This is a genomic window from Gemmatimonadota bacterium (assembly GCA_009841265.1).
Lineage (GTDB): Bacteria > JAAXHH01 > JAAXHH01 > JAAXHH01 > JAAXHH01 > JAAXHH01.
The window spans coordinates 807,401-865,071 of sequence record VXMB01000009.1 but is presented as its reverse complement, the minus strand read 5'-3'; the positions used below and the strand labels follow the sequence as shown (position 1 = coordinate 865,071).

Annotated in this window: 53 protein-coding genes (2 of these 53 running past the window's edge); 15 read left to right on the top strand and 38 right to left on the bottom strand. The window is 62.2% G+C overall.

The features are described from left to right. From F4X08_08640 to F4X08_08575, 14 genes are all read right to left on the bottom strand, one after another. Positions 1-2,499, bottom strand: the 5' end (the start) of a protein-coding gene (locus tag F4X08_08640) for an SDR family NAD(P)-dependent oxidoreductase (protein ID MYD25868.1). 3,849 nt of this gene lie to the left of the window's left edge; the window shows 2,499 of its 6,348 coding nt (coding positions 1-2,499); its start codon is at positions 2,497-2,499; the stop codon falls past the left edge of the window. Further along, the gene (locus tag F4X08_08635) at positions 2,489-3,331 is read right to left on the bottom strand and encodes a lipoate--protein ligase family protein (protein ID MYD25867.1); all 843 of its coding nucleotides are present in this window, start codon (positions 3,329-3,331) and stop codon (positions 2,489-2,491) included. The genes F4X08_08640 and F4X08_08635 overlap by 11 nt, the downstream gene beginning before the upstream one ends. Further along, on the bottom strand, positions 3,328-4,155 hold the full coding sequence (gene rnc / locus F4X08_08630) for a ribonuclease III (GenBank protein MYD25866.1): 828 nt from the start codon (positions 4,153-4,155) through the stop codon (positions 3,328-3,330). Before rnc ends, F4X08_08635 begins: the two co-directional genes overlap by 4 nt. A gap of 40 nt (positions 4,156-4,195) precedes the next feature. Then, positions 4,196-5,437, bottom strand: a complete 1,242-nt coding sequence (gene fabF, locus F4X08_08625; protein ID MYD25865.1) for a beta-ketoacyl-ACP synthase II — start codon at positions 5,435-5,437, stop codon at positions 4,196-4,198. 127 nt (positions 5,438-5,564) lie between these two features. Beyond that, positions 5,565-5,795 carry an acyl carrier protein gene (acpP, locus tag F4X08_08620; protein MYD25864.1) on the bottom strand — a complete coding sequence of 77 codons (231 nt, stop codon included), beginning with the start codon at positions 5,793-5,795 and terminating at the stop codon, positions 5,565-5,567. 46 nt (positions 5,796-5,841) lie between these two features. Continuing rightward, entirely contained in the window at positions 5,842-6,585 is a 744-nt protein-coding gene (fabG, locus tag F4X08_08615) for a 3-oxoacyl-[acyl-carrier-protein] reductase (protein MYD25863.1), read from the bottom strand. A 50-nt stretch (positions 6,586-6,635) separates the two neighbouring features. After that, positions 6,636-7,607, bottom strand: coding sequence for an ACP S-malonyltransferase (gene fabD / locus F4X08_08610; protein ID MYD25862.1), 972 nt, complete (start codon positions 7,605-7,607; stop codon positions 6,636-6,638). Positions 7,608-7,624: 17 nt separating this feature from the next. Further along, a complete protein-coding gene (locus F4X08_08605) occupies positions 7,625-7,807 on the bottom strand; it encodes a 50S ribosomal protein L32 (GenBank protein ID MYD25861.1) in 183 nt (60 codons plus the stop codon). 3 nt (positions 7,808-7,810) lie between these two features. Next, on the bottom strand, positions 7,811-8,332 hold the full coding sequence (locus F4X08_08600) for a DUF177 domain-containing protein (protein MYD25860.1): 522 nt from the start codon (positions 8,330-8,332) through the stop codon (positions 7,811-7,813). 147 nt (positions 8,333-8,479) lie between these two features. Next, on the bottom strand, positions 8,480-9,349 hold the full coding sequence (gene sucD, locus F4X08_08595; GenBank protein MYD25859.1) for a succinate--CoA ligase subunit alpha: 870 nt from the start codon (positions 9,347-9,349) through the stop codon (positions 8,480-8,482). Continuing rightward, positions 9,346-10,503, bottom strand: coding sequence for an ADP-forming succinate--CoA ligase subunit beta (gene sucC / locus F4X08_08590; protein ID MYD25858.1), 1,158 nt, complete (start codon positions 10,501-10,503; stop codon positions 9,346-9,348). The genes sucD and sucC overlap by 4 nt, the downstream gene beginning before the upstream one ends. Next, the gene (gene xylB, locus F4X08_08585; protein ID MYD25857.1) at positions 10,500-12,047 is read right to left on the bottom strand and encodes a xylulokinase; all 1,548 of its coding nucleotides are present in this window, start codon (positions 12,045-12,047) and stop codon (positions 10,500-10,502) included. Before xylB ends, sucC begins: the two co-directional genes overlap by 4 nt. Before the next feature lie 94 nt (positions 12,048-12,141). After that, complete coding sequence (locus F4X08_08580) at positions 12,142-13,026, bottom strand: sigma-70 family RNA polymerase sigma factor (GenBank protein MYD25856.1); 885 nt, start codon at positions 13,024-13,026, stop codon at positions 12,142-12,144. Between the two features lie 219 nt (positions 13,027-13,245). Next, a complete protein-coding gene (locus tag F4X08_08575; GenBank protein MYD25855.1) occupies positions 13,246-14,958 on the bottom strand; it encodes a peptide ABC transporter substrate-binding protein in 1,713 nt (570 codons plus the stop codon). A gap of 263 nt (positions 14,959-15,221) precedes the next feature. Here F4X08_08575 and F4X08_08570 point away from each other — a divergent pair, with 263 nt between their 5' ends. From F4X08_08570 to ilvD, 6 genes are all read left to right on the top strand, one after another. Further along, positions 15,222-16,562 carry an amino acid permease gene (locus tag F4X08_08570; protein MYD25854.1) on the top strand — a complete coding sequence of 447 codons (1,341 nt, stop codon included), beginning with the start codon at positions 15,222-15,224 and terminating at the stop codon, positions 16,560-16,562. 203 nt (positions 16,563-16,765) lie between these two features. Beyond that, a complete protein-coding gene (moaA, locus tag F4X08_08565; GenBank protein ID MYD25853.1) occupies positions 16,766-17,758 on the top strand; it encodes a GTP 3',8-cyclase MoaA in 993 nt (330 codons plus the stop codon). A 12-nt stretch (positions 17,759-17,770) separates the two neighbouring features. Then, positions 17,771-18,952 (top strand): molybdopterin-synthase adenylyltransferase MoeB, encoded by a 1,182-nt coding sequence (moeB, locus tag F4X08_08560; protein ID MYD25852.1) that lies wholly within the window; start codon positions 17,771-17,773, stop codon positions 18,950-18,952. A 215-nt stretch (positions 18,953-19,167) separates the two neighbouring features. Continuing rightward, positions 19,168-20,058: an NAD-binding protein gene (locus F4X08_08555; protein MYD25851.1), complete on the top strand. Its 891-nt coding sequence runs from the start codon at positions 19,168-19,170 to the stop codon at positions 20,056-20,058. Between the two features lie 22 nt (positions 20,059-20,080). Beyond that, positions 20,081-20,554: a cytochrome c gene (locus tag F4X08_08550; GenBank protein ID MYD25850.1), complete on the top strand. Its 474-nt coding sequence runs from the start codon at positions 20,081-20,083 to the stop codon at positions 20,552-20,554. A 103-nt stretch (positions 20,555-20,657) separates the two neighbouring features. Further along, positions 20,658-22,334, top strand: a complete 1,677-nt coding sequence (ilvD, locus tag F4X08_08545) for a dihydroxy-acid dehydratase (protein MYD25849.1) — start codon at positions 20,658-20,660, stop codon at positions 22,332-22,334. Positions 22,335-22,432: 98 nt separating this feature from the next. Here the strand turns inward: ilvD and rocF are convergent, their stop codons facing one another. The 3 genes from rocF to F4X08_08530 all read right to left on the bottom strand — a co-directional run bounded on the left by rocF (position 22,433) and on the right by F4X08_08530 (position 24,672). Continuing rightward, the gene (rocF, locus tag F4X08_08540; GenBank protein MYD25848.1) at positions 22,433-23,341 is read right to left on the bottom strand and encodes an arginase; all 909 of its coding nucleotides are present in this window, start codon (positions 23,339-23,341) and stop codon (positions 22,433-22,435) included. A gap of 10 nt (positions 23,342-23,351) precedes the next feature. Further along, on the bottom strand, positions 23,352-23,780 hold the full coding sequence (locus F4X08_08535; GenBank protein ID MYD25847.1) for a cupin domain-containing protein: 429 nt from the start codon (positions 23,778-23,780) through the stop codon (positions 23,352-23,354). Positions 23,781-23,844: 64 nt separating this feature from the next. After that, on the bottom strand, positions 23,845-24,672 hold the full coding sequence (locus F4X08_08530) for a phosphoenolpyruvate hydrolase family protein (protein ID MYD25846.1): 828 nt from the start codon (positions 24,670-24,672) through the stop codon (positions 23,845-23,847). Positions 24,673-25,005: 333 nt separating this feature from the next. Between F4X08_08530 and F4X08_08525 the strand changes: the two genes are divergently transcribed. Both F4X08_08525 and F4X08_08520 read left to right on the top strand, forming a co-directional pair. After that, positions 25,006-27,366, top strand: a complete 2,361-nt coding sequence (locus tag F4X08_08525; protein MYD25845.1) for a hypothetical protein — start codon at positions 25,006-25,008, stop codon at positions 27,364-27,366. Positions 27,367-27,373: 7 nt separating this feature from the next. Next, positions 27,374-28,237 (top strand): phytanoyl-CoA dioxygenase family protein, encoded by an 864-nt coding sequence (locus tag F4X08_08520; protein MYD25844.1) that lies wholly within the window; start codon positions 27,374-27,376, stop codon positions 28,235-28,237. Between the two features lie 63 nt (positions 28,238-28,300). Here F4X08_08520 and F4X08_08515 read toward each other — a convergent pair whose 3' ends face one another. The 12 genes from F4X08_08515 to F4X08_08460 all read right to left on the bottom strand — a co-directional run bounded on the left by F4X08_08515 (position 28,301) and on the right by F4X08_08460 (position 41,336). Then, positions 28,301-29,167, bottom strand: coding sequence for a porin family protein (locus tag F4X08_08515; GenBank protein ID MYD25843.1), 867 nt, complete (start codon positions 29,165-29,167; stop codon positions 28,301-28,303). 157 nt (positions 29,168-29,324) lie between these two features. Further along, positions 29,325-30,170, bottom strand: a complete 846-nt coding sequence (locus tag F4X08_08510) for a hypothetical protein (GenBank protein MYD25842.1) — start codon at positions 30,168-30,170, stop codon at positions 29,325-29,327. A 147-nt stretch (positions 30,171-30,317) separates the two neighbouring features. After that, on the bottom strand, positions 30,318-31,391 hold the full coding sequence (locus F4X08_08505) for a DUF4432 family protein (GenBank protein MYD25841.1): 1,074 nt from the start codon (positions 31,389-31,391) through the stop codon (positions 30,318-30,320). A 64-nt stretch (positions 31,392-31,455) separates the two neighbouring features. After that, positions 31,456-33,132, bottom strand: a complete 1,677-nt coding sequence (locus F4X08_08500; GenBank protein MYD25840.1) for a glutamine--tRNA ligase/YqeY domain fusion protein — start codon at positions 33,130-33,132, stop codon at positions 31,456-31,458. Between the two features lie 153 nt (positions 33,133-33,285). Next, positions 33,286-34,044 (bottom strand): class I SAM-dependent methyltransferase, encoded by a 759-nt coding sequence (locus F4X08_08495; protein MYD25839.1) that lies wholly within the window; start codon positions 34,042-34,044, stop codon positions 33,286-33,288. A 229-nt stretch (positions 34,045-34,273) separates the two neighbouring features. Further along, entirely contained in the window at positions 34,274-35,107 is an 834-nt protein-coding gene (locus tag F4X08_08490; protein ID MYD25838.1) for a class I SAM-dependent methyltransferase, read from the bottom strand. Between the two features lie 189 nt (positions 35,108-35,296). Next, a complete protein-coding gene (locus F4X08_08485) occupies positions 35,297-36,121 on the bottom strand; it encodes a carbohydrate ABC transporter permease (GenBank protein ID MYD25837.1) in 825 nt (274 codons plus the stop codon). Between the two features lie 4 nt (positions 36,122-36,125). Continuing rightward, positions 36,126-36,977, bottom strand: coding sequence for a sugar ABC transporter permease (locus tag F4X08_08480; GenBank protein ID MYD25836.1), 852 nt, complete (start codon positions 36,975-36,977; stop codon positions 36,126-36,128). After that, positions 36,974-38,284 carry a sugar ABC transporter substrate-binding protein gene (locus F4X08_08475; GenBank protein MYD25835.1) on the bottom strand — a complete coding sequence of 437 codons (1,311 nt, stop codon included), beginning with the start codon at positions 38,282-38,284 and terminating at the stop codon, positions 36,974-36,976. The genes F4X08_08480 and F4X08_08475 overlap by 4 nt, the downstream gene beginning before the upstream one ends. A 44-nt stretch (positions 38,285-38,328) precedes the next feature. Continuing rightward, on the bottom strand, positions 38,329-39,798 hold the full coding sequence (locus F4X08_08470) for a sodium:solute symporter family protein (GenBank protein MYD25834.1): 1,470 nt from the start codon (positions 39,796-39,798) through the stop codon (positions 38,329-38,331). Beyond that, a complete protein-coding gene (locus F4X08_08465) occupies positions 39,788-40,000 on the bottom strand; it encodes a hypothetical protein (GenBank protein MYD25833.1) in 213 nt (70 codons plus the stop codon). The genes F4X08_08470 and F4X08_08465 overlap by 11 nt, the downstream gene beginning before the upstream one ends. Then, positions 39,981-41,336: a sodium:alanine symporter family protein gene (locus F4X08_08460; GenBank protein MYD25832.1), complete on the bottom strand. Its 1,356-nt coding sequence runs from the start codon at positions 41,334-41,336 to the stop codon at positions 39,981-39,983. The genes F4X08_08465 and F4X08_08460 overlap by 20 nt, the downstream gene beginning before the upstream one ends. A gap of 212 nt (positions 41,337-41,548) precedes the next feature. Between F4X08_08460 and F4X08_08455 the strand changes: the two genes are divergently transcribed. The 6 genes from F4X08_08455 to F4X08_08430 all read left to right on the top strand — a co-directional run bounded on the left by F4X08_08455 (position 41,549) and on the right by F4X08_08430 (position 48,633). Continuing rightward, positions 41,549-42,538 (top strand): Gfo/Idh/MocA family oxidoreductase, encoded by a 990-nt coding sequence (locus F4X08_08455; GenBank protein ID MYD25831.1) that lies wholly within the window; start codon positions 41,549-41,551, stop codon positions 42,536-42,538. Between the two features lie 60 nt (positions 42,539-42,598). Beyond that, complete coding sequence (locus F4X08_08450; GenBank protein ID MYD25830.1) at positions 42,599-44,065, top strand: CoA-acylating methylmalonate-semialdehyde dehydrogenase; 1,467 nt, start codon at positions 42,599-42,601, stop codon at positions 44,063-44,065. A 27-nt stretch (positions 44,066-44,092) separates the two neighbouring features. Further along, positions 44,093-45,175, top strand: a complete 1,083-nt coding sequence (locus F4X08_08445; GenBank protein MYD25829.1) for a DUF362 domain-containing protein — start codon at positions 44,093-44,095, stop codon at positions 45,173-45,175. Between the two features lie 83 nt (positions 45,176-45,258). Then, complete coding sequence (locus F4X08_08440) at positions 45,259-46,404, top strand: hypothetical protein (protein MYD25828.1); 1,146 nt, start codon at positions 45,259-45,261, stop codon at positions 46,402-46,404. Positions 46,405-46,492: 88 nt separating this feature from the next. Continuing rightward, positions 46,493-47,749, top strand: coding sequence for a 4-hydroxy-3-methylbut-2-enyl diphosphate reductase (locus F4X08_08435; protein MYD25827.1), 1,257 nt, complete (start codon positions 46,493-46,495; stop codon positions 47,747-47,749). A gap of 17 nt (positions 47,750-47,766) precedes the next feature. After that, complete coding sequence (locus F4X08_08430; protein MYD25826.1) at positions 47,767-48,633, top strand: sugar phosphate isomerase/epimerase; 867 nt, start codon at positions 47,767-47,769, stop codon at positions 48,631-48,633. Positions 48,634-48,696: 63 nt separating this feature from the next. Here F4X08_08430 and F4X08_08425 read toward each other — a convergent pair whose 3' ends face one another. From F4X08_08425 to F4X08_08385, 9 genes are all read right to left on the bottom strand, one after another. After that, complete coding sequence (locus F4X08_08425) at positions 48,697-49,662, bottom strand: Gfo/Idh/MocA family oxidoreductase (protein MYD25825.1); 966 nt, start codon at positions 49,660-49,662, stop codon at positions 48,697-48,699. 91 nt (positions 49,663-49,753) lie between these two features. Further along, complete coding sequence (locus F4X08_08420; protein MYD25824.1) at positions 49,754-51,508, bottom strand: SpoIIE family protein phosphatase; 1,755 nt, start codon at positions 51,506-51,508, stop codon at positions 49,754-49,756. 39 nt (positions 51,509-51,547) lie between these two features. After that, on the bottom strand, positions 51,548-52,582 hold the full coding sequence (locus tag F4X08_08415) for an RluA family pseudouridine synthase (protein MYD25823.1): 1,035 nt from the start codon (positions 52,580-52,582) through the stop codon (positions 51,548-51,550). Beyond that, positions 52,563-53,057 carry a signal peptidase II gene (gene lspA / locus F4X08_08410; GenBank protein MYD25822.1) on the bottom strand — a complete coding sequence of 165 codons (495 nt, stop codon included), beginning with the start codon at positions 53,055-53,057 and terminating at the stop codon, positions 52,563-52,565. The genes F4X08_08415 and lspA overlap by 20 nt, the downstream gene beginning before the upstream one ends. A 1-nt stretch (position 53,058) precedes the next feature. Then, complete coding sequence (locus F4X08_08405) at positions 53,059-53,433, bottom strand: TraR/DksA family transcriptional regulator (GenBank protein MYD25821.1); 375 nt, start codon at positions 53,431-53,433, stop codon at positions 53,059-53,061. Beyond that, a complete protein-coding gene (locus F4X08_08400; protein ID MYD25820.1) occupies positions 53,423-54,181 on the bottom strand; it encodes a hypothetical protein in 759 nt (252 codons plus the stop codon). Before F4X08_08400 ends, F4X08_08405 begins: the two co-directional genes overlap by 11 nt. 124 nt (positions 54,182-54,305) lie before the next feature. After that, entirely contained in the window at positions 54,306-54,815 is a 510-nt protein-coding gene (locus tag F4X08_08395) for a DivIVA domain-containing protein (protein MYD25819.1), read from the bottom strand. A gap of 40 nt (positions 54,816-54,855) precedes the next feature. Next, complete coding sequence (locus F4X08_08390; GenBank protein MYD25818.1) at positions 54,856-55,680, bottom strand: YggT family protein; 825 nt, start codon at positions 55,678-55,680, stop codon at positions 54,856-54,858. 34 nt (positions 55,681-55,714) lie between these two features. After that, complete coding sequence (locus F4X08_08385) at positions 55,715-56,404, bottom strand: YggS family pyridoxal phosphate-dependent enzyme (GenBank protein ID MYD25817.1); 690 nt, start codon at positions 56,402-56,404, stop codon at positions 55,715-55,717. Positions 56,405-56,613: 209 nt separating this feature from the next. On the opposite strand from F4X08_08385, the gene F4X08_08380 reads away from it, so the two are divergent. Continuing rightward, on the top strand, positions 56,614-57,671 hold the 5' portion of the coding sequence (locus F4X08_08380) for a YifB family Mg chelatase-like AAA ATPase (GenBank protein MYD25816.1). The gene runs 484 nt beyond the window's last position; 1,058 of the gene's 1,542 nt are visible here — the first part of the coding sequence; it begins with the start codon at positions 56,614-56,616; the stop codon falls past the right edge of the window.

Here is a 57,671-nt window from a genome sequence, read left to right as displayed (position 1 = left end):
GTGGTGGTGAGCCAGGTTCTCGTAAATTGCCGAGGAAAGCACCGGATGGGGACCGATCTGGATGTAAAGCGCCTCCCCGTCACCTTGGATCTGCTCGAAAATCCGGTCGAAAAGGACGGGACTGCGGATGTTTCGCCACCAGTGGTCTGCGTCGAATTCCGTTCCGTCTGCCTGCGCGCCCGTGACTGTCGACAACAGGGGTACGCGGGTTTTCGATGGGGACAATCCGTTCAGGGACGCCAGGAAATCATCGCGGATCCCGTCCATTTGGCCACTGTGATAGGCGATCCCCGTGTGCAGCTTCTGGCAGAAAAGCCGTCGATCTTCGAGCGTGGCCTGCAACCGGTCGATATCCTCTGACTCCCCCGAAATCGTCGCGGACATCGGGCTGTTGACCGCGGCGATGGAAAGGCCGTCGCCGTAGGATTCTATGAGCTCTTCGGCCTCGATCGACGACACCCCCACGGCCAGCATCTCACCCCTTCCCTGCATCTCCTTCTGTAGCCTGCTGCGCTGATAGATGATGCGAACGCCTTCCTCCAGGGACAGTGCGCCCACGACACAGGCTCCGGCGATCTCCCCGACGCTGTGGCCGACGACGATCTGCGGCTCGATGCCCAGGGACTTCCACAGAGCGGTCAGCGCCCACTGCAGGGCCATGTTGGCGGGTTGGGCGATTTCGACGTCGATGATTCGTTCTCCGTCTGGGCCACTCCACATTGCGTCCTTGATCGATCTCCCCGCTCTTGCCTCGTACAGAAGGTCGAACGCGTCCATCGCATCGCGAAAGACAGGGTCCGTGCGATAAAGTGCTTTCCCCATGCCGAACCATTGCGGCCCCATGCCGGTAAAGACGAAAACAACGGGCGCCGGTTTCGCGCCTTTCCGTGCTATCTCGAGCCGATCGGGGATGCCGCCCGCGCAAAACTCCTCAAGATTTCGAGCGGCGTCTCCCAGATCCTCGAACACCAGCGCCAGGCGGTGATCGAGATCGGACCTGTGCAGGGCGAGCGTGGCTGTGAAATCGTCGGGCGGTATATCGGGGTGGCTTCGCAGCAAGGAAACCGTATCCACCGCTTTCTGCTTCAATGCGCCGGCACTGTGGGCGGACATGGTAAGCAGCAGAGGATCGTGCGGGTCGGCCTCGCCCTGCGAACTGTCCTCGCCGTGTGATCCGCCCTTTTCGACCGTCGCCGTTCCGTTTCCGGTTCGCGCATCGGCTGGATGTCTTAGGGATTCCGTGACCGGTGGAGATCCGAGCACGACGTGGGCGTTGGCGCCGCCGAATCCAAAGGAATTCACACCGGCGAAGGCGGGACCGGGGATGCTGACCGGCTCGGTGGCCACCTTCAGGCCGAGCTCTTCGAAGGGTATGTCGGGATTCGGCTTCTCGAAATGCAGGGAGGGCGGCAGGATGCCGTGCTTGAGCGACAGCGCCGCCTTGATGAGACCGGCGACGCCGGCCGCCGCCTCGGTGTGGCCGATATTGGTCTTCACCGAACCGATCAGGCAGCCCGCGTCTCCCGTGGCGCGACCGATGGCCGTCGCTTCAATGGGGTCGCCCGTGGGCGTTCCCGTGCCATGGGCTTCCACGAAGGCAAGCTGAGCGGCGTCTACGCCCCCTTCGCGTGCGGCCGCCTCGATGACGGTTTGCTGGGCGTCTTGGCCGGGCACAGTAAGACCGCGGCTGCGCCCGTCCTGGTTGATCGCGGATCCGTGAATGACCGCGTAGACCGTATCGCCGTCGTCCACAGCGTCGGTCAGCCGTTTCAGCACGACGATGCCCGCGCCGTCGCTGCGTCCGTATCCGTTCGCCCCCTGACCGAAGGCCCTGCAGCGCCCGTCCGGCGACAGCATCTGCGCCTGCTCGAATCCGCGTGTCGTCTGGGGTGTCAGCAGCAGATTGGCGCCACCGGCGAGCGCGGTTGTGCACGTCCCGTCCTGGATGTCGCGGCAGGCCAGGTGTACGGCGGTCAGTGACGAAGAACAGGCCGTGTCAACGGCGATGCTCGGGCCCTTCAGGTCCAGGAAGTAGGAGATCCGGTTCGCCGCGATGCTCAGCGTCCCGCCTGTGTTGGTGTGCATGCCGACTTGCGAAGGTGCGGCATACCGCTGGAGGTCCCAGTATTCGTCCAGGAAGATCCCTATGTACACTCCAGCGGGCCGGCCTTCCAGCCTGGCCGGGGGGATCCGCGCGTCTTCCAGCGCTTCCCACGCGAGTTCGAGCAGGATGCGCTGTTGGGGATCGATGTGGCGGGCTTCCCGGGGAGAGATATTGAAGAACGCCGCGTCGAACCGGTCGATTTCGTCGACGAAACCGCCCCATTCGGGAAAGTCCCCGTCGTCCGGCCACGGTTTCCACAGCGATTTCCGCTCTTCCGGCACCGGTCGAATGGCGTCTTCGCCATTCAGGACGAATTCCCAGAAGGACTGTGGCGTCGATATCCCCCCGGGAAACCGGCAGGAGATGCCGGTTATGGCAATGGGATCACCGGACATGGCTCGCGGTCCTGAGATAGGTCCAGTCGGCGTTTCCGTACCGGGTGCGGACCAACGACTCGGCTGCTTGCCGCTCCTCCGCGTCCAGTACGTCCGTTTTGCCTTCCACGTTCAGGCGGTCGAGCATCGAACGGGACAGGCGGTCGGTCCATTCCTCGAAGGTGGGCAGATCGGGGATCAATTCTGCAACGGAAACGGTCCGGTGGTTCAGTAGCCGGGCGATGGTCTCCCGGCGTTCCGGTTCGTGGGCGAGCATCAGCAGGGGAAGCCTGCGGTGCCCCGGACCCAGGAGCACGGATCCGTGCTGCAGCACGACCCCGCGGGATCGGCGCTGGGCGCTTCCGGCCAGCTTCCTGCCGGCCACCGTGATCTCGTAACGTCCTGTGGCCGTGAAGCATACGTCGTTATTACCTCCTGAACCGCAACGCCCCTCCATCGCCGGCTCGGCGGGTATATCGAAGTGCTTCAGCGTTTCGACCAGCGCCTCGCTCACCGCGCGAAGCATCACGCCGGACCGGCCTCCCAGCGCGGGATGGGATTCCGGCGCGACCAGGCTGTAGGTGAGTTCCTGGTCGTGCAGTACCGCGCGCCCCCCGGTGATCCGCCGGACCAGGTCGATGCCGTACCGTTCGCATTGGCCGGGATCGATCTCTTTTTCCGCCTCCTGCCCGTATCCGATGGAAACAGCGGGCGGACACCACGAGTAGATGCGCAGCGCCATCGTCTCCGAGTCCGTCCCGCCAGCGTCCAGCCGGCACGTGTCCAGCAGCGCTTCGTCCACGGCCATGTTGTACGCTGCGGAACATCCGGGCGTGGAGAGTACGCGGATCATGACCGATCGATGTCGCGGTCGGACTGCAGTTGCTCCACGGCCTGCCGCGCGGCATCCTGTTCCGCGTTCTTCTTGCTGGTGCCCGTGCCCTTGCTGACGGGGTTTCCCGCTACGAAGACTTCGATGGTAAAGATCTTTTCGTGGTCGGGACCCACGGCGGAATCGACGCGGTATTCCGGCTGGCCGATACCTTCGCCCTGCGTGTATTCCAGCAGCGCGCTCTTGTAGTTCCGCGAGTGATCGACTTCGGAAGGACGTTCCGCGCTCAGCTCCTGCAGCAAGGTACGGTGCAGGAAACGCCGGACCGGCGGGAGCCCGCCGTCCAGGTAGATGGCGCCGATGATGGATTCGTAGGCATCGGACAGGATCGAATGGCGAAACCGGCCGCCGGATCGGGCTTCACTGGTACTCAGCAGCACATAGCGTCCGAGCTTCATCGCCCGGGCCTGGCGGGCGAGCGCCTTCCGGTTGACCAGCGTGGACCGGAGCTGGGTCAGCTGGCCCTCGCGGCGCCCGGGGTACTTGTGGTATATGAACTCGCCGACCACGAGATCCAGCACCGCGTCGCCCAGGAACTCCAGACGTTCGTTGGAGTGGACGCCCGACTGTTCCCGAGAATACACGTAGGATCGGTGCTTGAGCGCCGTGATCAGATAATCGGGGTTCTTGAAGCGGTAGTCGATGTATTTCTGGACCTGGCGGACGTTTTCACGTTCAAGGGCCGTTCGGTTCGCGGCGTGACCGGATGCACCGCCTTTCAGGCCCGTCAGCAGGGCACTGGTCGCGCGCCGCAGCTTCTGCAGAATGGAATGCCGATTTGGCACGGTAGTCCCCGAAGCACGTCCGAGGCTTTTCGGAAAGAAGCTACGCCGTGTATTTCCTGACCACGAGCGTCACGTTATGCCCTCCGAAACCGAACGAATTGGTTAGAGCCGCCCTCACTTCCCGTTCCCGGCCCGCGTTGGGGACGTAGTCCAGGTCGCAATCGGGATCGGGCTCCTCGTAGTTGATGGTAGGATGGACGTAATCGCGGGCGACGGACAGCGTGGTCGCGATGAACTCGACCCCTCCGGATGCTCCCAGGAGGTGGCCGACGAGCGATTTGGTGGAGCTGATCGCCAGGCTATGCGCATGATCCCCGAAGACCTTTTTGATAGCCAGGGTTTCGATGCGGTCATTGAATGGCGTGGACGTGCCATGGGCGTTGATGTAATCGATTTCGTCCACGGCCAGTCCGGCGTTCCGAAGCGCCAGGTGCATGGATCGCGCCGCGCCTTCACCCGATTCATGGGGTTGGGTGATATGAAAGGCATCCGCCGTTGCGGCGTAACCGGCCAGTTCGGCGTAGATCGTCGCACCGCGCCGCTTCGCGTGATCCAGGGTCTCGAGGACGACCATGCCGCTGCCTTCGCCGAGCACGAATCCGTCCCGCTGGGCATCGAAAGGCCTGCTGGCTCGCTCCGGCTCGTCATTTCGCAGGGACAGGGCCCGCATGTTGCTGAACCCGGCCACGGCCATGGGGGATATGCTGGCCTCCGTGCCGCCGGTGACCATGACGTCCGCGTCCCCGTGCTGCAGGATCCGGAACGCGTCGCCGATACCGTGCGCGCCGCTGGAACAGGCCGATACCGTAGTGTAGTTGGGCCCTTTCAACCCATGAATCATCGAGATATGGCCGGGCGCCATGTCCGCGATCATCATGGGGATGAAAAAGGGACTCACGCGTCCCGGTCCCTTGTGTACGAGGTTGGCATGCTGGTTTTCGAAGGTCCAAATCCCGCCGACACCCGTACCCATTACCACCCCGATGCGGTCCCGGTCCTCGGAGTCGAGATCCAGACCGGAGTCGTCGATCGCCATCTGCGCCGCGATCACGGCGTATTGAACGTTCTCGTCCATTCGCCGCACTTCTTTCCGGTCGATGTAGTCCGCCGCGTTGAAGTCCTTCAATTCGGCGGCGATTTTCGCCGGAAAGGCGCTCACATCGAATTTCGTAATGGGCCCTACGCCGCTCCGACCCGCGCAAAGGGCCTTCCAGTAGGTATCGAGCGTGAGACCCACGGGACTCAGGACGCCCATACCGGTGACGACAACGCGTTCAGCCACCCCGACGCCTCCCGAAATCAGCCAGTCGAGTCACCCGACCTGCGTGGAAATCCCGGTCTGCATGGAAATCCATTCCTGCTTGGATCTCCCCGCCTGCATGGATCTCCCGGCCGGGCCTCGAAATGAATCAGCCGTCTAAATTGGACTGGAGATACTTAATCGCGTCGCCGACCGTGACGATCTTCTCTGCATCCTCGTCGGGGATCTCGAGGTCGAACTCTTCTTCGAGGGCCATGACGAGTTCGACCGTATCGAGCGAATCGGCGCCCAGGTCGTCGGTGAACGAGGCATTGTCGGTGACCTGGTCACCGTCCACACCCAGTTGTTCGGCGATGATCTCCTTTACGCGGTCTTCCATCTTCTTTCCTCCTGTACAGATGATTGTAAAAAACCGTCTGCTTTCCTCACATGCCCATGCCGCCGTCGACGCGCATCACCTGGCCGGTTACGAAAGCGGCGTCGTCGGACGCCAGAAAGGCCGCGATGCCGGCGACGTCTTCGGGTTGTCCGGCCCGCGAAAGCGGTGTGGCTTCCAGGAAAGCGGACCTCACTGCCTCGGGGAGCACCTCCGTCATGGCCGTTTCGATGTACCCCGGGGCGATCGCGTTGACCGTGATGCCCCTGCTGCCCACCTCTTTCGCCACCGATTTGGTGAAACCGATGATCCCGGCCTTGGAAGCGGCGTAGTTGGCCTGGCCCGGGTTGCCCGTCAGCCCCACAATCGAGGTCATGTTGATGATCCTGCCGCTTCGCTGCCGCATCATCTGGCGGATCACGGCCTGCGTACAGGCGAACACGCCGCCCAGGTTCACGTGGATGACCTCGTCCCAGTCATCCTGTTTCATGCGCATCAGGAGCGTGTCCCTGACCGTCGCCGCGTTGTTGATCAGGACGTCGATGGACCCGTAGTCCTCGACCACGGTGTCGACCAGGTTCTTCACGCTGTCCCGGTCATCGATGCTCAGGGAAACGCCCCGGGCATCGCCGCCCTTGCGGTTCAGCGCGTCGGCGGCTTCCTGCGCCTTAGCCCCGTCGCGGCTGGTCAGGACGATCCGGGCGCCTTCCGCGGCAAAACGTTCCGCGACGGCGGAACCGATACCCTGCGCTCCGCCCGTCACGATGGTGACCTTGTCTTGTAAGCCCCGCAAACCTGAAGTACTCCGCGTGCGTGTGTCGTTATCTGCGAAACGAAACCGGGTTACCGCGATTCCAACCGATCCGCCACGGGCCGGCCGATCGTTTCCGCCACGGCCGTGACGTCGGCGAGTTTGTCCGCGTTCAGAACGCGGATGCCGCGGTGCATCCGCTTCATCAGCCCCGTGAGCACACTGCCCGGTCCTGCTTCCACCACGGTGTCCACTTCGTGATCGGCCAGCGTCTGCATCGATTCCGCCCAGCGCACGGGGCGGGTCAGCTGTTCGATCAGCAGGCGGCGGATTTCATCGGGCTCCGTCACGGCCCGGCCGGTTACGTTGGCCACCACCGGCGTTTCCGCGCAGGCAAAGGGGGCCTTTTCGATCGCCTCGGCAAGGCCATGGCGCGCGTATTCCATGAGTTCGGAGTGGAAGGCGCCGCTGACCTTGAGCGGAACAACCCGCTTTGCTCCCGCTGCCCGGGCGCCGTCCATCGCACGTTGCACGGCCGGTACCGCGCCGGCGATGACGGTTTGCACCGGCGCGTTGTAGTTCGCCGGTTGAACGGGTTCGTCTTCCGCGCAGGCGGTCCGGCAGACTTCGTCGATCTCTCGTGGAGACAGGCCGATCACGGCCGCCATGGTTCCCCGACGGAGCTGCCCGGCCTCGTGCATCAGTGCACTGCGCAGTCGGACCAGGCGCAGCGACTCCTCGAAATTAAGGACGCCGGCCGCCACCAGCGCCGAATACTCGCCCAGGCTGTGGCCGGCGACAAAATCCGGTTCGATCCCATGCGCTTTCAGCAAGGATGCGACCGCCACGCTGTGCACCAGGATGGCCAGCTGCGTGTAGTTCGTTTGCTTCAGGGTTTCGGCGGGACCGTCGAAGGAGACGCCGACAATATCGGCACCGGTGATCTCGCGGGCCTGCTGGTAAAGCGATCGAACCTGCGGATACCGGTCGTGCAGGTCCCGGCCCATGCCGACGTACTGCGAGGCCTGGCCCGGAAACAAGAAGGCGATCCTGGCTTGGGTCATGGGTATCGGCGCCGAACCTAAATCGCTTCGACTTCCTGGACTTCCCTTCCCTGGTAGTGTCCGCAGTGGGGACAAACGCGGTGCGCGCGTTTCATCTCCCCGCAATGGGAGCATTCCACCAGCGTCGGCATCTGCAGCACCCAGTGCGTACGGCGCTTACGACTCCGTGCCCGAGATTGGCGTCGCTTGGGCAGGGCCATGCTTTAGTCCTCCTTCAATAACGTTTTCAAGGTGTGCCAGCGTGGGTCCATCTGCCGCGTACCGCAACTGCAGGCGCTCTCGTTGAGGTTCCTGCCGCAATCGGGACAGAGGCCCTTGCATGCTTCGCTGCACAGGGGTTTCATGGGGATATTCAGGTTGACGAGTTCGGCGATGCGCCGACTGAGGTCGATCGTCTTCGCGCTGTAGTCCAGGATTTCCACGTCGTCCGATTCGGTCAGCTCCTCGCCATCGGGTATGGCCCGGTCGGTCTTCTCGTAGTAGGTCGCGATTTCTCCGCTGATATGTTCTTCGACCTCTTCGAGGCACCTACCGCAGGAGAAAGTCATGGAGACCGCGATGTCGGCCTGCAGCACGAGCGAATTCTCGGAGACTGTCAGCGTGCCGTCCACCTTGATGGGTGAAGCGAAACGGCATTCCTCGTCCGGAATGAAATCGGCGGCGGGCGTGTCTTCCAGGTGGATGAGATGCAGACCTTCGGCCAGATGCTCGATCGCTATTTGCATATTGACGGCTTGTTCACGGGACTACGACCACGTTCCACTTGCGATTCAAACGCCACATTCCGGATGCGCCGGACTATACCCCAATCAGCCGGAAGCCACTAATAATAGGGAGGTTACCCCTGTCATGTCAAGAGGAAAATCCCCGGATCAGGCAAGTGCGGACCGGATCAAATCCACCACATCGGCCGACCGGTCGGCTACCGGAATGCCCGCCTCGTTCAGCGCGCTCACTTTCTCCTCGGCGCCGCCCGTTCCCCCCGATATGATCGCGCCGGCGTGCCCCATGCGCTTGCCGGGAGGCGCGGTGCGGCCCGCTATGAAACCGACTACCGGCTTCTTCATGTGCTGCCGCACGAACTCGGCCGCCCGTTCCTCGTCGGAGCCGCCGATCTCGCCGATCATCACCACGGCGTGGGTATCCGGGTCCGCTTCGAAGGCTTCGAGAGCGTCGATGAAACCCGTGCCGATGATCGGATCGCCGCCGATACCCAGGCAGGTCGACTGGCCGATGCCCGCGGACGTCAACTGGTGGACGATCTCGTAGGTCAGCGTTCCGCTGCGGGAGACCACGCCCACGTTGCCGGGACGATGGATATGGCCGGGCATGATGCCCACCTTGGTGACCCCGGGTGTGATGGCGCCGGGGCAGTTCGGTCCCAGGAGCCGTACGCCGGAGCGCTGCAGTACGGCGTAGACACGGGCCATGTCCAGCGTTGGGATGCCTTCCGTGATGCAGATCACCAGGTCCATTTCGGCGTCGATGGCCTCGTGGATCGCGTCGGCCGCGAAGGCGGGGCGGACGTAGATGATGGACGTGTTGGCACCAGTCGCCGAGGCTGCTTCCCCGAGGGTATCGTAGACCGGGATACCGTCCAGGTCCTGGCCGCCCTTCCCCGGAGTGACTCCGGACACGATGTTCGTGCCGTAGGCCGCCATCTGGCGCGTGTGGAAGGAACCGTCCCTGCCGGTGATCCCCTGCACGACGACGCGGGTGTTTGCGTCAACCAGGATGCTCATTTTGTCCCCTTCCCGAGCGCTACGGCCTTCTGAACGGCTTCCGCCATGGTGTCTACGGCGACGAGCCCCACGGATTCGAGTATCTTCCGGCCCTCCGCTTCGTTGGTCCCGGTGAGCCGGATGACGATGGGCAGCGTGAGCGGTCCGCCGGGACCGGCGGCGATGCGGTCCAGGGCGGTCACGATGCCGTTGGCCACGTCGTCGCAGCGCGTGATCCCGCCGAATATGTTGAAGAGCACGGCCTTTACCCGGTCGTCGGACGTGATGATGTTCATGGCGGTGACGACCTTGTCCGGGTTCGAGCTGCCGCCGATATCGAGAAAGTTGGCGGGCATGCCCCCGTAGAACTTCACCATGTCCATGGTCGCCATGGCCAGGCCCGCGCCGTTGACGATGCACCCGATGTCGCCGTCGAGTTTGACGAAGCTGAGGTCCGCGTCCCGTGCCTCGGCCTCGGTGGGCTCTTCGGATTCGGGATCGCGCATGTCCTCGATCGTCTCGTGCCTGAACAGGGCGTTGTCGTCGATGTTCATCTTGCCGTCCAGCGCCCACAACTTGCCTTCCGGCGTGGTCACGAGGGGGTTGATCTCCGCCAGGGACGCGTCGCTTTCGATAAAGGCGTCGTAGAGCCGGGCGAGCATGCCGGCGGCCTGTTTGACCTGCGCGGGATCGGAATAGAGTTTGTAAGCCAGGGACCGGGCCTGGAACGGGAGCAGCCCGAGCAGGGGGTCGACGGCCAGTTTGTGGATCTTCTCCGGCGTATCCCGGGCGACTTCCTCGATATCGACGCCGCCCGCCGCGCTGACCATGAACACCGGCCGCCGGGTCTGCCGGTCGAGGATGATCCCAACGTAGGCTTCGTGTTCGATCTCCACCGCTTCGGCCACGAGGACCTGCCGGACCGTCAGCCCCTTGATGTCCATGCCCAGGATCCGGCCCGCGACTTCGAAGGCTTCATCGGGCGTCGAGGCCAGTTTCACGCCGCCCGCCTTGCCCCGTCCGCCGACGTGCACCTGAGCCTTGACCACCACCCGCGTGCCCAGTTCCTTCGCGATACGCCGGGCGTCTTCGGGCGTCCGGGCCACCTGTTCCCGCGGGATCGCCATCCCGTGCCGGGCGAAGAGGCCCTTCGCCTGGAATTCGTGTATGTTCAATTCCTGCTCCTTTGCTTTTCCACCATGCCGCCCAGGGCGTCGAAGCCCGGTTTAAGGGCCGGGTACATGGATCTGAAGATGCCGTAACACTCCTCGTAGCGTTCCGAAGCCTCCGGGTCCGGCTCCGTCCTGGACACGACGTCGACCAGGTCGTCCGCGGCTTCCTCGACCGTGCCGTACACGCCGGTGCCGACCGCGGCCAGGATGGCGGCGCCGAAGGCGGGCCCTTCCTCGGCGTTCACGGTAACGACTTCCGCCCCGTAGACATCGGCCTGGATCTGCCGCCAGAGGCTGCTCCGTGCACCGCCGCCCGTGGAACGTACCTGCGCGACGGACAGGCCGAGCTCCCGCATGATTTCGATGGAATCCCGCAGGGCGAAGGTCACGCCCTCCATCACGGAGCGGATCATGTGAGGCCGTCCGTGCCGTCCGGTGATGCCGATGAACGCGCCCCGCGCGTTGGCGTCCTTGTGGGGGGTGCGCTCGCCCATGAGGTAGGGAAGAAACACAAGGCCCTCGCTGCCCGCCGGCGCGCGGGCCGCCTGGGCCGTCAGCAGCTCATAGGGATCGGTGTCCAGCATCCGGGCCGCACTGACCTCGACTTCGCCCAGGGTATTGCGTAGCCACTGGAAGGCGCCGCCCGCGAAGAGGGTAACCCCCATGAGGTACCACTTGTCGGGCACGCTGTGGCAGAAGGTATGGACACGCAGTTCCGGGTCCACGCGGACGTCGTCGGTGTGGGCGAAGACCACGCCCGACGTACCCAGGCTGGCCAGTATCCGACCGGAGCGGACGATGCCGGCGCCCACGGCGCCACAGGTGTTGTCGGCCCCGCCGCCGACGACGGGTGTGCCGGGCTTCAGTCCCATATCCGCGGCCACCTCTTCCGTCACGTGGCCGCAGACGTCGATGGATTCGAAGGTAGGCGGCAGGAACTCCGGTGGCAGGCCGATGGCGTCCAGCATGGCGCCGGACCATCTCCGCTCCCGTACGTCGAACAGCAGCGTGCCCGCGGCGTCGGAGACTTCCATGGCGAATTCGCCGGTCATGCGCAACCGGATGTAGTCCTTGGGCAGCAGGACCCTCCGGATGCGGTCGTATACCTGGGGTTCGTGGTCGCGGACCCAGACCAGCTTGGGCGCGGTGAAGCCTTCGAGGGCCGGATTGGACACCCAGTCCACCAGGTTCTCCTCGCCCGCCTGTTCCGTGATCCAGCGGCACTGATCGGACGTCCGCGTATCGCACCACAGGATGGAAGGCCGGAGCACCTCGTCCCGTTCATCCAGCAGGACTGAACTGTGCATTTGTCCCGACAGGCCGATTCCGGCGATGGATTCGGCCGCTACGCCGGCGGTGCTCATGGCTTCGCGCACCGTATTCGACGCCGCGCGCCACCAGTCCGCCGGATCCTGTTCGGCCCAGTTGGGACGGGGCGTGTGCAGCGGGATTTCCTCGAAGGCCCGGGCCGCCAGGCCGCCCCGTTCGTCGACGATGATCGTCTTGATGCCAGAAGTGCCGATGTCGATGCCGATCAGGTGTCTCATGGGTGGATCGGTGCCTGTCTGTACCGTGCCATTCCGGCACAAAAAAACCTGCGCAAGACCGCAGGAACGAGATAATTGGAACTGGAAGCCGGATTCAACTCATGTAAGCGTGCAGCCGGACACTGCGGGACGTGTGGCGCAATCGCCGGATCGCCCGTTCCTTGATCTGGCGCACCCTTTCCCGCGTCAAGCCGAACTGCTTCCCGATTTCGTCCAGGGTCATCGGCTTTTCCCGGTTGATCCCGAAATAGGAACGGATCACGGCGGCTTCGCGGTCCGTCAGCGTATTAAGGGCCCAGACCACTTCTTCTTTTAGCGACTTCTCCATGACCGGCGTATCCGGCGATTCGATGGTCGTGTCTTCGATCACGTCGAGCAGGCGCCCCTCTTCTCCCGGTGAAAAAGGCGCGTCGAGCGAAAGGTGGGGACTGAAGGTCCGCATGATGTCGACCACATCACGGTGGTCCAGCGACAACTTGCCCGCGATTTCGTGGGTCGTGGGCTCCCGGCCCAGTTCCTGTTTCAGGCCCCGTACGACCTTGTTGATCCGTCGCAGTTCCTCGGCCCGGTTCAACGGAAGGCGGAAGATCCGGGACTGTTCGGCCAGGGCCTGCATGATCGCCTGCCGCACCCACCAGACCGCGTAGGAAATGAATTTGAAACCTTTGTGCTCGTCATAGCGCTGCGCGGCCTTGATCAGGCCGATATTGCCCTCGTTGATCAGGTCGGACAGCGGCAGGCCCTGGTTCTGGTACTGCCTGGCCACCACGACGACGAACCGCAGGTTGGCCTGGATCAGCTTGTTGATGGCGCCGTTCACGCCGTTGCGCGCGTCGCGCGCCAGCGCCATTTCCTCTTGCAGGTTCAAGACCGGTATGGTCCTGATTTCCTTCAGGTAGGTATCGAGCGATCGGTCATCACCGGAATTCCGTGATCCAACCCGGGAAATGTTGACTCCCGACTGGGTGGACTTGGCCATGAACGTTCTCCGGTACCGAGTGCAGACCGGTTGAAGACAGCCGGATGCTGTCCCGCCGAACTGTTTGTGGTATTGATTGTTGCGGATTTGGATCGGGTATAGCCGAACCGGCGCCTGCGTAATACTGCCGGCTCTCTGGAAACTTACAAAACTATAATATTCGCCCGGTCGGGGCGTCAAGGTATTTTAAGGCAAATTCCGCAGTCATGCAACCCCGGCTCAAAACACCCGTTTTTCGACGTTGTTACCTATATAGATATCCATCATGGTGGTCCGGTTACCCCAGAAGAGATCCTGACCCCAGGCATTTGGATCGAGTCCCTTGAACCAGGGCTTGCGGAGGTTCAGCACATGGGTGTGGTAGATGAATACGCCGCCCACGTCCTCCACCAGGATGCGCTCCGCCTGCGCGTAATACGCCATGCGCTGATCGTGGTCCAGGGTTGTGCCGCCTGCCTGCAGCAACCGGTCGAAGGTGTCGTTTTTCCAGTCGTGCCGCCCGTGGCCAACCGGCTGGGAATGCCAGACCTGGGACAGCATGTTGTCGGGATCGGGATAATCGTACTGGTAGGGTATCAGTCCGAAAGGGATGGTATACTGGTACATGTTGTCCATGTAAAGGCCGATCTCCTGGTTCCGGATCTCGACGCGCATGCCGAGGGTCTCATTCAGCATGCCCTGGACCGCCTGTGCGATGGACATCTGGGTCGCATCCGCCTGGCGCAGCCAGAATTCGATGGGCGGAAGTCCCCTTCCGTCCGGATAGCCGGCTTCCGCGAGCAGACGCCGGGCCTCGGGCGGATCGAAACGCTGTATGGCCTTGAGCTCGTCGCCCGTGTACCCGGGGAAGTTGGGTGGAAGCATCGTATAGGCGGGCGTGCCGTGCCCCTGCAGGATGACCCGGCAGATGGTCTCCCGGTCGATGGCGTGGCTGACGGCCCTTCGGATCCGCACGTCGTCGAAGGGGGGCACGGCGGTCTGGAAGAAGAGGTACCAGGTCTGGAAGTGGGGATTGGAGGTCAATTCCCGAGTCAGTTCGGGACTGTTGTCGATCTCGCCCAGGTACTGGGCAAAGACGCCCTGGCGATCGACCTCGTTGTTTTCGTAAGGCGTGATGCCGGGGTGGGTGCCGGCGATGATGAACTTCAGCTTGATTTGCTCAAGATAGCCCGGGTAGGGACCGTTGTAGTAAGGATTCAGCTCGTAGGAAATGTACCGGTCCGTGATCCATTCATCCAGCTTGTAACTGTAATTGGTGACCATGTTCCCCGGCTCGGTCCAGCGGCGGCCGTGTTTCTCCACCTGCCACGGGGGTACCGGTGCCGCGGAATTGTAGGCCATGATGTGGGGAAGATAGGGACAGGGCGCTTCGGCTTCGATCTCGAGGGTCAGGTCGTCGATGGCGCGCACGCCCACCGAGTCCCGGTCGGTGATCTTGCCATGATTGAAGTCCCGCGCGTTCTTGATGTTGTAGAAGAGGAAGGCGAACACATTGCCTTCGTCCGGGTCCAGGAAGCGCTTGAAGGTATATTCGAAATCGTGGGCGGTCACCACTCTGCCGTCGCTCCACCGGGCCCCTTCCCTGAGATGGAACGTCCAGGTCCGCCCGTCCTCGGACGGCTCCCACCGGTCGGCCGCACCGGCCCTGAGGACATCGTCCTCGTCAAACATGGTAAGGCGTTCGAATAAGAAGGGATCCGAGCCCTTGACGCCGTAATTGTCCAGGCTCACGTCCAGCGTCTTGGGTTCTTCGATGAAGTACATCAGGATCTGTTCGTGGAGCGGTGCGGCGTCGGGCGGCAACTGCTTCCCCAGGCTGTTGACCACAGGACCTTCGGCGATCTGAACCTGGGCGTTTTCGTCGCCGCCGCAGGCCGCCGCGCAGAAGAAAACGAGGAGGAGGGCACGGACCGAGAAGGCGTGGGAGGACATAGTACGTGCTTCCTTGTATGGGGTTGTGCGTGTTTCCTTTAAAATGACCACCCTTTCTTACCCGGGTCAATAGAAAAGCGCAGGATGATCAGACCGGGTCTCTTGACACCTGGGATGGGGGAAGATAGGTTGGTGGTGATCCGTCCCGCTCACCCGCGTCGTCCAGGTCATCCGGCTCGTCCCGCTCACCTGAGCCGTCCTGCTCACCTGAGCCGCCCCGCTCACCCAAGTCGGCTCTTCAACCACGCCAGGCAATCCCAAACATGTCCCAATCGCATGCAAAACCTTTCCGCCCAACGCTGCGCAAGTCCCTTGGGCTATTCGACGGCATCGCCATCCTCGTCGGCATTACCATTGGGGCCGGGATCTTTTCGGCGCCCCAGATCATCGCCGGCTTCACCGGGTCCTTCACGCCCATCCTCTGGCTCTGGGTCGCGGGCGGTGCCTTCATTTTCATAGGCGGCCTGGTCTACGCGGAACTGGGCAGCCGGATGCCGGACACGGGCGGCGAGTACATGTACATCAGCCGCGCTTTCGGTCCCTTCGCCGGGTTCATGTTCGGCTGGTCCCAGCTGTTCATAATCCGCACCAGCCCCCTCGCCGGCCTGGCCATCGTGACCGTCAACTATTTTACCTATTTCGTCGAGATGACGCACGTCGAACGGATAGCCGTCGCCCTGTTCATTATCCTGCTGCTGACCATCCTGAACTACGTGGGCGTGCACCGGGCCGGCTTCTACCAGCGCCTGACCACGGTGCTCAAGGTCGCCGGCCTGATGCTCCTCGTGGCGCTTGGATTTACGCTGGATTACGGGGGTGAGAACCTGCTGGGCACCGTCGCGGCGCCGACTGGCACGCTGGGGCCCGTCGGCAATATCATCGCCGCCGCCTTCATGGTAGTCTTCGCCTACATGGGATTCGAACGGGTGGGCTACTCGGCGGGAGAGATGAAGGACCCCCGGCGTACCATACCCCTGACCATGTTCGTGGGGATCACCGCGATCGTCCTGATCTATGTCCTCGCGAATCTCCTCTATCACCAGACCCTCGGCATGGAAGGCGTCCGGTCGAGCAGCATCGTGGCTTCGGACACGGCCGTCCTGCTGCTGGGGCCCCTCGGCGCGGGGTTCATCGCCGTCACCGTCATGATCTCCACGACCGGCAGCATGAACGGGACCTTCATGACCGCCACACGGGTCTATTACGCCATGGCGCGGGATGGGCTCTTCTTCAAGTGGCTGGACTACATCCATCCCGTGTACCGCACGCCTTCGCGGGCCATCATCGCCCACGCTGTGTGGGGAACGGTCATTCTCCTTTTCCGGGGGACCTTCGAGACCATCATGGCGGGAATGGTGTTCGCGGTGCTCATCTTCTTCGGGGCCAACACCCTGGCCCTGTTCAGGCTTCGCCGTATGGGCGTCGGCGCCGAGGGCGGGTACCGGGTGCCGCTCTATCCCTGGACGCCGTCTCTCTTCCTGGCGGGCATCGTCGTCCTCGTGGTGCTGCGCGCCACCTTCGAATGGTACAACTCCCTGATCGACCTCGCCTTTATCGTTACCGGCCTGCCGTTCTGGTTGATCTGGCGGAAGAGGAGGGGCTAGGGCTGGCGTCGAATCATCACATTGAAGACTTCCCGCCACATGTTCTACCGCATACTTGATTCGTCCTGAACACAGCCGGCCGGTAGTCAGTTTTCCCTTTACGGAAATGTGTTCTGCGTGTATATTAAACCGTTCAAATCAAGTGAATTCAATCACTAAACATAGTGTCATTCAAGGCCGCCCGCACGGTCACGAGATATAGCATGAGTTACCAGCTGACGGACAGTTTCGGTCGAACGATCAACAACCTTCGGATATCGGTGACGGATCAGTGTAATTTCCGCTGTATCTACTGCATGCCCGAAGTGGGGATGATCTTCCAGCCACGCGAAGAGATCCTGACCTTCGAGGAAATCACGCGTTTCGTCGGTATCGTCACCGGGCTGGGCATCTCCAAGCTGAGGTTGACCGGTGGAGAGCCGACCGTCCGGAAGGACCTGCCGGTACTGGTGCGCATGCTCGCGGAGATACCCGGCGTCCGTGACATGGCCATGACGACCAACGGATTCCTGCTCAAGAAGATGTCACACGACCTGCGCGAGGCGGGACTGCCCCGGATCAACGTCAGCCTGGATACGCTGGACGAGGAGAAGTTCAAGGAGATGACCCGCCGCGACGTCCTGCACAAGGTACTCGACGGATTGGAAGAGGCGACCCGGCATTTCCAGCTTCCGATCAAGATCAATGTGGTCGCCATGAAGGGATATACCGAGGACGAACTCCTCGATTTTGCGAAACTGGCGCGTACGGGACCGTACCAGGTGCGCTTCATCGAGTTCATGCCGCTGGACGCAGACCGTTCCTGGACGCGAGACCAGGTGCTGGACGGTGCCGAGATTATCGAACGAATAAGCGCGCAGTGGCCCCTGGACGCCGTGAAGCGGCCCAACCAGCGGGAACCGGCCGACCTGTTCCGGTTCCGGGACGGACAGGGCGAGATCGGACTCATCGCTTCGGTCAGCGAACCCTTCTGCGGCAGTTGCAACCGCATACGCATAACGGCGGACGGCAAGCTCAGGACCTGCCTGTTCTCCATTAACGAAACCGATATCAAGGCCCTGCTGCGGGGCGGTGCCTCGGACGCCGAGATCGCCGAGACGGTGATCGAGGCCGTACGGAACAAGGAACCGGGCCATCACATCAACGAACCCGATTTCGTCCAGCCGGAACGGACCATGTCCTCCATCGGCGGATAGCAGGAGATCATCATGAGTCAGCGGATGTCATCTCAGGAACTCCTAGCCCAGGTCAAGGGCGAAGTGAATGAGATGTCCATGGAAGAACTCAAGGAAAAGCTGGATCGGAACGCCGACCTGGTCCTGATCGACGTACGCGAACAGGACGAAGTCGACCAGGGCGTCATCGTCGGAGCGACCCATATTCCAAGGGGATTTCTGGAGCTCAGGATCGAAAACACCGAGAGCGACCGGAACCGGGAAATCGTGCTGTATTGCGCTGGCGGCAACCGCTCGGCGCTGGCGGCGCAGTCGCTGGAAGCCATGGGATACACCAATGTCATCTCCATGCGGGAAGGATATACGGGATGGAGCGCCGCCGGTTTACCCACGGTCCAGGAGCGGAACTTGAGCAAGGAAGAACGCCTCCGGTATTCCCGGCACCTGATCGTGCCCGAGATCGGGGAGAAGGGCCAGGTGAAGATCCTCGACGCCAGGGTGCTGCTGGTGGGATCGGGCGGACTGGGATCCCCGGCAGCTTACTACCTCGCGGCCGCCGGAGTGGGCACCATCGGGCTCGTCGACTTCGACGTGGTGGACGTGACGAACCTGCAGCGGCAGATCATCCACGGTACGTCCGACATCGGCCGTCCCAAGGTGGTGTCCGCCCAGGAGACGATCAACGACCTGAACCCCGACTGCAACGTGATCCTCCATGAAACCCGCCTCATGGCCGACAACATCATGGAGATCATCAAGGATTACGACATCATCGTCGACGGTTGCGACAATTTCCCGACACGGTACCTGGTGAACGACGCCTGCGTGCTGGCCGGCAAGCCGAACGTCCACGGCAGTATCTACCAGTTCGACGGTTACGCCACGGTGTTTCATCCGGACCGGGGACCCTGTTACCGCTGTCTCTATCCCGAACCGCCGCCACCCGGCGCCGTCCCCAGTTGTGACGAAGCGGGCGTGCTCGGTGTCCTTCCCGGGACGGTGGGACTCATTCAGGCCACCGAGACCCTCAAGCTCATACTCGACCAGGGCGATCCGCTCATTGGCCGGATCCTGATGTACGACGCGCTGGACATGACCTTCCAGACCTTCAACGTCCAGAAGGATCCGTCCTGTCCCCTGTGCGGCGAGAATCCCACGATAACCGAGTTAATCGACTACGAAGCCTTCTGCGGCTTCGCGCCGGCCGCCGGTTGACGGCGGGTGGGTCGCGTAGTTTATTGGCCGCGTAGCTTCCTGTAAGCAAGCCGCCCGGTACACCCGGATCATCAGGTTCGCCGGAATCGCCTGTTCTACAGTTCGACGGAACGCAGGCGATGGTTGAACTGGCCGGTCCACCCAGGCAGGACGGACATTCTGTGTTCGCGAATCCACATTCACTTCCAACCGGAAAACCATAAGGAATCCACACCATGGCGGAAAGAATCGGTTTCATCGGCCTCGGCATCATGGGCGAGCCGATGTGTCGCAACCTCATGAAGGCGGGTTATGCCTGCACCGTGAATACCCGGACGAAATCGCGGGCCGGGCAGCTGCTGTCGGAAGGCGCGGTCTGGGCCGACAGCCCGGAAGAAACGGCGGGCAAGTCGGACGTGATCATCACGATCGTGACCGACACGCCGGACGTGGAGAAGGTGATCCTGGGTGAAGGCGGGATCATCGAGGGCATCAGTCCGGGTTCGGTGGTCATCGACATGAGCACCATCTCCCCCTCGGCCACGCGGACGATGGCCGCGGCGCTCAGGGAGAAGGGCGCCGACATGCTCGATGCGCCGGTCAGCGGCGGCGACACCGGGGCGATCGCGGGGACCCTGTCCATCATGGTGGGCGGCAGGCAGGAGGTCTTCGAACGGTGCTTGCCCGTCTTCGAAGCCATGGGCAAGAGCATCAACCTGATCGGCGATCACGGCGCGGGACAGATGACCAAGCTGTGCAACCAGGTGGCGGTCAGCGTAACGAACCTCGCCATGGCGGAAGCGCTCATCCTGGCCGCCAAAGCCGGCCTGGACATGGAGAAGATGCTCGCCGCGATCAGCGGGGGCGCCGCGGGTTCCTGGCAGCTGTCCAACCTGGCGCCGCGCATCATAAAGCGGGACTTCGATCCGGGATTCATGGTGAAACTGCAGCAGAAGGACTTGCGGCTCGTACTCGGCGCCGCCTCGGAGCTCGGACTGGGACTGCCCGGCGCGAGCCTCGCCCACCAGTTGTTCAATGCCGTCGAGGCCGCGGGCGAGGGCGACGAGGGCACGCAGGCCCTGGTGAAATCCCTGGAACGAATGTCCGGGGTGGAAGTACACGGCTAGAATCGACCCCTGAAGGAGATCGATGCGATTCAGCGTCCTGGTGACCCTCTTCGGTGTCGGCGCGGTCCTCATGGCGGTCGCCGTGGTCTTCATGTACGGGACGGACGGAGCGGGCGAACCCCGCACGCCGGCGGAGCACGGCAGAAGACTCTTCCGGCTGCAGGGCTGTGCAACGTGCCACGCCATCGGCGGAGGGATTTCCCGGGGACCCGACCTGGCCGGGCTGATTCCCCGGCTTTCCGCCCGCCTGACCGACACGGCGTACCAGCATCATCTGGATTCGCTCCGGGTGGCCAGACCGGATGCACACGCCTTTTTCGCGCCGCGTTACGAGCAGGTGCTTGGCACGCAGGGCGAAGAGCGGATCAAGGCCTGGTTCGCAGAGCACCTGCGGAATCCCCGGTTCGATCACTTCACGGGACTGATGCCAGACTACGATCATTTGACGGAAGAACAGGTGGGTAGGCTGACGGCCTTCATAATCACGCTCAAGTAGCGTCGATCGCGCTTTGCTGCCGCCGATCGAGCCTTGCTGCGGCCGGGTGGCCGGCGGCCGATACGGACTATATAAACCTTTCAAGCAGAACGGAGACCGAAAAATGGCAGACGATGGAAAGAGACACAGCAGAACGATCACCGACGGGCCCTCTCGCGCCCCGGCCCGGGCCATGCTCAAGGCATCCGGGTTCACCGACGCGGACCTGGCTCGGCCGATTATCGGGATCGCCAACACCTGGATCGAAATCGGTCCCTGCACCTACCACCTGCGCGACCTGGCCGAATACGTGAAGGAGGGCGTCCGGGAGGCCGGCGGCACGCCCATGGAGTTCAACACCGTCTCCATCTCCGACGGAATCACCATGGGCAGCCAGGGCATGAAGGCTTCGCTGGTCAGCCGCGAGGTGATCGCCGATTCCATCGAGCTGGTCACGATCGGGAACATGTTCGACGGCCTGATCGCCCTGTCCGGCTGCGACAAGACGATCCCGGGCACGGTCATGGCCCTCGGCCGGGTGAACGTGCCGTCCCTGATGCTCTACGGCGGCTCGATCATGCCGGGCAGCTTCCAGCAGCACGACGTCACCATCCAGGACGTGTTCGAAGCGGTGGGCGCCCACGCTTCGGGAAGGATGACCGACCTGGAGCTCAAGGACATGGAAGATCACGCCTGTCCGGGCGCCGGTGCCTGCGGCGGCCAGTTCACGGCCAATACCATGGCCATCGCCTTCGAGATGCTGGGGATCTCGCCCATCGGCAGCGCGAGCGTACCCGCCACCCACCCGGACAAGCCGGAGGTGGGCCGCGAATGCGGACGACAGGTCATGGAACTGGTGCGAAGGAACCTCTGCCCGCGGGATATCATGACCCGGCAGGCCTTCGAAAACGCCATCGCCGCCGTGCTCACCACCGGAGGTTCCACCAACAGCGTGCTGCACCTGTTGGCCGTCGCCCAGGAGTCAGGCGTGGACCTGCAGATCGAGGATTTCGATCGGATCAGCGAGAAGACGCCGCTGCTCGCCGACCTGAAACCGGGTGGACGTTTCGTCGCCAATGACCTGTTCGCGGCGGGCGGCAACCGGCTCGTGGCCAAGCGCATGCTGGAAGGCGGCATGCTCCACGAGGATGCGATCACCGTTTCGGGCCGGACCATCGCCGAGGAAGCCGCACAGGCGTCCGAGACGCCGGGCCAGGTGGTCGTCCGGAACCTCGAGGACCCGCTCAAGCCCACCGGCGGCTACGTGATCCTCAAGGGCAACCTTGCCCCCGAAGGCTGTGTCCTGAAGGTCGCGGGCCACGAGAAGACCCACCATCGGGGCCCCGCACGGGTGTTCGACTGCGAGGAAGACGCCATGGCGGAGGTGATGAACGGGGGGATACAACCCAATGACGTGGTGGTCATCCGCTACGAGGGACCGAAGGGCGGCCCGGGCATGCGCGAAATGCTGGCCGTCACCGGCGCCCTCGTCGGCCGGGGCCTGGGAGAATCGGTCGCGCTCATGACCGACGGCCGTTTTTCCGGCGCGACCCACGGCTTCATGGTCGGGCACGTCGCGCCTGAAGCCGCGGTGCGCGGTCCCATCGCCGCGCTGCGCGACGGAGACACGGTGGTCTTCGACGTGGCGTCCCGCCGACTGGACGTGGAGTTGCCCGACGAGGTCATCGCCGAACGCATTTCCGACTGGACCGAACGGTCATCCCGTTTCGGCGACGGCGTCATGACCAAGTACGCCCGGCTTGTCTCTTCGGCGGCCACGGGGGCGGTCACCCGGGCCTGACCGACGACAGCACGTGCACGCCGGCACTCGCCCGACAACTCGTTGCGTGTTTGAAGCAGCCAGCTGAAGGCGTCGCAAGTAAGGACGGATCAGACGGGCTACAGGATCCCGCGGCCGAGCGCTGACAGCAGGAGTTCCACGCCCAGTTCGGCCGTGGCGTTCCCCATGTCGAGGATGGGATTCAGCTCGACCATGTCCAGGGCGCGCAGCAGTCCGCTGTCGGCCACCGTTTCCATGAGCAGGTGGGCCTCCCGGTAGCTCAGTCCGCCCTTACCCGGCGTACCCACCCCCGGTGCGATGCCCGGATCGCACACGTCAAGGTCGAAGGACACGTGCACGCCCGCCGTGCCGTTCCCCGCAAGTTCCAACGCTTTCTGAGCTACCCGCGCCATCCCAAGCTGGTCCACGTCTTTCATCGTGTAGACTTGGATACCGGACTCGAGCACCAGGTTGCGCTCGGCGGGGTCAAGGTTGCGAACGCCGACGAGTACGGTGTGCTCCGCTTCGACGGCCGGACCGGCCGGACCGAAACCCGACAGTTCGGCGGGCTCGCCGCCCAGCAGTGCGGACAGCGCCATCCCGTGGACGTTGCCGCTCGCGCTGATGCCAGGCGTGTTCATGTCCCCGTGGGCGTCCACCCACAGCAGGCCGATGCGTTCGCCGTCGTCTCGGGCGCGCGTGGCCGTGGCCACCACCGAACCGGCGGCAAGACTGTGATCGCCGCCCAGGACGATGGGCACCGCGCCTTCGCGGTGCACGGCTAGCGCCGTATCGTAAAGGTTGCGGCAGACCTCCGCGATGTCTTCGATGTACTTCCTGGAGGCGTCGCCCGGGCTGCACAGTTCCCGGATGGGCGCGGACAGGTCGCCCCGGTCCGTCACTGTTCTCCCCAGGGCGGAGACCCTTTCGCCCACGCCGGCGATGCGCATGGCGGATGGGCCCATGTCGACGCCGCGGCGTCCCGCGCCGAGGTCGAGCGGCACTCCGATGATATGGATGGGGTTCATTTGTTATCGGTTACTCCCGCACGGGCAACTCGCCCGGAGGTGCGATGCGGCAGCCGGGTAGGGTACGGAGAAAGGCTTCGGGACCGGGCGGACAGTAGATGGCGATGATGCGCATGGGTTCCCATCCCGTGTTGATCGTTTCGTGGTACATGTCGGCGGGAATATGGCACATCATGCCGGGTCCGACCTTCCGTCGTATCTCCTGCCCGTCTTCCTCCACCATCTGCTCGCCTTCCCCGGATATGTAGTAGAGGATCTCCTCCACGCCGGGGTGGTTGTGCCGCTCGTGGCCCTTGCCGGGCTCAAGCACGACCAGTCCCATGCTGAAGCGATCGGTCTCGGTCACCCGGGGCTCGCTGAACCACTTGATATTGCCCCAGTCGAACATCATGGTTTCCACGTCGTCCGGTTCTACGAATCGAAGGCCCGGTTCTGGCATGGCTGCCTCCTTTGGTTAGCGCTCGGCGCGGTGCCGCAATCGGCCCGTCCAAACCCGTACAGACTTAAATGGCCAGTCCCTTGAAGTGACGGACCTGTTCCGTCAGCGCCCGTTCCACGGGAAGGCGCTCGATGCTCGACGCCCCGAAGAAACCGACGACTCCGGTCGTGTTACTCAGCACGTATTCGGCATCATCGGGTTCGGCGATCGGCCCGCCGTGGCACAATACGAGGATGTCTTCCCTCACCCCGACGGCCGCGTCCCGGATGGCCTGGACTTTGACGGCGGCCTCCGCCAGCGTCATGGCCGTCTGCGCGCCGATCGTACCGCTGGTGGTCAGACCCATATGGGGCACGAGCACGTCCGCGCCTGCCTCGGCCATCTTCACCGCCTCCTCCTCGTCGAAGACGTAGGGACAGGTGAGGAGTCCGGCCTGGTGCGCCTCCGCGATCATTTCAACCTCCAGGTCGTATCCCATGTTCGTCTCTTCCAGGTTCTGACGGAACAGCCCGTCGATGAGGCCGACCGTGGGGAAATTCTGCACACCCGAGAAGCCCTGGTCCTTGAGCTGCCGGACGAAGACGCTCATGATGCGGAAGGGATCCGTACCGCAGACCCCCGCCAGCACGGGGGCGTCCTCCACGATGGTCAGGACCTCCTGGCCCATCTCCACCACCACCTGGTTGGCATCCCCGTAGGGCATCATGCCCGATAGCGAACCGCGCCCGCCCATTCGATAGCGCCCGGAGTTGTAGATGATGATGATGTCGGCGCCTCCGGCCTCCGCGCACTTGGCGGAAAGCCCCGTGCCGGCGCCGGTGCCGATGATCGGCTTGCCTTCGGATACCTGCGCCCGCAACCGCCGCAGGCATTCGTCATAGGGTATGGCCATGGTTTGCTCCGGGATGAACTGAGTGGTGCGTGGTGAGTGATGCGTGGTGAAAAACGTGGTTTTCGCGACTATGAATCCGTTGACTGTCGAACCCGTAATATGATTCGAGTATAGGAATCCGGCGAACCAGCGTCAACGAAATTGGCGTGCCGGAACAAGGGGCCGGCAATCTGATTGAATCGGCGCTGGCCGCATTGTATTTTCTTGGAAAGGAGCGCCGTCAGCGTTTCCTTCCGCCCCACCGTACTGCCCTCCGAAGCAAAACCGGAGCAGGAACAGATACCCTGAGAGAACCATCCCATGATCTGTACCGAACACCTGCGGATTTTGCCAATGCAGCACGGGGATGCCCACCTCCTACGTTTCGAAGTCTGTGATCCTGAGCGTGGCTGGCGCACCGTGCTGTCCCACCGGGCCGTAAACAAGCACCGGCCCTGGGAAAAAGACGAGGGGTCGTCAGTTGAAGACCTGGAAATCGCGCCCTCAACGGGTGAATCGGGCGCGGTCTACACGGAAATCGCCGAACTGGGTACGAACGGACTCATCCGCCGCGGAAAGATCGGTGTTCACAGGATCGAAGAACGGATAACCGTCGAGTCCGCCAACCGGTTCCGCGTCGAGGTACGCGATTGCCTCACACGTTCGGGCGTGCTCCTCGCACGGCTCATGAACCACTATTACTTCATGCCCAATGACCGGGCGATGGGCTACGCTCTGCCCCTGGATTTCGCATGGCTGCCGGGTTTGCACGACCATGAGGATCACGTGGCCGGCGATTGGTTCTTCCGTTCGCCCTGCGCAATCGTATTGGCCCACGGCGTCTATGCCGCCATCGTGCCCGATCTGGACCGCATGCAGGAGCACCCGGACCTGCCCCACGCCCTCGACCTGCGCGCCTGGCATCATCCCGGCAGTGGAGAGACCTACGGGCTCCCCCGCATTTCCTATGGAATCTGCAGATGGAAACCGGACGGACACGTGCTGACGGCCCGTGATGATGCCGCACCGGTCAGCGGGACCGAGATCACCTATGGCTTTGATCTCCTGATCGGCACCGGCGAGGGTCCTGAATCGATCGTGGCCCAGGTCACGGAGTTGTTGTGGGACAAATACGGGTCGCGGTACTTGAAGGACATTCGGCCCCAGGTCATGCCCTTCGAGGAGTACGGAAGACGGTACAGCTACAGGCATGAACTAAAACTGTGGACAAAGCCCGTATCTTTCGGTATTCGAAAGGGTTATGGCATCGACAACACCTGGCGCAGAGGAGTCAACTACCATGCCTGGGAGAATGACTTTCAGGCGGGCTTCGGACTCATGCATTACGGAAGGAAATGGGAGGACGACCATCTCTCTTCCATCGCGGAGGGCATGATCCATCTGCGGCTTTCTTCGCCCAGGCGAGACGGCACTTTCCCCTGTGTATACAATGTAGATACAGCATCCTGGGAAGGGGCCATGTACTGGACCTCGTGGCCCGCGCACCCGATGGATGGATATGACCTCCAGTCCATGGGCGTTACGGCCTGGTGGATGCTTTACTGGTATGAGCAATACCCCGATCTCGAACGCGGGTCAGAAGTTCTGCATTGGATCATCGATTTCTGCCGGTTCCTGGTTGACGCCCAGCTTCCGTCCGGCGCTATCCCCACCTATTTCGACCGTCAGCTCCACCCCGCGCCGCAACTGAAAGAAGACGCACCGACGGCGATCGGCGGCGCGGTGCTGGCGAAGACCGCCCGTATCGTTGGAGATCCTGAAATGGAACGGGCTGCCGTGAAGGCCGGCGCGTTTATGAACCGGGAAATCGTACCGCGGATGAAGTTTCAGGATTTCGAACTCTTCTATTCCTGCGCGCCGAGACCCCTGTACTGGGTCGATCCACTCAACGGGATCCCGCCGGTCAATACGCTGGCTATTCAGTGGGCAGCGGATCACTTCCTCGCCCTGTACCGGCTGACGGAGGACAGACTGTGGCTGCGGCAGGGCGAGTACTGCCTGGGCTTGCTGTCCCTGTTCCAGCAGGTGTGGGCGCCGAACCGGTTCGGCAAGGCCTACCTCTTCGGCGGTTTCGGCGTGATGAACTGCGACGGGGAATGGAACGACGGCCGGCAGTCCCGCATGGTGCCCACCTACGCGGACTACTACCTGGCAACGGGCAAGAACGAATACCTCGAGCGGGCCGTGGCCGCCAGCCGCGCCTCCTTTGCCGCCATGGACATGGAGGAGAACCACGCCAACGACATCAACGACTACCGTGTGACCATGGCGGAACAGGTACAGGTGAAGCCGGGAATCGGGTTGTCCCCCGAAAGCCTCATGCACGGCGATCCAGAGGTGCATTCCGGCGAAGGCGGTGGCTGGACGGGCTTCAATTGGGGGCCCGGCGGCGGCCTCGCCGCGACTGCTTACCTGGAGCGGCATTTCGGCGGCGTGTGGGTGGACGGTTCATCCAGGAAAGCGGTTGCCATAGACGGTGTCACCGCGGAAGTGACGGGATGGTCGGACAATGCCATAGAACTGTCCGTGGTCAACGCGCTGGGAGACCTCGCTATGCCACACTCGGCGCGGCGAGAAATCCCGCTGAAATTCGGCCATCTGGTCGAAGACGCATACCGCATCGTGGTGAATAAACAGCATCTGGGAGATTTTCCACGTGAGACGCTGGAGATGGGACTGAAAATCGAAGTATGACGTAGCCATTTCGGAGAAAGGAACGTCCTTGAAACTGTCGTTGTCACAACTCGAAGCGTATCACCGGGACGGATGTGTCATTGTCGACTGCCCCTTTCCGCAGACCCTTACGCAGGACTGCCAGAGTGCCGTGGAAAAGGTTGCCATCGATCCTGAGTCGGTCACCGCAGATACCCGACGGAATCATTATCGGCTGGCTCCGCAGATTCCCGGCTCCTACTGGTGCGCGCTCGACCATGCCCTGCCTTTCCTGAAGATCATGCTCCATCCGGAAATCCTCGAAATGGCCAGGCAACTCTCCGGCGACGACGATGTCTATCTCCGCAACGGCGGCATCAATGAACTGGCGCCCGACCACTCGTTCTGGTGGCACCGCGACAGTGAAATGGTCTACACCGAGTTCATGCACTACTTCTCGGGCGCATCGGTCGAGCAGGGCTGTCTCCGGGTCATTCCCGGCAGTCACATCGGGTCCGCCGACCGGTTCAAGGAGGAAGCGGAACGTCGGCGGCGCGACCAGGGATATCCCGAGGAATACTGGGTCGATGGCCTTGTGGACGTGGAATTGCCGGGAGAGATCCCGCTCGAGGTCAGGCCGGATCAACTCATCGTACGTGATTCAAGGATCTTTCACGCGACCGGGCTCAATACCTCGAATGAAGGCAGGTCGATGAGCCACTGGCTGTTTCGAGATGGAGCGAGTAACGACCACCGGTTCCGTTTCGAGGATGTGCTTACCGATGAACTGATCGAGGCGCTTGCACCTGAGCAGCGGGACGCGCTCTGGCTGGCCCGAGATTTCGAGATCGCAGAGGGTTACCGGGAAGAACGGATAAGAGAGGATGGGAAGGTGGCGTGGGGAGTGGTGTGAGTAGATTCTCTGAGTCCGGGACAGAAAGCGTCTTCGCACAATCCTGGTTAGCCGGCGGAGAGTTCAAAACCCATAGCGCAGCGACATCCTGAATCCCTGCCCTCTGAGCATCGCCCAGGTTTCGGCGAGGTCTAACTCCAGCGGTTCGCGGCTGCCGTCCTTCCAGATGACCCGGCCGGTGGCTCTTCCGGTCTCTACGATTCCCCAATTCACGTATCGCCATGCAAGATCGAGCGTGATCCTATCCGAAAGAGACGTAGCCACTCCGGCTGCCAGCATTACGGAGAAATCGACCCGCCGGCCGTCCGGAACGATGGTCTGCGTCCTGGGAAACGTCATAAGGTATTCGCTGATATCGACATAATGCAGTCCCGCGCCGGCACCCGCGAACACACTAAAGGGACCGTGCGCTATGAAATCCATGTACGCGGTGACCGTACCGGAAGCGGCCTGCAGGTCCGCCGATACGGACTGTAGTGCATCGGTCTGAAGGAAGTTGGCGGTCCCTTCGAAGGCGAAACTCGGACGGTAGGATATGGACGTTTCCAGGCGCAGACCCGGTGTCGCGACGTATCCGAGGCCGACCTCGACACCGCCCGCCATGCTGTAATCACCCCGCGTACCTCTCGCGATGCCGTCGCCCCCTGTTCCACACCCGTAGAGCGCCGCAGGAGACGTACTCAGACAGTTCCTGTCCCCGAACCTGGTTGTCGAGGACAGATCGAGGCTCGCACCGGCCCGAAGATAGAAAGGAGTTCGGTGGGTGGTGAGACCGGATGCGGATTTGGTGGTCTCGGTCTGGAGAGAAGGACCGCTTTCTGAGAAGTTTTGAGCATGGGCGACCGACGGAATGATAGCCATGGCGCACACGATCGAAGCCAAAGCAGTAAGCGTTCCGGAACAGATGGCGATCTTACTTTCGTTGGTCATGTTTAGCTTACTGTTAAGTGCAAACGCGCGGTGCTCAATGCTCGTGCAACCTGTCCGGTGGCGAAACCTCTGAGCGAGAGCGGAATTCTGTCGGCGCGAAGTTCAAATGCTGGTCGGATGATGCCAGATTCCTAATAACACCGTTCCGATGTCCGTGTTAAGCGTACTTGTCATGTCCGGACTCCGAGGAAGTATCAATCCGTTCTTTGATTCCTGCTCGGTAGCGGTCAATCCATTCGGCGTTGAGTTCGTCTGCAAGACGTCTGTTATGAGTCGAAATCTGGCGTCCGGGTGGTAGCTTGAGGCCGAGGAAGTCAAGGATTTCACAGACTACTTTGACGGGGTCAGCGTCCAGGTCTTCATACCGCACCATATGCGGCTGAATTCCAGCGGAAGCAAACCACGCCCTCCAAGACGAATTGTGATCTTCTATCACTTGCACCAACTTATGGATCAGATCGAAGTCGAAACGTGGTTTTATTACCGGCTGTTTCAGCTTCTCCCGATCGGTCTGGTGCCAAACACTGGATTGCTCAGCCCGGTGCCACGACACAGCCTGCGCCAGCACATCGTCTCGTTGCAGATAGATGAACCCCGTATGGCCGAGCGCCTGGTTCAACAGTTCGATATCGTGACCAGCGGGAGCAGGATAGACGGTACCCAGTCTGTCGAACAAATAATCCAAAGTACCCCACATAATCCGGGCGGCAAATACTCCGTTTTCTGACCTGCCCGCGGCGAGGGCAGCACGTATGAACTCGGAATACTCGAAGATCCTATCGGAAGAGCGGACAATGTCCCATCGCTCAGCCCACAACTGCTCATCGGGTTGTCGGAAGTACGACTCGGGCTGACCCGCGACTTTCGTGGACGCCATCAATCCACACAACAAGGTACTGCCCGTACGTGGGGTGGCGCAGATCAAATACGAATCGATGCGTCCCATCCAAAAACCTACCTCACTGGTTCTTGATAACCTGTCTACGCAGGCCAAACACACCATCCAACCTGTTATCGAACCTTAGTCTATGCGAGATGATTGTCGTCAGGATTAAGGCAGAGCAACCGGCGCAGGTCGACGATAGGCGGCCCACCCCGTTCATCCGATTTTGATGCGGAGACAACGTTGACCCGGCCAGTGAGGATCCCCTCACCCAACCTTCGCCTCGAACGCCGCAATCTCCTCAGCACCTTCCAACACACCGATCTCAAGGTGAAAATCGCGCACTTCGTCGGGCTCGATGTGCTGCAGGTAGCCGTTCTTGCGGTTCCAGGCCCGGCCGAGCATACTGACGTTGCCCGGTTCGATGCCGGTGACGTAGGTTCCCTTGTGGAAGTGCTGCCAGTGGCTTACGAGGGGGATTTCGGCCTTGGGGAAGGACCAGTACAGACCCAGACCTAGTCGGTCGTTGATCAGTCCTACGTGGCACAGACCGCTGGCATCGGCCCGGGGACGGAGGACGTAGACGTCGTCGTGCGCTTCGTCGGCTGGTGCTGAGACCGTAGAAAACGTCTCTGGGTCGACCTCCCGGTCTTCGAGCCATTCGGTTGATTTTTTGCTGTCGATGACGACGCGTGTGCCCTCGTCGAGGATGGGGAAACCGGGGTTGCAATGATAGACGAACATCAGGGGTGAGCGATCGACGGATTGGTTGTGAATCCGGTCGTGGATGTGCAGCGATTTCTCGCCCAGGACCGTCGAGATTTCACGGGTGAGTTCCAGGTTGGTGCCGAAGACGACGGCTTCCCGGATCTTTCCGCGCACTTTGATGACATAGTCGTCGCCGTCCCACTGGCCATCGGTATGGACCTGCCGGGCTGGAAGGAAGGACAGGCGCCCGTGGAGGCCGAGTTCTTCGTTTTCTTCTTCGGGATCGACTTCCGGATGTCCCGTGAACGTCATCCCGCAGCTCAGGACCAACCCGCCGTAGAACCCGCGCATCCAGCCGTAGCCCTGCGGTTCGTAGAATGACGGTCCCACGTCACCCGTATTGCCGCGGAAGCAGAGCGACATGCCTTTGTAGTGGGCCGAGGCCACGTCAAGTGCCCGTCCCGGCAGCAGGGAGAAACACAGGCCCGAGGCGTTGAATACCTCGATGAGATCGGCGCCCCGGTCGCTGCCTTCGCGCAGTTCGCCGTACCGGGCGTGGGCCACCTGGCTCATGTCGCCGACGAGATCGAGCAGTTCCCTGCGTGTATACTCTTTTCCGAATAGACGTGACATGGTCACCTTCCTGGATGGAATCGTCTCTGTCAGTAACGTAAATGCTTACGCTGCTAGCGCTTATCTACTTCTGCTGGATCTTTGCCCAGGTGTCGCGGAGGGTGATCGTCCGGTTGAACACCGGTCCGTTGGGCTGCGTTTCGACGGCGTCAATACAGAAGTAACCCAGCCGCTCGAACTGGTAGTTCACGCCGGGTTCGGCTTCCGCCAGTCCGGGCTCGACCTTGCAGTCCGTGACGGTCTTGAGCGAATCAGGATTCAACAAGGACCGGTCGTCGTCGACTTCACCCGGACGGGGATCCGGATCGCTGAACAGCCGGTCGTAGAGACGCACGGTGGCGTTCAGTGCGTGCGCGGCCGATACCCAGTGAATGGTGCCGCGTACCTTCCGGCCGTCCGGCGTAGACCCGCCCCGGGATTCGGGATCGTAGGTGCAATGCAGTTCGACCACTTGCCCGTCATCGTCCTTGATCACGTCCGTGCAGGTGATGTAGTAGCCGTATCGCAGGCGGACTTCCCGGCCCGGCGCCAGCCGGAAGAACTTCCGCGGCGGATCTTCCATGAAGTCGTTTCGCTCGATATAGATTTCACGGGTAAAAGGCACCTGCCGCGTCCCCATGCCCTCGTCTTCCGGGTTGTTCACGGCTTCCATCTGCTCGGTGCGGTCGGTGGGGTAATTGGTGATCACGACCTTCAGCGGGTCAAGCACGCCCATGACCCGAGGTGCCCGTTTGTTCAGGTCCTCCCGGATGATGAAATCCGCCAGGGCCATGTCGATGAGATTGTGGTTCTTGGCCACGCCGACGCGGTCGCAGAGGGTGCGTACGGCCTCGGGGGTGTATCCCCTGCGCCGCAGGCCGGACAGCGTGGGCATGCGGGGATCGTCCCAGCCGGAAAGCACGCCTTCTTCGATGAGCGGCCGGTAGAAGCGCTTCGAAAGCACGGTGTGGGCCAGCGCCAGCGGCGCGAATTCGATCTGCTGGGGGTGGTAGACGTCCAGCCGGTCCAGGATCCAATCGTAGAGCGGCCGGTTGTTCTCGAACTCCAGGGTGCAGAGCGAATGGGTGATGCCTTCGATGGAGTCCGACAGGCAGTGGGTGAAGTCGTACATGGGAAACACGCGCCACTTGTCCCCTGTACGGTAATGATGGGCGTGCCGGATCCGGTAAAGCACGGGGTCTCGCATCGTCAGGTTCGGATGAGCCATGTCGATCCGCGCCCGCAGGACGTGCGCGCCGTCCGGAAACTCCCCGGCCTGCATGCGTTCGAACAGGTTGCGGTTCTCGCCAGCCGTCCGGTCGCGATACGGACTGTTCCGGCCCGGTTCCGTGGGTGTGCCGCGGTGGTCCCGCATTTCTTCCCAGGTCAGGCTGTCTACGTAGGCGTCGCCCTGGTCCACGAGTTGCAGCGCGTAGGCGTACAACTGATCGAAGTAATCCGAGGCGAAGTAGAGCCGGTCCTTCCAGTCGAAACCCAGCCAACGGATGTCCCGCTTGATTCCCTCGACGTAGTCCACGTTCTCAGTTTCCGGATTCGAGTCGTCGAACCGGAGGTTGCACAGGCCTCCGTATTCTTCCGCCACTCCGAAATTGAGGCAGATCGACTTGGCGTGGCCGATATGGAGATAGCCGTTCGGCTCCGGGGGGAAACGGGTATGCACTTTTCCCCCGAACTTCCCGCTCACCATGTCCGCGTCGATAATCTCGCGTATGAAATCCCGGTATGGTTTTTCTGTGCTCATAAGTTTCTATTCTGGCTACCGTTAGAGCAAATTCAAGACCGTCTAATATAGGGGCTTATGGGTAAATCGGCAAGGTGTTCAGGTCTCTATGTAGCGATTGGATGGAGACGGGCCACCAGGCGAAATCCGAGGTTTATGTTTTGAAGTTTTGTTCTATGGCTTTCTTGCGACGAAGAACATCCTGCCCTGGTGCGGCTCGCCCTCAACAATGGGTTCGTTCCCATCGTAAGACTTTAGCTCTACGAATCCGGCCCTTCTGAGACTGTTCGTGATTTCACTTTCGTCATACCAGCGTTGATGCAGAGAAAAATCGGTTCGCCTCCAGTCTGAACCCTCCAGTTGGAACAATGTGACCTTGATCCTTCCAATCTTCTTGTTTGTATCATGCGAAGATTGAACAACACATACGTGATTGTCCTCCACATATCCGAACGAACCACGCCACCTGGAATGGTAACCTTCCTCCATGTTGAGGTCGAAGGTGAAGTAACCGCCACAGTCTAGGGCGGATAATACACTCTGAAACACTTGTTCAAGTTCGACCAGACTCATCACGTGGTTCAGGCTGTCAAAAGTCGAAAAAACCGCTGAAACCCGATAGGGCAAGATGAAGTTTCGGGCGTCTTGGACGACAAATTCCACGTCCGGAGCGTTTTTTCTTGCTAACTGGATCATCTTTTCCGATCCATCGAGGCCCATAGTGAGAAATCCTTGCCGGGAAAGCCTGGCGGCAAGCTGCCCGGTACCACAGCAGAGATCCAGGACGGCACTGCCGGCTGGGATATTCCTCAGCACCAGATGGTCGAGGGTCGGATACACGTTCGTCGCGAAAGATCCCCAATGTTTATCATAGATGCGCGCAAAGGGGTCATATGCGTCGTAGCGGTTCACTTCTGGACCTTCCTTATGCACAGAGTTCGAATACTAGATTCGTAAGCGGCGATCTTGACTAGCCTATTGTCTTCCACCGTATGTACAGTACTAGCGCCCAAAGACCGATTACGATGGGGACAAGCGTAGCCGCGGCCATCACCGCAAGTACGATCAACTCTATCGTGCTAAATTCCGCTAACATGACTGCACCTCGATAAATGAAGTGACAACGTAGCAAGTATGAAAATCGAAAGCGGCACTATTGATTTCACATAGTTCTCGCCCACGCCCCGATGTGCGGCGGAATAACCACGGGACGCTTCGCCGCGACGATTTCCTCCCGGACCCGCTGGGGAATGGTGTCGATGTCCACCTCTTCGGCGGTCGCGATCCCGTAGTGTTCCAGCAGCGGGACGACGCTTCGGAATGAATTCGCGACGTACGAATACCCCGGCCAGTCGGCGGATCCGCCCAGCAGCATGCCCGCGTCCAGGGTGGGCTCGGGCAGGCCGGCCTCGATGAACACCCGGTGCAGGTCCAGTCCCATATTCGGGTTCGCCCCGGAGCGCTCGAATACCTCCACGATCCAGTCGACCAACTGTCGCATGAGCGGAGTATCCTCGTTACTGTACGACCGGGTCATCGTGAAATCAATCTCCTGGAAGACGACCAGGCCGCGGGGACGCAATCGGGTTACGAGTTGTTTGAGTGTGGCCACGGGATCGGGCAGGTACATGAGCACCAGTCTTCCGATCAGGGCGTCGAAATCGCCGCCCGTGTCCAGGGTGTGCACGTCGCCTGCAAGGAACTTCACGTTACGGTACCCGGACTGCCGGACCCGTTCCCGGGCGGTTTCGAGGATCTCCGGATTCATGTCCACACCCACGACTTCCCCTTCCGGACCCACAAGTTCCGCCGCGACCACCGCCACGTCGCCCGCGCCGCTGCCGATGTCGAGGACCCGCATGCCCCGCGCCAGGCCGGCCGACCGCAGAAACCGATCCGTGATCGGCCTTAAGAGCCGGGACTGCTCGATCAGGCGTTCTGTCTCTTCGTCGCTGCGTCCCATCGTGTATTGCCGCTCGCGGTCTTGATCCGTCATTTCAGATACTTCTCCTTTCCATCCTTCTATTTGCACATACATGCGCAGGTTTGGACTCGTCTGCTCGCAAATCGTTCAAATTGTGAACCATAACGCCAATCGTCAACGCTTTTGAGTAGCGCGTACCGTTCACGTTCCGTACAAATACGGAGAACATACTGTTCGGCCTCAACTACGCCTACTCCACCTCTACTCCTTCACCGCCCCCAGCGTGATTCCCTGCACGAACTCCCGCTGCATCGCGAGGAACAGGGCCATGATGGGCAGGATGGACAGCAGCGTACCGGCCATGAGCATGCCGTACTCCTGCCGGTAGACGCCCACCAGGCTGGCCAGGCCGAGGGGCAGGGTGTACTTGGCGGCGTCCCGCAGCACGATCATGGGCCAGAGAAACTCGTTCCAGGCTCCCAGGAACCCGAAGATGCTCAGGGCGCCCATGGCCGGCTTCACGGCCGGGATGATGACGCGCCAGTATATACCGAATTCTGAGGTGCCGTCGATCCGCGCCGCATCGAGCAGGTCCGAGGGCACGCCGAGAATGAACTGCCGCATGAGGAACACGCCGAATCCGCTGGATGCCAGGTACGGCAGGATCACGCCCTGGTAGGTGTCGAGCCACCCGAATTTGTATAACAGGGTGAACAGGGGCACCAGCACCAGGTGAAAGGGGATCATCATGGAGGCGAGGACGATGGCGAAGAGGACGCCGCGTCCCCGGAACGAGTACTTGGCGAAGGCGAACCCGCCCATGGTGGCGATGGCGAGGAGCAGCAACGTGTGCGAGGTGGCCAGGAAGGTGCTGTTGACGACGTACTGGATAATCGGCATTTCCTGAAACAGCCGGGTGAAGTTCTCGAGAGTGGGGTCCTGGGGCAGAAAAGTGGGCGGGTAGGAGAAAATCTCGCCTGACGGCTTGAAGGAAGCGGAAACCACCCAGAACAGCGGCGTCAGGACCAGGACGGTCAGCAGGATCAAGAGCACATAGGTGATTATGGTGCGAACAGGGTTTCTCATGATGTCAGTTTTCCCTGAATACGCCGAAGAACCGGACCTGGATGATGGAGATAATCCCTATGATCACGGCCAGGGCCCAGCCGATGGTCGCCGCGTAGCCGAGGTTGATGAATTCGAATCCGTGCTTGTACAGGTACATCACCATGGTCATGCTCGCGTTGCCGGGACCGCCCTCCGTGAGCACGTAGGGCAGGTCGAAGAGCTGGAACGACCCGATCATGGACGTGATTACCACGAAAGCGATCACGGGCTTGAGGGCGGGGATCGTCACGTGCACGAAGCTCTGCCACGGGCCCGCACCGTCTACCGCCGCCGCCTCGTAAAGTTCCTGGCGGATGCTCTGAAGCCCGGCGAGGAAATAGACCATGTTGAATCCCGCCCACCGCCAGACGCCGGCCAGCACGAGGGCGGGCATGACCAGGTCGGGATCCTGGAGCCACGGGATTTCGGAACCGAGCAATCTGTTCACCAGGCCATAGCGCCGGTCGTACAAGAGGTAGAAGATAACGGCGATGAACACGCCGGAGATCAGCACCGGTGAGAAGAAGGAAAGACGGAACAGGTTCCGGCCCTTCAGGCGGGCGTTGCTGAGGAGCAGGGCGAGGGCCAGGGCCACGGGCAGTTGCAGGAGCAAGCTGCCCGCGGCGAAATAGGCCGTGTTCCAGAGGGCGGTCCAGAAGAGCGGGTCGGCGATCAACCGCTCGATGTTCTCCAGGCCTACGAAGGTCTGGTTCTGCATGCCCCGGACACTGTACGTGCTAAGACGGATCGAATCGAACAGGGGGTAGACCATGAAGACGCCGAAGAGCGCGAAGAATGGCGCGAGGAAGAAGTAGGGGGCGTACCGGGGCTTCATTCGGTCTCTGCTGTGTTATCCCGCAGCGCGCGGACCTGCTCTGCTAGGTGGGACAGCGCATCGGCGGGCGTCCGAATCCCATTGGCGGCTTCGTACACGGCCTGCCGCAGCAGATCGTTGGCTTCGGCCCAATACGGGTTCAGGTGAAATCCGGGGATGTCGGGCGCGAGTTCCGTCAGGCTTCTACCCAGGACCTGTCCGTCCAGGTACGCCTCGGACTCGCCGTACACCGGGTTGGACCACGCCGACCGGATCGGCGGGATGATAAAGGTCTTGCGGTAACGATTCGCGAGGGCCTCGTCGTCCATGTAGGCGAACTTGGCGAATTCCCAGGCGAGGTCCGGGTTCTCGGTCTGTTTGGTGACCGCGATCATGGTGCCGCCCCAGGTCGAGGTGCGTCGCTCGCCTTCCCGCCAGGCCGGTAGGGGCATAGCCCGCCATTTTCCCTCCAGCTCCGGGACGAACCTCCGTACGAAGCTGATGTACCAGTCCGGTGCCAGCACACCCAGAATAACGCCTTCCTTCATGGCGGCGTAGCTGGCCGGGTCCTGGGAGAATTCGGGGATGGCCAGCTGCTCTTCGTTGAGCAGGCTGCAATAGAATTCCAGGGTGGAAACGGCAATGTCGTTGTCGATGATGACCCCGCCGTTCTCATCGAACATGCCGCCGCCGTTCTGCAGGAGCAATAGCCAGAAATGGCCGGGCTTGTGGGCGCTCAGCATGATCGGGTAGCGGTCGGGCCGCCCGTCTCCGTCGTCGTCGCGGGCGAGTGGTCTCGTCTCGCGGGCGAAATCATCCCAGGTTTCGATGGATGCCGGATCGATCCCCGCTTCCTCGTACACGTCGTGACGGTACAGGAGCATGACGGGATGGACGTCGCGGGGCAGGCCGTATACCCGGCCGCCCAAGGACCAGGGCGCGAGGCGAGCCTGGACGAATTCATCCGCGATCCCCTCGCGCTCGATGCGGTCGGTCAGGTCCACGAAGCCGATTTCCTCCTTCGTGCCCTTGAAGAACCTGCCTACCGATGAGATTTCTACCTCGGAAAGATCGGGGCCGCCGATACCGGAAAGGAAGGCGGCCAGGAGCTTGTCGTGCAGTTTCGAGATCAGCCGAAGTTCGACCTTGACGCCGGGATGGGCCGCCTCGAACGCCGGAATCCTGGCGCTGAACTCATCGTAGTGCGTCTGCGCGAAGATCCAGAACTCCAGCGTGTCCGAGCGGTCATCGCCGCGGAACACGATAACGGGAAAGGCCAGTAGGAAGAGCAGGCCGAAGATCAGGGGAGCCTTGCCGAGGTGGTTCATATGCTACGCCTGTTGCCGGCGAACGGGTGGTCGGTCATACGCGGTCAACCATCCCCCATGGCCTGCCGGATCGGGGTCATCACGGGATCGGTAACCGAATCGGGCGGCGGGGACGTGAAGAGCGACACCACGACGCCCACGATGGAAGTAGCCATGAAACTCCACGCGACGGGGATGAGGCCCGGGTTCGGCAGCCATTCGTAGAACATGGCGACGAGCACGGCGTTCCCGGCGACGATGGCCGTGATGGCGCCCGGGGCCGTGAACCGTCTCCAGTGCAGGCCGAGCAGCCAGATGGGCGTCAACGTGACGAAACCGGAGAAGGACAACTGGGCCAGGGCGAAAATGGAGGCCGGCCGGAGGATCACGATGTAGTAGGCGATCCCGCCGAGTATGACGAGGAACAGCCGGCCCAGCACCACCTGCCTGCGCTGGGACAGACCGTACCACACGTCGCGGGTGAGCATGGACGACAGGGTGAGCATCTGAGCGTCCAGGGTGGACATGACCGCCGCCAGGATGCCGGCCAGGGCGAGCCCCTGGATCAGGGGACCGAAGTGGCTGCGGATCACCATGGGGAAGACCATGTCGGAATCTCTGCCCACGAAATCCGGGAATTCGATGCGGCCCCACACGCCGTAGAGCGTGGCCACCAGCATCAACCCGATCATGATGATGGGATAATACCGGATGGAGTTCTTCAGTGATTTCACGTCTTTCGCGGCGAATACGCGCACCAGCAGATGGGGAAAGGCGAGGACGACCAGCCCCATGGCCATGCCCCAGACAAACCAGTTGCCCGTCGTGAAGGGCGGCGTGTCTTTCGTGGCCGTGAGTTCCGGGAAACGTCGGGCGACTTCCTGCATGACGCCTGATACACCGCCAAAATCGGCCGCGACGACGAAGATCGATACGTAGAGGAACACGCCGAAGACGAGGCCCTGGAACACGTTGGTCCACATGGTGGCCCGCATGCCGCCCGTGGTGGTGTAAAGCAGCGTGATGACCAGGATGCCAGCCGCCGCGACTTCGAAGGAGATGGCCTGCTGGGTGAACACGTCGACGGCCAGCCCCACGCCGGCGACGCCGGTGGACAGGTAGGGCAGCATGAAGACGAAGTACACGACGAAGAGCAGCCGGCCGAGGTTGGGGCTGTCGAGCCGGCGGGCGAGCAGTTCGGCGGGCGTCACGGCCTTCAGTTTCCGGGACGCGATCCACGCGGGGTAGCCGATGACGTAGTAGGCCACGGGGATGATCAGGGCCGCCATGGCCGCCGTGTAGCCGAACACCCCGTAGCCGTGATGGTAGGCCAGCCCCGAAATGCCCATGATCAGGAAGGGCGTGATGTTCGTGCCGAAGAGGGCCATGAACATGACGAGCGACTTGGCGAGGCGGCCCCCGAGGAAGTAGTCTTCGGCCGTCGGCTGGGACCGGCGGAATGCGGCGGCGCCGATGCCCAATACCACGGCGAAGTACACCACCACCACGACGTATATGGTCGTTTCAGGACCCATCGAAGTCCCGCCATACGTATTTGGTGAAGTAGAGGACGAGCGCGGCGGCGGCAATCACCCAGACGATGTGGTAGGCCAGGTCTACAGGGAGCCAGCCGAAGAGCGGGGGAGGGGAGATGCCGTGGTTGAAGAAATCGACGTGGAGCGCGGCCAGCACGACCACGAGCACCCAGAATATCCGTCTATGCTGTCTTCGCGTCATGTCTGCCGAAGTACCGCCGGGTTTCCGCGGCGACGATGGGAGAAAGGAAGAGCAGGGCGACCAGGTTGGGGAAGGCCATCAGTCCGTTCATGATATCGGAGACTCCCCAGACCAGTTCCAGTTCCGACACGGCGCCGACCCCTACGAAGAGGCAGAACAGCATGCGGTAAGGCAACGCGGAGCGTTCACCGAGCAGGTATACGACCGATTTCTCGCCATAGTAACTCCAGCCCAGGATCGTCGAATAGGCGAACAGAACCAGGCCCACGGCGACCAGGTATCCCCCGAATCCGCCCGGCAGGCCGCTGGCGAAAGCCGCCGCGGTGAGCGGCGCGCCCGTGTCGCCCGACAGCCAGACCCCCGTACCGATGATGGTGAAACCGGTGATCGTGCACACGACCAGGGTGTCGATGAAGGTCTGGGTCATGGACACCAGGGCCTGGGTGACCGGGTCCTTCGTCTGGGCGGCCGCGGCGGCGATGCCCGCGCTGCCCAGGCCGGACTCGTTGGAGAAGATGCCTCTGGCCACGCCGAACTGTACCGCCTGCCGGACCATCGCGCCCGCGAAACCCCCGGCGGCCGCGGCGGGCGTGAATGCATGGGTGACCACGAGCTCGAAGATGCCCGGGATCGCCGAGGCGTTCAACAGGATGGCGGTAAGTCCGCCGAGGATGTACAGCACGATCATCGTGGGGACGATCAGGCTGGCCGCCCGGCCGATGCTCTTGATCCCACCGATCAGGACCAGCCCCGTGCCGATCATCAGGACGACGCCGGTGACCCACGGGTCCACGCCGAAACTGCTCTGGAGCACGTCGGCCATGGAGTTCGACTGGGTCATGTTGCCGATGCCGAAGGCCGCGAGCGCCGCGAACAGCGCGTAGGCCGCCCCCATCCACTTCCAGCCCATGGCGTTGGAGATGTAGTACATGGGGCCGCCCTTCATGAGCCCCTTCGAATCCGTCTCGCGGTACTTGACCGACAGGACCGCTTCCGAGTATTTCGTGGCCATGCCCACCAGGCCCGTCATCCACATCCAGAAAAGCGCGCCGGGTCCCCCGGCCGCGATGGCCGTGGCCACGCCGGCGATGTTTCCCGTACCGACGGTCGCCGCCAGCGCGGTCATCAGGGCCTGGAAGTGGCTGATATCGCCTTCGGCGCCGGCTTCGCGACGCCTGAAGAATGCCAGGTGGAGCGCGTGCCACAGGGAGCGGAACTGCACGCCTTTCAACAGTATGGTCAGGTAGAGTCCCGTGCCGCCCAGCAGCACCAGCAAGGACACTCCCCATACCAGGGCCTGCACGTTGCCGACGTATTCAAGCAGCGAGTTTTCCATGAGGTCTTCCATGCGAGGGTGATGAGGCAGACAACGAAGGCCAACCTATGAGCCCGGCGGAACGCCTGTCAAGCACTTTCCATTTTGTTGCTTGATCTTTAAACGCCCCGTTTTTATAGTGAACCATCGCCGGTAACGGTCGGCAACGACCGGGTCCGGTACTTTATCTCATCATTCCAGTTGTAACCAGGCCATCTCGAGGACCACGCTTCATGGAAACGCTCCGAATCGGCATTGCGGGCGCCGGCGGCATGGGCGGCCACCACGCCCGGTTGCTGTCCGCCCGAGAAGACGTCCGGGTCGTGTCTCTGTTCGATACCGATCCGGTCGCGATGAACCGGATGGAAAAGACCCTGGGGCCGTCCGCACAGGGATTGAACCACTACGCTTCGCTCGAGTCGATGATCGACGGGGAGACATTGGACGCCATCGTCATCGCGACGCCCCATACCCGCCACGCGGATCAGGTCCGGACGAGCCTGGAGGCGGAACTGCACGTGCTCGTGGAAAAACCCATGGCAACGACGACGCGGGACGCACGGGACTTCATCAAATACTCGGAACGGGCGGACCGGGTGCTGGCCGTCGCCTACCAGCGACACGGCGAGGGGAAGTTCATCAAGGCCCGAGAGATGATCGGGGACGGCGTCATCGGCGACGTGCGCCTCGTCCACGTAATCATCGCCCAGGACTGCCTGGGGATCTTCAGCCCGGGTGCCTCGTGGCGCGCCGATCCCGAGCTGTCCGGCGGCGGGCACTTCATGGACACGGGCAGCCATATCAATGACATCCTGCTGTGGACGACGGGCCTGGAACCGAAGTCCGTCCACGCGTTCATCAACCCGGAAGGCACCCAGGTCGACGTGAATACGGCCATCTCGGTGGAGTTCACGAACGGCGCCGTCGGCAACCTGTCCTACACCTCCATGTCGCCCGAATGGCGCGAGGAGTTCACCTTCTACGGCACCGAAGGCGTGATGCGTTTCGGCGCTTCCGAGCCCCTCTTCGTCCATCGGAAGGGAGAGGATATCCGGCTGCCGCAGACTCCGGGCCGGGGGAAGCCCCCGGCGGAGAACTTCATCGAGGCCATCCTGGGCGAAGCGGAAGTGCAGGCCCCGCCGATCTGCGGCCTGCGCGTCGTGCAGTTGACCGAGGCGGCCTACAAATCGGCGGAGAGCGGCAAGCCCGAAGCCGTGGGCTGATCGATATCGCTTACATCCAACCTACTCAAATTGTACCCGAGGAAGAAACCGAGGAAGCACATGCGTGATCAGAAAACGAACGGATGCCCACTGTTCATCGGAGGTAACTGGACCGGCGCGTTAGACGCGGCCACGGAACCGGTTTTCAATCCATCGGACGGCAGCGTGATCGCGAGGACGCCCATGTGCGGCGCTTCCGAAGTCGATGCCGCGGTTCGAGCCGCCCGGGAAGCCTTGTCAGATTGGTCGGCCACGCCGGTCGTGGACCGGGCCAGGATACTCTTCCGGTACGTGCATCTGCTCGAAGCGCATTTCGAGGAACTTTCCAGGCTGGTCACGCGGGAGCACGGCAAGACCCTGGAGGAAGCCCGAGGCTCGGTGCGGAGGGGCATCGAGGTCGTGGAGTTTGCCTGCGGGGCGCCGACGCTGCTCATGGGAGACGCACTGGAAGAGATTGCCAGCGGGATCGATTGCGACACCATCCGGCAGCCCGTGGGTGTCTGCGCGGGGATTACGCCCTTCAACTTCCCAGCGATGGTTCCCATGTGGATGTATCCCATCGCCATCGTCTGCGGAAACACCTTCGTGCTCAAGCCGTCGGAAAAGGTGCCGCTGACCGCCGTCAGGCTCGTGGAACTCCTGCAGGAAGCCGGACTGCCGCCCGGCGTGATGAACCTCGTGCACGGCGGCGTGGATGTGGTCAACGCCCTCTGCACCCATCCAGGCATCGATGCCGTTTCCTTCGTCGGGTCTTCGCCCGTGGCCCGGCACGTCTACCAGACCGCGACGGCTCACGGCAAGCGCGTGCAGGCGGCCGGCGGCGCAAAGAACTACATGGTCATCCTGCCTGACGCGGATCCGGAATTCACGGTGGATGCCCTGATTGGATCGGTATACGGCTGCGCCGGGGAGCGGTGCATGGCCGGCAGCGTGGCGGTGACGGTGGATGATGCAGCCCGACGCGTGCTGCCTCCGCTGCGCGAAGCCCTGGACGGGATGAAGATCGGCCCGACGGACCGGGATCCCGAGGCGGACATGGGGCCGGTGGTAACCCGGCAGCACCTCGACAAGGTGCACGGATACATTGCCGCGGGCCTGTCGGACGGCGCTTCGCTCTACCGCGATGGCCGGGGGGTCGAAGTGCCGGAAACGCCGGACGGATTCTACCTGGGTCCCACGATTTTCGACGAAGCGTCCACCGGCATGAAGATCGTCCGCGAGGAGATCTTCGGTCCGGTCCTCTCCGTAATCCGCACCGAAAGCCTCGACAAGGGCATAGAGGCTTGCAACCAGAGCGGATTCGGCAACGCCGCGGTCCTGTTCACGGGCGACGGAAAGGCCGCCCGGACGTTCAGGAACCGGGTGAGCGCGGGGATGGTGGGTATCAACGTGGGCGTGCCGGCCCCCATGGCGTTCTTCCCGTTCTCGGGCTGGAACGGCTCGTTCTTCGGCGACCTGCACATCCAGGGAAAGGAAGGTTTTGCCTTCTATACGCGGCAGAAAGTCACCATGAGCCGGTGGGCGTGATCGCGGCGGGCCACGCGAGATGAGAATATGTCCAGACCCGATGTGTATATCCTTAAAACCCGCCTGGACGGCGAAGACGCGTTGAGCGATGCGGCCTTCGCCGGACCGGCTCGTGAGATGCTGCGCGCACTGGACGTCGATCCCGGCAACCGCGCCGTGATGATGAAGCCCAACGTCACCGCCGGGGCGCCGCGGAACAGCGGTATCGTCACCCATCCGGCCTTCGTGGCCGGTCTCGTCGATTACTTCGTCGAAGACGTGGGCGTTCCGGTCGACGAGGTATACGTCGGTGAAGCGACCAGCCGGCTGACTTCGAAGGCCCAGCGCGACCTGGCCTGGGCCCGAAGCGGCTACACGGAGATGGCGCGCGAAAAACGCGTGCGGTTGCTCGAGCTGGCGGACTACGGCAACGTGCGCGTCACCCCGGGGAACACGGTTCAGCTTCACAACATCGGGATTTCTCGCTGGGCGGCCGCGGAGAACGTATTCTATGTCAACGTACCCAAGCTGAAGACCCACAACCTGGGCGTGGTCACCCTGTGTGGCAAGAACCAGCAGGGCGTCATGATTCCGGTCACGGAACGGCACCTCTGTTCGGACGCGTGGCGCGCCACGTTCGGGCGCGACGACCGGCGAAAGCAGGGAAGGGAATGGATGGGCGTCGAGGACCACGAGGCCTGGCAGCGGACCATCGCCCACATGCACTGGGACGTTTTCCTGGCCTGCCAGCCCGATTTCAACGTGGTGGAGGGCATCGTGGGGCGGGACGGAAACGCCTTCTACCTGGGTCGTAACTTTCCCGCCGGACTCGTCGTTGCCGGCGCATCCATGGCCGCGGTGGACCTCGTGGCGGCCCATCTCATGGGCTTCGAACCCGGGAACCTGGTATATCTGCAGGTCGGGATCGAACGGGGACTGTGCCCGCCCTCGATCGATGACGTGAACGTGCATCTGGTCCGGGATGGCGAGGTGGACGGATTGATCGATCCGGATCAATACCGGGCCGATCCTCCCTTCGAAGTGTACCGCGACATCCCCGCGGACTACGCCAAAAAAGACCTGTTCGACGAATACGATCCGAACGCCGAGGATTTCCAGATAACCGCCTGAAGATGGGGCGGTCTCTCGGCGGGACGCATCCCGGATGGTCTCCCATGACCCAGGTGGAACCGGATCCCCTGTACGCCGCGTTGATGTCGCCTGTAACACGCGACTTCACCCACGGTTTTCTTCCTCCCGAGGATCCCCTTTCTCGCCTGCCCGAACCCTTCGGAGATTGGGAACTGGCCGGCAGCGTGCTGCCCAAGCTGGCCCTGACGCGGTATATCCGCCCCACGATAGAGGATCTTCCCCCCTTTCCGGGGTGCAGCCTTGAAACCCTGGCCGAGCATGAACGGGCCATGAGCCTGCTTTCCTTCCTGGCCAACATGTACGTTTTCGCCCCCGATCACCCTGTGGCCACGGCCATCCCCCGGAACCTGGCCACGGCCTGGCACGGCGTAGCCTGCCGCCTTGGACGACCGCCCATGCTGACCTACGCCTCCCAGGTCATGTACAACTGGCGCAGATTCGATCGCCAGGGTCCCGTTGAGGTCGGCAATCTCCACATGATGCTGAATTTCCTCGGCGGGATGGACGAAGAGTGGTTCGTTACGATCCACGTGCATATCGAGGCGGTCTCGGGGAGGGCGCTCTCCGTGCTGATCCCCGGTCAGGACGCGGTGGCGCGGGGCGACGCCGGCACCGTTACGCGCTGCCTGGACGCCGTGACCGGGACGCTCAACGAAATGCGGGCGGTCCTGGAACGCATGACGGAACGGTGCGATCCCAATACCTACTATCACCGGGTCAGGCCGTACATGTTCGGCTGGAAGAACAACCCCGAGCTTCCCGAAGGCATGGTGTATTCGGGCGTGGAGGCCTATGAAGGAAAGCCCCGGCAGTTCCGCGGTGAAACCGGGGCGCAGAGCGCGGTCATTTACGCCGTGGACGGTTTTCTCGGGATCGAGCACGGTTACGATGAGATGCGGGCCTACCTGATGGAAATGCGCGACTACATGCCGGTGCAGGACCGGCACTTCATCGAGACGGTGGAAGCGGGACCCTCCGTCCGGGCGTTCGTCCTTGAACGAGGGAACGGCGAGCCCGGCCTGAAAAACGCCTACAACGCCGCGGTGAAGGCGCTGTACGAATTCCGGCGGCTGCATATCGAGTACGCCGCCATGTACGTGCTCAAGCCCGGGCAGCAGGAGAACAAGGGCCACGTGGGCACGGGCGGCACGCCCTTTACCGTCTACCTTAAAAAACATATCGACGAAACCCTCGCGCACCGGATCTAGCCGGTACTGAGCCGAAAACCGTTGCCCTCACGGGCGCTTTCCGTTAAATTGGTATACCGGTAAAGGCCATATCCACAAGGGCTTAGCGATGGCGCGCCAGTTCGACATTCCCAGCTACTATAAGAGTGAAATCACCTCCCGGATCAAGCAGGGCCGGCGGCTGGTAGATCCCAAGAAGAAGGACCTGACGCCCTCCGTGCTGGATTTCGGTGGCGTACGGTTCGTTTTCGCCCGTCATTTCGGTTTCTGCTACGGCGTGGAAAACGCGATCGAGATTGTGTACAAGACGCTGGAGGAAAACCCGGATAAGCGGATCTTCCTGCTTAGCGAGATGATCCACAATCCGAATGTCAATACCGACCTGCAGTCCAGGGGCATCCAGTTCATCCATACCACCCTAGGCGAACAGCTCATTCCCTGGGACGAACTGACCCGGGACGACCTGGTTGTCGTCCCCGCCTTCGGCACCACGGTGGAGGTCAAGGAAATGCTGACCCGCCGCGGGATCGATTTCTGCACGTACGATACGACCTGCCCCTTCGTCGAGAAGGTCTGGACCCGGGGCGGACAGATCGGCCAGCAGGGGTTCACGGTCGTCATTCACGGCAAGCCCCGGCACGAAGAGACGCGCGCAACCTTTTCACACAGCGTCCAGCAGGCCCCGACCGTCGTGGTGCGGAACCGGGAGGAAACTCACATCCTCGCCGATATCATCACGGGGGAGGTCGACACGGACCGGTTCTTCGAAGTATTCGGCGACAACTGCTCGGAGGGTTTCGATCCGGAAATCCATCTGAACCGGGTCGGCGTGATCAACCAGACCACCATGCTCGCCAGCGAGACCCACGAGATCGCGCGGCTGATCAGGGAAGCGCTGGAGGAACGGCACGGCCCCGAGCGCATCGCCGATCACTTCGCCGATACTTCCGACACCCTGTGCTACGCGAGTAACGAGAACCAGAACGCCACCTACGCCATGATCGACAAGGGGGCGGACGTCGCCCTCGTCGTCGGCGGCTACAACTCGTCCAACACCTCCCACCTGGTGGAGCTCTGCGAGGAAACGATCAGCACCTTCTTCATCAACAGCAGCAAGGACATCCTGTCGGACAGGCAGATCCGCCACTTCGACCTGGAATCCAAGTCGATCGTCGCGACCATAGACTGGCTTCCGGCCACCCGGCCCGTCGACATCATCCTGACCTGCGGAGCGTCCTGTCCCGATATCATGCTGGACAACGTATTGCTGCGCATCCTCTCTTTCTTTCCCGATGCACCGCCCGTAACGGAAGTCCTCGCCGAATACGAGCATACGGTCCGCCCGCCCGTCGTTTCCGCCTCGTGAGCCCACCCGGGAGTGCCATGCAGATCGGGGTCAGTTCATACAGCTACAGCCGGCTGGTCCGAAGCGGCGAGATGACGGAATTCGACGCCATCCGCAAGACGGCGGAACTCGGATACGACGTGATCGAGTTCTCCTCGCTGCACCCGCCCGGAGGCGAGCCGTTCGAACGGTATGCTCCCGATGTGCGCGCGGCCTGCGATGGGGCGGGTCTTCCCATCGCCAACTACACGGTCGGCGCGGATTTCATCAACGGTAGCGGGGGAGACTGGCAACGCGAGGTGGAGCGGGTGAAAGACGAGGTGCGCATTGCCCACCTGCTCGGCGCGCCCGGCATGCGCCACGATGCCACGAGGGGATTCCCCGACAGCCGTCCCGGCGAGCGTTCATTCGATGATGCCCTGGCCGTCCTCGTCCCTGCGATCCGGGCGGTCACGGAGTTCGCTGCGGACCTGGGCGTCCGGACCATGGTGGAGAACCACGGGATGTTCTGCCAGGACAGTGAGCGGGTGGAAAGACTGGTCAATGGCGTGAATCACGAGAATTTCGGCGTGCTCATCGACATTGGCAACTTCCTGTGCGTGGACGAACCGCCAGACGCCGCCGTGGGACGCCTGATCCCCTACGCCTTTCACGTCCACGCCAAGGACTTCCACACCCGGCCGGGCACGGCCACCGACCCCGGTGAGGGATGGTTCCGGACCCGGGGCGGCAACTATCTCAGGGGCGCTATCGTCGGCCACGGGGAAGTCCCCCTGGCGTCCTGCCTGCACGTCCTCTCACGCCACGGATACGATGGCGTGCTTTCCATCGAATTCGAAGGACTCGAGCACCCCGTCGACGGCGTTCGCATCGGACTCGACAACCTCAGGCACTACCTGGGCTGACCAGGCCGGCACGGTACCGTCCGGGGCGGCTCGTCCACGGAGCATTCCGGCTGACCGTGCGGTCTACGTGAGTTGGATGACCTCCCCCGATTCCATGGACTCATTCGCCGCGAGGGTGACAGCGAGGCTGTTGACGACGTCGCCGTAGGCCGATCGGATGAGGGATGGATTCTCCTCTTCGATGGCCTGCAGGAAAAGTTCGTTCTCGAGCTGGTAAGGGTTGTTCCGGCCGGGATACCGCACCGTTTCTTCTTCGCGCACGACCTCCAGGTTGCCTCCGGCGATCTTCACCGTGAGCCCCCGGGCAATGACCTCCAGGGCGGTTCCGTAACCCTGTTCGGCGACACAGGAAGAGAGTATGGTGGCCACGGCGCCGCTTTCGAACACGAGCGACACCGTGCTGGCGTCCTCCACGTCGTAGTTCGGCAGATCCAGCATCCGTCCCTTCGTCCCCGCCGCGTAGACGCTGACCACGTCTCCCATGAGGTACCGCGCGCAGTCGTACACGTGCGTGGTCTGCTCCACGATCTGTCCACCCGATTTGGACTTCACGCGCCACCAGGGGGATCCGGGCGTGTTCCCGATCCAGTATCCGATCGCCAGGGCCGGCCGCACGCCGGACAGCAGGTTCCGCGCCTTTTCCGTCGCGTCCAGGTACCGCCAGTTGTACCCCACGCACGAGAGGACGCCACGTTCTTCGACTTTTGCCGCGATGTCACGCGCGGTATCGACGTCCAGCGCCTGCGGTTTCTCGACGAACAGGTGGAGGTTGCGTTCCAGCACGGCCATTTCGGGATCGCCGTGGGCGAAGGGCGGGAGGCACACGTACACGGCATCCAGTTCTTCCCGGCCCAGCATCTCGCGGTAGTCGCCGTACGCGCGGCCTCCGCACCGGTCGGCCGCCGCCTGCGCGCGCTCGACCTGGATGTCCGCGTACGCCACGAGTTCGGCCCGCTCGATTTCCGGCAGGAGTCCCAGGTGCATGCCCGCAATGCCGCCGGTTCCGATAAACCCTATACGAACGCCCATGCGAAGTCCTCCGCTGTTCCCTGCGCGTGAATCCCACGTTGACCGGCCATGCCTGCCGCCGGTCCACCCTTGAAACCTATGGTTCCTTCTTTCATGATTCCTTCTTTACGACGATCATCGTCGTGTCGTCGTCCTGGCCGCCGCCGCCCACGAAGGCGCGCCACACTGCGATCACGTGGTCCCGGATCTCCTCGACCGGACAGTCATGACAGTCCTTGATCGCCTGTTCCAGCCGTTCGATGCCGAATATCTCGTCTTCCAGGTTGGACTTCTCGATGAGGCCGTCCGAATACAGGACCACGACGTCTCCATCGTCCAGGTACACGCGACCGTCCTCGAAACTCGCGTCCTCGAACGAACCGACGATCAGGCCCCCTGCGTGAAGATTGACCGTTTCACCGGATTTCCGGCACAGCAGGGGCGGTGGATGACCGGCGTTGCAGTAGACGAAGGTGTTTTCCTGCAGGTTCGCGATACCGTAGAACAGGGTGGCGAACCGGTCCGCGGACGTGACCTCGTAAAGGACCTCGTTGACGTGACCGATGACGTAACTCGGAAGGTAGACGTAGTAATTGGCGAATTCGTGGAACGACGTATAGAGCGAAGCCATGGTCAGCGCGGCGGGAATACCCTTGCCGACCACGTCGCCCACGGCCACGCCCAGCTGCTTGTCCGAAAATGGAATGAAATCATAGAAGTCGCCCCCGACCTCCCTGCTGGGTTCGCTGAATGCGGCCAGGGAAAGGCCTTTCACATCGGGCACGGCGCGAGGCAGCAAGGCGCGCTGAATCTCGCCGGCGACCTCCAGTTCCCGGTCCAGCAACCGGCTCCGCCGCGCGTCATCGAAGAGGCGCGCGTTCTGAATGGCGATACTCGCCTGGGATGCAAAGGCCTCCAGCAGGGACTGGGCCTCCTCGTCGTAGGCGTTCGCCCGGTCGTTTTCGATGTTGAAGACCCCGATGACCTGGTTCCCGGAAAGCATGGGAACGGCCATTTCCGATTTCGTGCCCGGCCGGTGCTGCACGTACCGGTCGTCCAGGGACACGTCCGGCACGATGATCGCCTTTCCGGTCTCGGCCGCGGATCCGCTGATGCCTTCGCCCATCTTCAGGTTGATCGCGTCCAGATCCGGCGAATATCCCCGGATGGTCTGTTCGACTACCGCGTTCTGGTCCTCGTCGAGCAGGAAGATGACCGCCGCATCGTAGGGCACCACGGTCTGCAGCGCGTCGATGATGAGGTTCAGGACCTCGCCCAGGTCCAGCGAACTGCTGATCCGCTTGCCCACCTCGTACAGGGCGGTCCGGTGGATCATCTCCCGCCGGGCCAGTTTGAAATGCAACAGACGCGTGACCGCGTAGCCGGCGTGGCGCGCCAGGGAGATGGTTACCTCGAGGCGTTCCGGGTCGAAACCGGTCTCGCCGGACGCCATGGCCGCGAGCAGGACGCAGTGAAACCGTTCGTCGATCTGGTGATGGAAAAGTACGGCCTGGCCCGTCAGCACATCGCGGCCGGACACGGTCTGCAGGGGCCAGTCCAACTGCCGGACGTCCTCGACCAGCCGGGTGCTCGGCTGGGCTCGCAGCCAGTCCAGCAACGCCTCGACCTCACGCTCCGTACCGGGCAGGATTAAATATCGGCCGGTAGTTTCGAAGACGATCCGGTTCGAGACGCAGTCCACCATGAAGAACCGGCAGGCTTCCGCACCGGACAGCTCCAGCGAGATCTCTTCGATCGCAGCGGACAGGTCGGCTTCTCCCGTTGCGGCCGTCATGCGGGTCAGCCCATCGACCACACGGTGCCACAGGATATCCGAACGCGCTTCGACGACTGTTGAATCGAGCATGGCGATATCGGGAAAGTGCGCCTCGTTTTGCGGGCGGTTTCAGGCCCCTTGTCGTACCGATCGGAGGCCGGTCGTACACGTACTGTCGGACAGCATGGCGACAGCCTGTTTCATGTCGTCGGGCAGGATGGCCTTGAAGGAATGGGTCCGGCCCGAGAAGGGATGGATAAACTCCAGTTCGGATGCATGCAGCGCCTGCCGCCGCAGGACATCCAGCATCTCTTTCAATTTCGGACGGCGCCGTGGCGCCGTGCCCGCCAGTCGCTTGTGCCGCCCCCCGTAGACCGGATCGCCGATGACGGGATGGCCCAGGTGGGCCAGATGAACCCTGATCTGGTGTGTACGGCCGGTTTCCAGCGCCAGGGCCAGCAACGACCCGTCCTCCATGGATTCGCTCACGCGGTAATGGGTGACGGCCCGGCGGCCGCGGCTCTCTTCCACCACGGCCATCCGCTGCCTGAACCGGGGATGCCGTCCGACCGGCGCGTCGATCGTCCCCGAGGGTTCGGCGAAACTGCCCCATGCCAGGCCGGTGTAGCCGCGTTTTATGCGCCGCTCGGCCAGCTGTCGGGAGAGAAACGCGTGGGCGTCTTCCCGTTTCGCCACGATCATCAGACCGGACGTATCCTTGTCCAGGCGATGTACGATACCCGGCCGGACCGGATCGTCGAACTGCTCCAGGCTTCCGCAGTGGTGCAACAGGGCATTTACCAGCGTCGAACGCGCATGACCGCAGGCCGGATGCACGACCATGCCCGCCGCCTTGTTCACCACCAGGAGCGCTTCGTCTTCGTAGACGATGTCCAGTGGGATGGGCTCCGGCTCCGCGGTCGAGGGAGGGGTTTCGGGTATGGTCACGGCGACGACGTCGCCTTCGGAAACCCCGTGGCCGCACTTTTCCACGACGACCGAGTTGACCGAAACCGCGCCGGCCCGGATCCAGCGCTGTATTCTCGACCTGGTTACCGGCAGGTCCGTTTCCGACAGGTACCGGTCCAGTCGCCACTGGGACTGCGAGGCGGGCACCACGGTCTCGACGAAGGATCCCTCCCATTCATCCGGAAGGCGCTTCATCGTTCAATATCCGGTTGATGGCGGACAGTCGCGTGAACAGGAGGATGATCCCGATGGTGATGGCGGAGTCCGCCACGTTGAATACGGGCCATCGGTACGCTCCCACGCCGATATCGATGAAATCCGTAACCGCGCCGTAGACCGCGCGATCGATCAGGTTGCCGATCGCGCCGCCCAGTATGCTCATCATCGCATACCGTCCCCACCGCTCGACGGGGGGAAGCCTGAACAGGTAGTAGATCATGACCGCGCAGGCGATAACCGACAGCACCAGGTAGAACCAGCGGCCGCCGAGGGTGATGCCGAACGCGGCTCCGGGATTCTGAATGTACGTTAACTGGACCACTTCCCCCAGGAGGGGATAGGACTGGTGAAGCGCCATCCCCTGCTGAACGGCGATCTTGGTAATCTGGTCCAGGATCAGGATACCGGCGCAGACGACGGCCGGCTTTGCCAAAGCTTTCAGTCCGGAAATGTTAGATCAGACCTCGTTCTTCCTTGGACTTGCACTCAATGCACATACGGGCGTGGGGTACGGCCTCGAGCCGGGCCTTGCCGATTTCTCCATTGCATACGTAGCAAAGTCCGTAGGCGCCGTTCTTGATGCGCTCCAGGGCTTCGTCGATATGAAACAGGAATCGACCCTCGCGGGAGGCGAGGTCATAGGCCTGTTCCTGCTCCATCGATTCGGTACCCTGGTCCGCCGGGTGTTCCGAAAAGGGATAACTGCCTGCGACATCGCGCGCCGCAGAGTTAATCGTCTTGTTTCCGAAATAGCCCAACTCATGCAACAGCGTTTCGCGTTTTTCGAGCAGGAGCTTTTCGAATCGTTTCAGATCTTCACCCGTCATCCATACCTCCACGGCAAAGAAGACATTGATTGATGATAGCAGCCAACCTACCGTAATCCTCACTTCGCGCGGGTATCGACGAACATAAGACTTTTCCGTCGACCGTCAAACTCTTTTCAACGACTCCCACCGCGGCGACCGGCAGGCCGCAGTGTACGGCCGTAATCACTTCATCCAGCAAACCTTCGCCGACCACGTCGATTCCCGTCCGGACCCACACGGCGAACTCCTCACCGGCCCCGGACCGTGCGACCCGTCCATACACGACGCCCCGCAGCTCAAGTCCCAGTGAGGCCGCGCCTCTTTTGAGAGCGTTCGACCAGCGTGCGTCATAGGGCGCGCCCATGTCGGGATACCTCGGACCCAGCCGTTCGTCGTTTGGTCCCCGAAGCGGATTCTCGCCGGTGCAGTTTACATGGTCGTCCACGATCACGAATGAACCCGCTTCGCATCCGCGATTCAGCGCGGAACATCCGGTTGCGCACAAAAGGCTTTCGGCCCGGAGCATCCGCAGGACCCGCACCGCATCGATGCGGCGTTCCGGGTCCATGGCCCTTCCCAGGCAGGGAAGCAATACCGGCCCCGCCCGGTACACGGTTTCAAAGGGCGCCCAGGATTCGGGCGCACTCACCGTGCTCCAGGGACAGGCCTCAGGAGGTAATTCCGGGAGCGACAGGCCGACGATCCTGTTTCCCCGCAAGCGATCGTCCATCCTGCCGGCCAGCCGAGAGATTCGCTCGTATGTCATTCGTTCGCGTGTGTCTGCCTTTAGATATCGGGCGACCCCCGGAATCAACCCGATCGGGATTCAGCCTGGCCGGGATTCAGCCTGGCCGGAAATCAGCCCGGCCGACGTTTACCCTGGCCGGAAATCAGCCTGGCCGGGGTTGTGGTGCGGGGCCCGGCGCCGGATGCTCGCCGCTTTCCCGGTCCATGCTCCGCATGGCGTCGAGTTGCTCCTGGTGGGATTCGAGCAGAATCCTGAATTTGACCTCGTAGTCCTTCCTCAACGTGGTGAGCGCGCCCAGTTCCCGCTTGATTTCAGCGACCTGGTTGTTCGCGTCGGAGATCCACCGGTCCGCCTTGTTCTCCGCATCTTTCAATACGTTCTCCGCTTCTTTCATCGCATTGGCCTTCATGTCGTGAATGACCTTCTGCGCGGACACGAGCGCGTCCTCGAGCAGTTTCCGCCTCCGGCCCACATCGGACAACTCGCTGTCCATTTCCGCCATCCTGGCCCGCAGCGAGTCGTTTTCCTTTGCAAGGTCTTCGAACGCGCCGGCGGCACTGTTCAGAAACGCTTCCACTTCATCCATATCGTAGCCGCTGACCCAGCGCGTCTTGAATTTCCTTTCCCGTATTTCCTCCGGGCTGATGTCCATGCGTTCACCTCTGTTTCCTGGTCTGCTGGTCGCGCTCCTGTCAGATCCGCAGTAACAGGGGCAGGAGACTCACCTGGATAAACCTCAGTATCAGAATGGCGATCAGCGGCGAAAAATCAATGCCGTACGTCGACGGCAGGATCCTGCGGATTGGCGCCAGAATGGGATCGCTGAATAGAATGAGAATCTGGAAAAGCGCGTTGCCCGTGTCCGGGTTGAAGAACGAAAGCACCGCGCGTACGAGTATCACGATGAAGAGCACGTCGAAAATGAAGTCGATCACGTAGACGATGCTCTCGAGGATCATGTCCGCCGGAGTGCCGGCGGCCTGTGCCACCAACGCTCCGGCCTGGTACAGTACGAGACCGTGCAGAACGCCAAGCAGTACGATGCCCAGCAGTGCGGACACGTCCGGCCGTCCGATCCGGTAGCCGGTGAATCGGCGGATCGGGGCCAGGAAGAAGTGGGCGATGTTGTGCATCATATGTCCGGACTGGCTGAACGCGAACGGAGATTCGATGGATATGAAGAAAGCGCCGAGAAACAGGATGGCGAGCACCCGCACCACGAAATCGAAAACGTCCAGCATTCCGGCGGCCAGGGAAGTGGACAGGGGCACGCCCATGACGGTCGTCACCAGGAATCCCCGCACGATCACGAGGGCGATTATGGCAAAGACGGGCGACCAGTCGAAACGCGGTTCGCCGCGCATGATTACCTGGCGGATGGGCCGAAGCACCGGTTCGGTCGCCGTGTACAGTCCCCGCTGGATCGGGTTCTCGCTGAAGGGGCTCGCGGCAGGCATGAACAGGCGGAGTCCGAAGGCCAGCATGTAGATGTTTATGATGAATTCGATCAGTCCCATAAAGGGTCCCGTTCATTGCCGGATTATCGGCGTTTCAAGCCTGGCGCGCACCGAAAACGGCCGTGCCGATGCGGACCATGTCCGCGCCTTCCTCTATGGCTACCTCGAAGTCATGGGACATGCCCATGGAGAGTACGTCCATACCCACGCCCGCGACCCCGGCGGAAGCGATGCGGTCTCGCGTTTCACGGAGCAGCCGGAAAGCGGGCCGGGCATCATCGGCATCGGGTGTGAACGCGGGGATCGTCATCAGTCCCCTTACGGACAGCCCGGGCAGCACGGACAACTGCTCCGCGAGTTCCAGGGCGCGGTCCGGCTCGACGCCAGCCTTCGTCTCCTCCGATGACGTATTGACCTGGATCAATACGGGCATGGTCCTGCCCGCGGCCTGCAGCCGCCGGTCGAGTTCCCGGCCGAGGGAAAGGCGGTCGACGGAGTGAATCATGTCGAAAATCCGCACGGCGAACCTGGCCTTGTTGCGCTGCAACGGACCGATCAGGTGCCAGGTTGCACCGTCGTCCTGGCGGATCTTCTCGAGCGCTTCCTGGACCCTGTTCTCACCGAAATCCGTGACACCGGCCCGCCTGGCCTCTTCGATCATCGAAAGGGGCTTGGTCTTCGATACGGCGATGAGCTGAATGGACGAGGCCTCGCGGCCGGCTCGCTCGGCAGCCCTGGATATACGGTCGTACACCCGGACCAGATTGTCTTTGATCGTGGACAAAAGATCAACCTCACCGAAAAACCAGTCTGCTAATATATGCGAACAGGGGCCTGGTCGCAACAGAAATCAGTAAACTTCGAAGTGGCGAAAGGAAACTAGATTCCGCCCCTTCCCGCCGACTGATATGAATGTGCTGGCGCCGATTGAATCCAGCCCGGATTGGTCGGCATGCGACCCGAGACGGTACCATTATTCGAAGGAGGGACAGCTTGCTATCACGTGTATCGAGCGGCGCCGTGCAGGGAATCGAAGCGATTCCCGTGGTGGTGGAAACCCACATCACCAACGGCCTTCCTCATTTCTCGACCGTCGGACTGCCGGACAGCGCCGTGCGGGAGAGCAAGGACCGCGTCGTGGCCGCCATCAAGCAGTCCGGTTTTACCTATCCGTACCGGCGTATCACCGTCAACCTGGCCCCCGCGGACGTGCGCAAGGCGGGTACTTCCTTCGACCTGCCCATTGCCGTGGGCATTCTCGCCGCGTCGGCACAGTTGCCGGCCCAGTCGCTTGAAGGCACGATCCTGCTGGGCGAGCTGTCGCTGGACGGCGCGCTTCGGCCGATCCGGGGCGCGCTGCCCGTTGCGCTCGCCGCACACCGCCTCGGCGCGCGCAGGCTGATCGTTCCGAGCGAGAACGCGGAAGAAGCTGCAATGGGCGGCGGTATCGACGTTTACGGCGTGCCGTCCCTGGAATCCGCGGTCCACTTCCTCCAGGGTCGGAAGCGAATTGAACGGTCCCTGCACGATGCCGGGCCAATGCTTTCTTCCGGTGCGGATTATCCCTTCGATTTCTCCATCGTCAAAGGACAGGATCACGCCAAGCGCGCTATCGAAGTGGCCGCCGCGGGATCACACAACCTGCTGCTCATCGGTCCACCGGGTTCCGGCAAGACGCTGCTCGCCCGCTGCGTGCCGTCCGTACTGCCCGATTTCACGCTGGAGGAAGCACTGGAAACGACCCAGATTCACAGTGTTGCGGGGAAAATCCCGCCCTTTACCCCTTTGGTCACCACCCGGCCCTTCCGGGCGCCTCACCACACCATCACGGAAGCGGGCCTGATCGGCGGCGGGAGCATACCGAGACCCGGAGAGGTGTCTCTTGCCCACAACGGCGTGCTCTTTCTGGACGAGTTGCCTGAATTCCGGAAGCATGTGCTCGAATTGCTCCGGCAGCCCCTTGAAGACGGCAAGGTCAACCTGTCCCGCGTTTCCAGGTCCCTTTCCTATCCCGCGCGGTTCAACCTGGTCGCGGCCATGAATCCGTGTCC

Bases quoted from the DNA above. Each gene is read 5' to 3' on its own strand.
- F4X08_08635 (MYD25867.1), bottom strand. From the start codon at position 3,331: ATGATCCGCGTACTCTCCACGCCCGGATGTTCCGCAGCGTACAACATG.
- acpP (MYD25864.1), bottom strand. From the start codon at position 5,795: ATGGAAGACCGCGTAAAGGAGATCATCGCCGAACAACTGGGTGTGGAC.
- fabD (MYD25862.1), bottom strand. From the start codon at position 7,607: ATGACCCAAGCCAGGATCGCCTTCTTGTTTCCGGGCCAGGCCTCGCAG.
- F4X08_08605 (MYD25861.1), bottom strand. From the start codon at position 7,807: ATGGCCCTGCCCAAGCGACGCCAATCTCGGGCACGGAGTCGTAAGCGC.
- F4X08_08600 (MYD25860.1), bottom strand. From the start codon at position 8,332: ATGCAAATAGCGATCGAGCATCTGGCCGAAGGTCTGCATCTCATCCAC.
- sucD (MYD25859.1), bottom strand. From the start codon at position 9,349: ATGAGCATCCTGGTTGACGCAAACACCCGCGTCGTCGTGCAGGGGATC.
- xylB (MYD25857.1), bottom strand. From the start codon at position 12,047: ATGAGACACCTGATCGGCATCGACATCGGCACTTCTGGCATCAAGACG.
- F4X08_08580 (MYD25856.1), bottom strand. From the start codon at position 13,026: ATGGCCAAGTCCACCCAGTCGGGAGTCAACATTTCCCGGGTTGGATCA.
- F4X08_08575 (MYD25855.1), bottom strand. From the start codon at position 14,958: ATGTCCTCCCACGCCTTCTCGGTCCGTGCCCTCCTCCTCGTTTTCTTC.
- F4X08_08570 (MYD25854.1), top strand. From the start codon at position 15,222: ATGTCCCAATCGCATGCAAAACCTTTCCGCCCAACGCTGCGCAAGTCC.
- moaA (MYD25853.1), top strand. From the start codon at position 16,766: ATGAGTTACCAGCTGACGGACAGTTTCGGTCGAACGATCAACAACCTT.
- moeB (MYD25852.1), top strand. From the start codon at position 17,771: ATGAGTCAGCGGATGTCATCTCAGGAACTCCTAGCCCAGGTCAAGGGC.
- F4X08_08555 (MYD25851.1), top strand. From the start codon at position 19,168: ATGGCGGAAAGAATCGGTTTCATCGGCCTCGGCATCATGGGCGAGCCG.
- F4X08_08550 (MYD25850.1), top strand. From the start codon at position 20,081: ATGCGATTCAGCGTCCTGGTGACCCTCTTCGGTGTCGGCGCGGTCCTC.
- ilvD (MYD25849.1), top strand. From the start codon at position 20,658: ATGGCAGACGATGGAAAGAGACACAGCAGAACGATCACCGACGGGCCC.
- rocF (MYD25848.1), bottom strand. From the start codon at position 23,341: ATGAACCCCATCCATATCATCGGAGTGCCGCTCGACCTCGGCGCGGGA.
- F4X08_08535 (MYD25847.1), bottom strand. From the start codon at position 23,780: ATGCCAGAACCGGGCCTTCGATTCGTAGAACCGGACGACGTGGAAACC.
- F4X08_08530 (MYD25846.1), bottom strand. From the start codon at position 24,672: ATGGCCATACCCTATGACGAATGCCTGCGGCGGTTGCGGGCGCAGGTA.
- F4X08_08525 (MYD25845.1), top strand. From the start codon at position 25,006: ATGCAGCACGGGGATGCCCACCTCCTACGTTTCGAAGTCTGTGATCCT.
- F4X08_08515 (MYD25843.1), bottom strand. From the start codon at position 29,167: ATGACCAACGAAAGTAAGATCGCCATCTGTTCCGGAACGCTTACTGCT.
- F4X08_08510 (MYD25842.1), bottom strand. From the start codon at position 30,170: ATGGTGTGTTTGGCCTGCGTAGACAGGTTATCAAGAACCAGTGAGGTA.
- F4X08_08505 (MYD25841.1), bottom strand. From the start codon at position 31,391: ATGTCACGTCTATTCGGAAAAGAGTATACACGCAGGGAACTGCTCGAT.
- F4X08_08500 (MYD25840.1), bottom strand. From the start codon at position 33,132: ATGAGCACAGAAAAACCATACCGGGATTTCATACGCGAGATTATCGAC.
- F4X08_08490 (MYD25838.1), bottom strand. From the start codon at position 35,107: ATGACGGATCAAGACCGCGAGCGGCAATACACGATGGGACGCAGCGAC.
- F4X08_08485 (MYD25837.1), bottom strand. From the start codon at position 36,121: ATGAGAAACCCTGTTCGCACCATAATCACCTATGTGCTCTTGATCCTG.
- F4X08_08480 (MYD25836.1), bottom strand. From the start codon at position 36,977: ATGAAGCCCCGGTACGCCCCCTACTTCTTCCTCGCGCCATTCTTCGCG.
- F4X08_08475 (MYD25835.1), bottom strand. From the start codon at position 38,284: ATGAACCACCTCGGCAAGGCTCCCCTGATCTTCGGCCTGCTCTTCCTA.
- F4X08_08470 (MYD25834.1), bottom strand. From the start codon at position 39,798: ATGGGTCCTGAAACGACCATATACGTCGTGGTGGTGGTGTACTTCGCC.
- F4X08_08465 (MYD25833.1), bottom strand. From the start codon at position 40,000: ATGACGCGAAGACAGCATAGACGGATATTCTGGGTGCTCGTGGTCGTG.
- F4X08_08460 (MYD25832.1), bottom strand. From the start codon at position 41,336: ATGGAAAACTCGCTGCTTGAATACGTCGGCAACGTGCAGGCCCTGGTA.
- F4X08_08455 (MYD25831.1), top strand. From the start codon at position 41,549: ATGGAAACGCTCCGAATCGGCATTGCGGGCGCCGGCGGCATGGGCGGC.
- F4X08_08450 (MYD25830.1), top strand. From the start codon at position 42,599: ATGCGTGATCAGAAAACGAACGGATGCCCACTGTTCATCGGAGGTAAC.
- F4X08_08445 (MYD25829.1), top strand. From the start codon at position 44,093: ATGTCCAGACCCGATGTGTATATCCTTAAAACCCGCCTGGACGGCGAA.
- F4X08_08440 (MYD25828.1), top strand. From the start codon at position 45,259: ATGTCGCCTGTAACACGCGACTTCACCCACGGTTTTCTTCCTCCCGAG.
- F4X08_08435 (MYD25827.1), top strand. From the start codon at position 46,493: ATGGCGCGCCAGTTCGACATTCCCAGCTACTATAAGAGTGAAATCACC.
- F4X08_08430 (MYD25826.1), top strand. From the start codon at position 47,767: ATGCAGATCGGGGTCAGTTCATACAGCTACAGCCGGCTGGTCCGAAGC.
- F4X08_08425 (MYD25825.1), bottom strand. From the start codon at position 49,662: ATGGGCGTTCGTATAGGGTTTATCGGAACCGGCGGCATTGCGGGCATG.
- F4X08_08420 (MYD25824.1), bottom strand. From the start codon at position 51,508: ATGCTCGATTCAACAGTCGTCGAAGCGCGTTCGGATATCCTGTGGCAC.
- F4X08_08415 (MYD25823.1), bottom strand. From the start codon at position 52,582: ATGAAGCGCCTTCCGGATGAATGGGAGGGATCCTTCGTCGAGACCGTG.
- F4X08_08405 (MYD25821.1), bottom strand. From the start codon at position 53,433: ATGACGGGTGAAGATCTGAAACGATTCGAAAAGCTCCTGCTCGAAAAA.
- F4X08_08400 (MYD25820.1), bottom strand. From the start codon at position 54,181: ATGACATACGAGCGAATCTCTCGGCTGGCCGGCAGGATGGACGATCGC.
- F4X08_08395 (MYD25819.1), bottom strand. From the start codon at position 54,815: ATGGACATCAGCCCGGAGGAAATACGGGAAAGGAAATTCAAGACGCGC.
- F4X08_08390 (MYD25818.1), bottom strand. From the start codon at position 55,680: ATGGGACTGATCGAATTCATCATAAACATCTACATGCTGGCCTTCGGA.